Origin of the sequence: Collimonas sp. OK607, assembly GCF_900111995.1 — a bacterium.
Classification (GTDB): Bacteria; Pseudomonadota; Gammaproteobacteria; order Burkholderiales; family Burkholderiaceae_D; genus Collimonas.
Window position 1 is genome coordinate 1 of sequence record NZ_FOKF01000012.1, and the last position, 57,671, is coordinate 57,671.

Genomic DNA, 57,671 nt, shown 5'->3' on the forward strand with positions numbered 1-57,671 from the left:
CATTCGGGCGAGTCGACATCCTCATTAATAATGTGGGCGGAACGATCTGGGCAAAACCCTATCAGGAATATGAAGAAGCGCAAATTGAAGCGGAAATTCGCCGCTCTTTGTTCCCGACATTATGGTGCTGTCGTGCTGCATTGCCTGGCATGATCGCGCAAAGGTGTGGCGTCATCGTCAATATATCCTCCATCGCGACGCGCGGAATTAATCGCATTCCCTATTCAGCAGCGAAAGGTGGTGTCAATGCGCTCACCGCCAGTCTCGCATTTGAACATGCGCAGGATGGCATCCGTGTCAATGCAGTAGCGACGGGAGGGACAGAAGCCCCACCCAGGAAAATACCTCGTAATTCCGATAAGCAGACTAAAGAAGAGGAAGTTTGGTATCGAGATATTGTCGACCAAACCATCGCGACCAGCTTGATGCATCGTTACGGAACGATTGATGAGCAAGTGAACGCCATCTTGTTTCTCGCGTCGGATGAATCTTCTTACATCACTGGAACGGTGCTCCCTGTGGGCGGCGGCGATCAGGGTTAGAGCCAGGTCATGCCCATTCTAAAATCAATGACATAAAAGGAACCATGATGCCTGTTGCCCACATCAATCAAACCGCCATTTTTCACCTCGCCGAAGGCAATCCCGCCAATCCCGGCATAGTGCTTTCGAATTCGTTGGGAACCGATCACGGCATGTGGCAAGCCCAGGCCGACGCACTCGTAAAGGATTTCTTTGTCATTCGCTACGACACGCGTGGACATGGTCAGTCAGCGAGCCCGAAAGGACCATATCAATTGCAACAGCTGGGGCAAGATGTGATAGCCCTTCTTGATTTTCTTCACATGGAAAAAGCGCATTTTTGCGGCATATCGATGGGAGGAATGATCGGACAGTGGCTGGGTATTCATGCGCCTGAGCGTTTGAAAAAATTAGTCGTCGCGAATACCGCAGCGAAAATTGGAACGGCGGCAGCGTGGGTCGACAGGGCGAAAGCAGTTAGAGCAGAGGGCCTGGATGCGATTGCCGATAGCGCGGCCTCACGCTGGTTCAGCCCATCGTTCGTGACAAGCGGGTCGTCGATTGTCTCGGAACTGGTCGCGCATTTACGCTCTGAAAACGTAGAAGGTTATGCAAGTTGTTGCGAGGCGTTGGCATATGCCGATTTACGCGGTGAAATTCACGCTATTCCTAACTCCACGCTCATTATCGCCGGTCAATACGACCCCGTGACAACCGAATCGGATGCGGTATTGATGCATCAAAAAATCAAAGATTCCAAAATGGTGACGCTACCCGCATCACACATCTCCAACTTCGAAGCTGAGAAGTTATTCACTATCGCTTTATCTGATTTCTTGACAGCCTGAGTTTTTCACGACTACCTAATTGTTAGCATCGATCTGCTGCGCGATCCAGCTACAAAAATCACGTTGCATGGTTTCGTTCAACTCGTGCACCGCGTCGTATTCGCGATATGTCAGCCGTACTTCTTTTTCTGTAAGCAGCCGCTGGGCACTGCGCGCAAAATTGATAGTCAACTTGCCGTCATGAACCCCGTGCGACACAAAGCCATGTACTTTCCGCAACGCGACGTTGGTTCCGATCAGTGGTGCGATTTCGGGCAAGATCCGCCCGCTTAAGATCCCGAACCCGGCGACTTTGTCCGGCCGCGTCAACGCCACACTTGCACTCAATATCCCGCCCTGACTAAAGCCGGCAATCCATACGCGGTTTGGATCGATATCATAGACGCTTGGCAAGCCGTCGATGAAGTCGACCAAAGTTTGACGGGATTGTTCTGACTGTGCCACGTTGATCACCGGACCGGTCGACGTGAAATTGACGTTGAACCAGCCGAACTGTCCGGGGCCGAACGCAATCGGCGCGCGCGCCAGAATGACAAGTAGTCGCGGATCCTGCCGTTGCGCGAATTCGATCAGATTCGCCTCGTTGGCGCCAACTCCGTGCAGCAAGATCAAGCAGGGTGCGCTGCCTGCAGTGAGATTGTCGGGGCTGCGCACGCGATGCGCGAGTGGCAGATCCGGACGCTCAACAACGTTATGTAATGAATGTTTCATATTGACCTGTTCTTGCAGTTGCCTGCATTATGGGAAAGACCATCGATCGCAAGTATTGTTGTTGCGTTGCTTCTTACGAGAAGGCATATACATCCATGGCCAGCACGCTATATTCAACACTGGCGTGTATCCGCTCTGCCTGCCAGTTATCGCCCGCTGCGCCCATCGCAACGAAGAGTGGCATCAAATGTTCATCGGTAGGGTGATTACGTGCCGCAAACGGCGCTTGCTGCCGATAGTCCCACGACGCTTCCTTCTGGTTGTCGTGCAGTCGCTCCATCATCCATGTACTGAAATCACTGACCCAGGACGGTACCGCGCTATCGAGTGACCGGCCGCCGAACTCATACAGATTGTGCGTCAGCGAACCTGATCCGATAATGAGCACACCCTGTTCGCGCAGTGCGGCCAACGCACGCCCCAACCGTTCATGCTCGGCGGCACTGGCGCCGCGCAATACCGACACCTGGAAGGTTGGTATGTTTGCATCTGGATACATCAAGTACATGGGTATCCAGGCGCCGTGATCCAGTCCCCGGTCGCGACTGCGCCGAACCTCAAAACCGGCTTCCTGCAACAGCGTAGCGGCCTGTTCGGCGATCTCCGGTGCGCCTGGTGCGGGATACCGGATGTCGCGCAAGACAGGGGAAAAGCCGCCGAAATCATGGATGGTTTCCGGCGCAGATGCCAGGCTTACGGCAGGCCCTCCCATCGATTCCCAATGGGCGGAAATTATTACAACAGCTTTCGGCCGCGGCAGTGTTTTACTCAATTGCTTCAGGCAACGCTGCGCTGGGCTGTCTGTTATCGCCAACATCGGCGAGCCATGTGATACGAATAAAACGGGGTGTTTGCTCATGCTGCGGACTCCTGGCTCTGATTCACTTAAGCCTGTTTTTGACTACGCAGGGCAAAGGCGCCATCACCCAGTAAAAATTGCACAAATAAGGCGACAGACCAGAAGGCAGGGTATTCCCAGCCACCGCCCTTATTGCCGAACTGCCAGCCGTTAGCTCCGTGTACCGTAAAGATGGCGCCAAGCAAAATAGGGATCAAGGCTATGGCCACATAACGCGCGTAGACACCCGCAATCAATGCAATGCCGCCAGCCAGTTCGACAAATGTGGTCACGTAGGCGAGCCAGCCGGGAAGGCCGAGGGATTGAAAAAAGCCGGCGGCGCCTGGCAATGTAAAGACAAGCCATTTGAGCAGGCTATGCGCAATAAACAAAACGCCAAGGCTTATTCTCAATACCAGTGCAGCATAGGGGGCGGTCTTTTGATCAATCATGGTGCTTCTCCTTCGGTCGGTGTTGGGATGAGTAACATGCCGGCGACGCCTGACAGTAAATGAACTATATATGTCTTGGTATGTGGGATAAATATGGATTAGCATGACATTTTGTTTCAAAATACGAGACAATGGACAAATTTCGCGAGATGCAATCATTCGCCGCAGTCGTCGACGTCGGTAGTTTTGTGGGGGCGGCGCACGTCCTCGATACATCGAAAGCAGCGGTGTCACGCCACGTTGCCGACCTTGAAGAAAGACTTGGGGTGCGCCTGTTAAACCGCACTACGCGCAAGCTTTCCCTGACCGATGATGGACAGACGTTCTACCAACACTGCAGCGAGATCCTGGAGGCGCTCAATCAGGCGGAAGGCGAACTGAGTTCACGCAGTGCGGAAGCCAGCGGATTAGTGCGCGTCAGCGCGCCATTCACGTTCGGCGTTCTCCACCTTGCAACATTATGGGGATTATTCCTGAGCCAGCATCCCAAAGTTACGCTGGACGTGTCGCTATCAGATCGCGCCGTCGATCTGGTAGAGGAGGGCTACGACCTTGCCATTCGGATCTCCCGGTTTCCCCACCCGACCCTGATAGGCCGAAAACTCGCATCAACGGGGATGGTCCTCTGCGCGTCGCCAACGTATCTGCGGAAAAGAGGCACGCCGCAGCACCCGCAAGACCTCGTGAAGCACGATGTGATCTCATACACGTATTGGTCTTCGCGCGACGAATGGCAATTCGACGGCCCGGAAGGCGCTGTGAGCGTCAAAACCACTCCCCGCATCCATACCAACAGCGGCGACACATGTCGTGCAGCAGCGTTGCTGCACCAAGGCATTATTCTGCAGCCGAGTTTTCTGGTGGGAGACGACCTGCGCTCCGGCAATCTGGTGGAAATAATGCCAGCCTATGCATCGGCCGAACTGGGCATCTACGCCGTATATACCTCGAGAAAGCAGCTACCGCTAAAGCTGAGGCACCTGATTGATTTTTTGGGGGAATCGTTCCACAGACCGGCCTGGACACGCTAGCTTCCACAGCAAAAACCCGAGGCATAGATTAGTGCGTCCGCACTCAAGCGGATGACAATGCCGCCAAAGAAAGGAATGGCGGCTCTGTCGCGGTAGGGATGTCGGTTACCCAACGCCTCCTTCCCGATCGGTTGAGAGTAGTCGCTTGAGTCGAAAGACATCCAGCCGGGGTATCAAACGCCGCTGAGCGTTCGCCTAATGGTGTCGCAGAACCATTGCTGCGCGGCTGAATCCTCAGTACGAGCTTGCCAGTAAAGATTCACCTCAAAGGACGGTATCGGAAAAGGTAAGGCCAAGGTTCGCATTCTGCCATCGGCGGCAAAGGCGCGAGCGACACGGGTTGGAAGAGTGAGAAGCAGGTCGGTGGAGGATATTACCGCAACGAGGTTCGTGAAGTGAGGTACTCGAAGACCTATTTTTCGCGTAAGTCCCATTTCAGTCATGACATCTTCAACAAGGTGGTGTCCCGAAAATGGCGCGACAACTACATGGTTTGCAGCGACATAGTCCTGCAAAGTCAACGCGTCTCCAATCCATGGATGGGATGCACTCAACAAGCATGAGTAAGTCTCTGTGAACAACGTTCTCTTTCTAGCCTGTCCGCCTACGAATTGTAAATTCCCGACAGCCGCGTCGACGTTTCCCGTGGACAGCCATTCGGTGATGCTGTCGCTGTCCATCTGAACGATTTCGAGCGCGACCGAAGGTGCGATGGCCTGCAGTTCTCGGACAAGGAAGGGCAGGAAATACAGTTCGCCCAGGTCGGACAGAGCGAGGCGAAAGCAGCGACTCGATTGCTCGGGATCGAATCGGCGAGTGGCGGAAATAGCACTTTCGATGTTGTCCAGCGCACCCCTGAACGCCTTGAAAAGCTGTGTGGCGTTGAATGTCGGCGTCATGCCTGCACGGGTTCGCGTGAAAAGCGGGTCATTTAACAGGTCACGGAGGCGGCTCAGCGAATGGCTTACCGAAGGCTGGGTGATGTTCAGGCGCTTGGCTGCGGCACTCACGCTGCCTGTCTCGTAAATGGCGACAAAGGCTCGAATCAGGTTCAGGTCGGTAGTGAGCATGGCAGCCTGGAATATAGATGCTATCTATTATAAAAACCAAAAATTGATGATTTGATTTATTTTATACCAAGTCCTAACATCATTCCATCAACTAGGAAATTTTTTATGACTACGGTACATCAAGCATGCTATGAAATCCTTCGAGAGCAAGGATTGACCACATTTTTCGGTAACCCAGGCTCGAACGAGTTGCCGTTCTTGAAGGACTTTCCGGCTGATTTTCGGTACATCCTGGGGCTGCAAGAAGCTGCCGTCGTCGGGATGGCCGATGGCTTTGCACAGGCAACCGGCCGCCCCGGCTTTGTGAATCTCCATTCAGCCGCAGGAACCGGTAATGCAATGGGCGCGCTTGCGAATGCATGGAACTCGCACACGCCTTTGGTCGTGACTGCTGGCCAGCAAGTGCGTTCCATGGTCGGTGTCGAGGCGTTGTTGGCGAACGTCGACGCGGCGACGCTTCCTCGTCCGCTCGTAAAGTGGAGTTGCGAGCCTGCAAGCGCACAAGAAGTACCGCTTGCGTTGAGCCGCGCTATACACATGGCGGCAACGCCTGCGGCTGGTCCTGTGTATGTCTCAGTCCCGTATGACGACTGGGCAAAGGAGGCTGGTCCGGGAGTCGAGCATCTTGCAAAGCGACGAGTGGAAACGGCGGGACTGCCGTCCCCCCAGCGATTGGCTTCGCTTAAGGAAAGCCTGGAGCAGGCGCGCAATCCCCTGCTTATTGTTGGGCCAGACGTTGACGCATGTGGGGCAAATGGTCTGGCAGTCGCTTTGGCAGAAAAACTCTCTATGCCTGTGTGGATGGCCCCCTCGGCTCCGCGATGTTCGTTCCCTACGACGCACCCTTGCTTCCGGGGATTGCTGCCAGCTGGTATCGCCAGCATTAGCCGTTTGCTCGAAGGTCATGACCTTGTTCTCGTCGTCGGCGCGCCGGTATTTCGATACCACCAGTATGAACCTGGCGATTACTTGCCCGCAGGTACTCACTTGATAGCGATTACCTGTGATGTAAACGAAGCTGCCCGCGCTCCAATGGGAGACGCGATTATTGCCGACATCGGCTTGACGCTTCGTGCGCTGAGCGAAAACGTATCGCAAACCTTACGACCATTGCCCGCTGCGCTGCGGCGTCCGGAGCCGGCGCCGGAACAGCCGGGGCCACTGACGCCTGAACGCGTATTCGACATTCTTGACGAGATGGCTCCGCGCGATGCGATTTATGTCAACGAGTCGACGTCGACCACGAACATCCTATGGGAACGCTTGCGGATGACCGAACCAGGAAGCTACTACTTTGCCGCAGCAGGTGGATTGGGCTTCGCACTTCCGGCCGCTGTCGGCATTCAACTGGCGAAACCGGAAAGACGGGTGATTGGCGTTATCGGCGACGGCTCCGCGAATTACAGCATTCAGGCGTTGTGGACGGCGGCTCAATACAACATCCCGACGATTTTCATCATCATGAAGAACGGCACATACGGCGCCTTGCGCTGGTTCGCTGGCGTATTACAGGTTGAGAATGTACCAGGCCTTGACGTGCCAGGATTGGATTTTTGTGCCCTTGCTCGCGGATATGGCGTAGACGCGCTTCACGTGGATTCCAGCGAGACACTAGCCGCCGCGCTGAAACAGGCACTAGCCGGCAATAAGCCTGTGCTTATTGAGGTAGAGACGTGCACTACTAGGTAAACAGAGGACTGTGTAATGAACAAGCCTGTAAATGTAGCCGACTTTCGTGCTTTGGCGAGAAAGCGCCTTCCACGAATGGTATTCGACTATTTAGAAGGTGGTGCCGAAGACGAGCGCGGGTTGCAACACAACCGCCAAGTCTTCGACGATGTTCGGTTTCAACCGCGGCGGCTAGTGGACATCAGCGAAAGAGACATACGGACGACGATATTTGGTAAGCCCTTATCGGCGCCCATCATCATCGCTCCAACAGGCCTGAACGGCGTTCTATGGCATGAAGGTGACTTGGCGCTTGCGCGAGCCGCCGCGCGTTTCGGCATTCCGTTCATCTTGTCGACGGCATCTACCGCGTCAATCGAGGCGGTTGCCGGAGCTGCAAGCGGGGAGCTTTGGTTCCAGCTTTACGTCGTGCATCGCAAATTGGCGGAACAACTCGTGAAGCGGGCGTTGAGCGCTGGGTATACCACGCTTGTTTTGACGACCGACGTTGGCGTCAACGGCAAGCGCGAGCGTGATATCAGAAACGGTTTTTCCTTGCCAATGCGTTACAGCGCAAGGACGGTCATTGACGGAGTGCTCCATCCGCGTTGGTCGTGTGACCTGTTACGGCACGGCGTGCCTCAGCTAGCAAATTTCGCTAGCAATGAGGCGCAAGACGCGGAGCTCCAAGCCGCCTTGATGAGCCGGCAGATGGATGCCAGCTTCGCTTGGGATGATTTGGCATGGTTACGAGATATGTGGCCGCACAAGCTTTTCATTAAAGGTATTAGCCGGGCTGACGACGCTGAGCGGTGCATCGCGCTGGGTGCAGATGGCGTAATTCTTTCAAATCACGGCGGGCGCCAATTGGATAGCGCCATTGCTCCTTTGGAAGCGCTGGAGTCAACTACTGCGCGAATTTCTGCCCCGGTGCTACTGGATAGTGGAGTTCGCCGGGGCTCCGATGTGGTTAAGGCGGTAGCAATGGGGGCAAAGTCCGTACTACTCGGTAGGGCCACTCTTTATGGCTTAGCTGCAGCTGGGGAGCAAGGTGTGGATGCTGTGCTAGAGATCATGAAAGACGAAATCGACAGGACGCTCGCACAAATTGGTTGCCCCTCAATTTCAAATTTGTCCAAAGACTATTTGTGGACGGGAGGGGGCATCTCGCTTGAGCGAGCGTGCCACGCAGAGATATCAACTTGAATTGGCAGGTAAATGATGAACGATATTCGTATCACGGGGTTACGGGCGCGCTCGGTCATCGTGCCGTTGCAATATCCAATTCGAACAGCGGTTGGCATAGTGGCGAGCTCGCCACTTGTACTAATCGACTTGCAAACCGATAGCGGTGTTACCGGGCACGCTTACGTATTTACCTATACGCCGTTAGCTTTGAAGCCGGTGCAGCGGATGGTGGAAGAATTGGCGACAGTGGTCGAGGGCCAGCCATTGGCACCGCTTCACATCGACCAGCTAATGCAGTCTCGGTTCAGGCTAATTGGAAATACGGGTCTCGTTCGGATGGCAAGCGCTGGCATTGATATGGCGACATGGGATGCTAAGGCGAAGGTCCATCGGTTGCCGCTTGTAGAGCTGCTCGGTGGTGTCGCGCGCCCGTTGCCTGCATATGACAGCCATAGCATGGATGATGTGCAGCTTGCGACAAGTCGGGCGAAGGATGCCGCCGAGGCGGGCTTTTCAGCGGTGAAAACGAAAATCGGCTATCCAACTCTCGAGCACGACATCAAGGTCATCCGAAGCATCCGGGAGGTCGTGGGCGATGGCGTCCAAATCATGGTCGATTACAACCAGGGGCTCACTGTTCCAGAAGCTATTCGTCGAGGTCGGGCGCTTGAGCAGGAGGGCGTGGCGTGGGTAGAGGAGCCGACACTGCAGCACGACTATGCTGGCCACGGACAAATTCGCAATGAGTTGCATGTCCCGGTTCAAATGGGTGAGAACTGGTTCGGCCCAGAAGAAATGGATAAGGCCCTCTCAGCCGGTGCTTGTGACCTCTGCATGCCGGACTTGATGAAGATAGGTGGTGTAAGCGGATGGCTGCGCGCAAGCACGCTTGCAGAGCAACGAGGAATGCCGATGTCCAGCCACATCTTTCAGGAATTCAGTGCACACCTTCTGGCGATTACTCCTACCGCTCACTGGCTTGAGCGAATGGATATCGCGGGGCCGATCATGGAGCCCACACTCAGATTCAAGGACGGGATGGCTCATTTTGGTGAGATGCCGGGAGTCGGGATTATCTGGCGAGAACACGAAATAGAGCGCTTTGCCGTTTAAATATTAATTCCAAGGAGTCGCTTTCGACTTCACCTAAATGCAGTAACAAGAAGTGCAAATTGATAATCGCCGATTAGAGCGTTAATACTTAGATAAACTCTGGAGACAGCAATGAACATGAACATTGTCGACAATGTAGTCGATGACACGCGCGTAAACTCGTTTCACTTGATGATTATGTTTTGGTGCTCAATGCTCATGCTGTTTGATGGGTACGACCTCGTGATTTACGGTTCTGTTCTTCCAGAACTCATGGCTGACTGGAAGCTTCCTGCCGTTACCGCAGGCGTTATCGGTAGCAGCGCTCTCTTCGGAATGATGATAGGCGCATTGTCGCTTGGAAGCTCATCTGACAGATTTGGACGGCGTCGTGTCATTCTTACGTGTCTCGTCGTCTTTAGTGTCGCGGCGCTTGCTAATGGATTCTGCGAAAACTCTACGCAATTCGTAGTGTGCCGCTTCTTCACCGGCGTTGGCTTGGGCGGCATGGTACCTAATATCGTCGCGCTCATGACGGAAATGTCTCCGAAAAGAAAGCGAAACATCATGGTGACCGTAATGCTGAGTTGCTTCTCAGTTGGCGGTGTCATAGCGGCGGTGATGGGTAAAGTGGTAACACCGACGTTCGGATGGCGTGCCAATTTCCTCATTGCCGGTTTGTCGTTGCTTACGTTCCCTCTCCTGTTCCGGTGGCTCCCGGAATCGATTACTTTCCTTCTCTCAAACCAGCGTTACGTCGAGGCCGACCGCATTCTGCGCAAGCTCGCGCCAAGCTATGCCGGGAGCGCGAACTCCCTGGCTGCGTTGTCGCGGGGTGCTGCTTACGAACACAAGCGCTCGCGAGCGGCCCAGCTTTTCGCGGAAGGACGCGCGCAAGACACGATCCTAATCTGGATAGCCTTTGGCATGTGCATGTTGATGGTTTATGGTTTGAATACCTGGTTACCCAAGCTCATGACGGCGAGTGGCTACTCTATCGGTTCGAGCCTGACCTTTCTCATTACCCTAAATGTCGGCGCGGTTCTCGGTGGCCTTGTGAGCGGATGGCTGGCTGACAGGTGGGGCGGGAAGCGTACACTCATCCTATTCTTTCTCGTTGCCACTGTCTCGATTGATCTTCTTGGCTACAAACAGAATCTCGCGATTCTTAATCTCCTTCTCATGCTTGCGGGAGCAACAACGATTGGCACGCTGTGCATCGTGCACGCGTTCGCCGCACAATTTTATCCTGCAAACATCCGGTCGACCGGAGTTGGCTGGGCAGCCGCAGCAGGAAGATTCGGAGCGGTTGCAGGGCCCGCGTTGGGAGGCTATCTCGTCAGTCAGAAATTCCCCGTTACTTTTAATTTTCTGGTTTTTGCAGTTCCAGGTGTGGTGGCGGCGATCGCTATTGTGCTTACTTCGAGACCTGGGAAGCACGTGCCTGTAAATGCAAAAGTGGCGACGGTATCCGCTGAATGAGCCACCAGCGAGGAGAATTAACATGTTTTTGACGAGGAGTATATGAATAACATCAAACAAAATTCCGTCTGGGAAGGCCGTATCTTTTCGGACGGGTGGGTGGTTTCCGCTGGCGGCGCTTCATCCGTGATCGAACCTTCAACTGGAGAGACCATCGGCAGCATTGGACTAGGATTACCGGAAGATATCGACCGCGCGGCAAAGTCGGCAGCGAGTGCGCAAGAAGCATGGGTATCGATGCCGTTCGACCAGCGAGCAGCTATTTTACGAGAGGCCGCCAGGTTACTGCGGGAGAGAGCGCCAGAGATTAACGACTGGAACATCCGTGAGTGCGGCTCTACCCGGGCCAAGGCGGAATGGGAATTACACGCCACTTACGAGCAGTTGTTAATGGCAGCAGCGATGCCTATGCAACCGGAAGGTGCGCTCTATCCGTCTGCGATGCCTGGTCGTATGAATCTTTCCCGACAATTACCAATCGGCGTCGTCGGCGTTATCGCGCCGTGGAATTTCCCCATCCTGCTGTCGATGCGCTCTGTAGCACCGGCTCTGGCGGTCGGCAACGCGGTGATACTCAAACCTGACCCTCAGAGCGCGGTATCTGGTGGACTGCTTCTCGCCCGAGTTTTCGAAGATGCGGGTCTGCCTTCTGGAGTCTTTCATGTGATTCCTGGTGGCCCTGTGGCCGGTGACGCGCTAGTACGTCATCCTCAGGTTGGAATGATTTCTTTCACAGGGTCGACCGCGGTAGGCCGCGCTATCGGACAGATCTGTGGGCAGATGCTGAAGAAGGTCGCGCTTGAGCTCGGGGGTAATAATGCAATTGTTATTCTTGATGACGCCGATGTCGATGCTGCAAGTTCGAATGGTGCATGGGGCTCTTTCCTTCACCAGGGACAGATATGCATGCAGACGGGGCGCCACCTCGTACATCGCTCGCTTGCGGAAGAGTATGCGGCCAAGCTGGCTGAACGTGCGCGGAAACTGCAGGTAGGTAACCCGTATACAGACCAGGTGCATCTGGGACCTTTAATCAATCAGAAGCAGCGAGACAGAATTGACGACATCGTTCGTAAGAGCATAGCTGCTGGTGCGACTTTACTAGCGGGAGGAGAATACACAAACCTCTTTTATGCTCCAACGGTTCTGACGGGTGTCACCGCTGACATGCCAGTATTCCAAGAGGAAATCTTTGGGCCAGTGGCACCGATAACAGTTTTTGACAGTGACGATGAGGCCGTTGAGCTCGTTAACGGGTCACCGTATGGACTGGCCGCGGCGGTGCATACAGGTTCGCTGTCACGAGGGCTTGCACTTTCGTCGCGTATCAGGGCCGGAATGGTGCACGTCAACGACCAAACAGTAAATAATGAGTTTCACGTGCCATTTGGCGGAATGGGGGCGTCCGGAAATGGTGGCCGATTCGGCGGCCCAGCAAATTTCCACGAATTTACTCAAACGCAATGGGTTAGCCTGATCGAAAAACCAATTATTTACCCGTTTTAAGAGAGTGCTTACAGTCGGTGTTGGTCCAGGGTGCAAAGCTAATGCCTTCTCGTTTATATAAATCTGCGACGTTGGAACTGGCTAGGTGTCTGCTTCCGCCCAAGCCAGGGTAGCTTGTACCGAGCCATGGTTTTCTCATGCTATGTGCATGTTGGCGCTCGTCACTTTTTTTAACCCCAATTAGCGCTTCCTTGTACGGTCAACGTTTGGCATTCAAGGCGGCTGCTTTTAGCCATTCAGGGAAAAAAATGAAATTTCCAAAAAGCATGAGCAGGCGTAGTTTTGTATCGAGTCTAGGTGCCTTGGCAGTTGCTCCAGGGGTAAATGTAGAAGTCTATGCGGACGGGGGAAAACGCTCGTCCAAACCACGTACTATCGGAAAAACTCAGCAGTTGTCGATGACTGCAACACAAGTCGTCGCAGCAATCGCGGCGGGGCAGCTTTCTGCGGAGACGTATGTTCGAACGCTGCTTGATCGTGCAGACGCACTCGGTAGTCTGAGAGCCTTCATTACCTTGAATCGTGTTGGGGCGATTGCTGCAGCGCGCGCGGTCGATGCGGCTCGTGCAGCCGGGAAGAAGCTGCCGCGATTGGCTGGACTTCCCATCGTCGTGAAAGACAATATCAACACAAAAGAGCTACCGACTACCGGCGCGACTCCCGCATTGATGAACTTTCGGCCGACCGCTGACGCGAATGTGCTGAAAACGCTCGTGAATGCCGGAGCAATTATCATCGGCAAGACAAACATGCATGAACTGGTATTCGGTGTAACGACAACAAATTTTGCGCCGTTTGCTGGAGTGGCACGCAATCCTTACGACACGAGCCGGATGGTTGGTGGCTCTTCCGGGGGTACCGGCGTTGCAATTGCCGCGCGGATGGCAACCGTTGGTTTGGGAACGGATACCGGGGGCTCGGTGCGCATCCCTGCCGCGTTGAACGGAATTGCAGGTCTTAGGCCATCAGTCGGAAATGGCGGTGGCGAAAGGCGTTACGACGGGACGGGGGTTCTTCCGCTGAGTCATACGCGAGATACCGTCGGCCCCATGGGGCGTACGGTGGCCGATGTTGCGCTTCTTGACTCGGTGATTTCAGGGGCGGCCATTCCGGCCCCAGCGACGCTCAATGGGCTGCGTTTCGGCGTACCTGCCACATACTGGGACGTGGTTGATGATCAGGTTTTGGAAATCATGAATGCAGCCAAGTCTAAGCTCACGGCTGCCGGAGTGACTTTCATTTCTGTTGATTTGCCGAGTATCAGAGGCCTGGGGGAAAAGACGGGTTTCCAGCTCGTTCTTCATGAAGCAACCATCGACATCCCCGCATATCTCAAGGCTAGCGGTGCAAGCGGCATAACTCTGTCTGATATAGCGGAAAAGATCGCTGACCCCGATGTTCAGAATGGATTCAAATCGGTAACGTCCGACAGTACAGCAGGAGAGTACTCAGACGCACTTAACGTTTATCGTCCGCAAATGCGTGCGATTTTTGATATCTACTTTATCGAAAACAGGATAGACGCTATCTTCTTTCCGACCACTCCGGTGCCGGCTGTGCCTATCGATTTTGTGTATGGTTCGTCGACTGTCAGTGTGAATGGCGGACCCGCAGTGGACGAGTTCGCGACATTCATTCGGAACTGCGACCCAGGGAGTATTGTCGGGATTCCAGGGCTTACGCTCCCGGCAGGACTGACGTCAAGGGGGCTGCCGGTAGGTATGGCGCTTGACGGGCCTGTCGGAAGTGACAAAAAGCTCCTGTCGATTGGTTTGGCGATGGAAAAGCTGTTCGGCGTTTTGCCTGCCCCGAACATCTGATCGGAAATTCGAGGCATCGTCTCAGCGAATGCCTTGGATCCGGAGGAGTTCGCAAATCCGTCGTAGTTAGCGGCATGGCATCCAATATAGATTTCTCCAGTTCCTCTGGTTCCACGCCAAATTTACCTCTTGCGATAAACATACCGCATCCCGGTACGCTCCTCATCTCAGTAGATAACAGAACTTAAGGAGAGCGTTGTAGGCACCAGACGCACCAACTAGGGGGGATTTAAGTCTAATTAAATGCGAAAACTGACTGAGAGTCGCAAAATAATTGACCACAAGACCCAACGGCTATTTGTATATGCCAGGCAGGCGCTGGAACGTAAATTGCATTCATAGAGAATCACGATTCGTGAATAATTTGGAGCTATTTGCTATGAAGAATCATATTTCGACGGCTTCGCTTCCCGAAGCACAGCGTTACGGATACTGGAGTGAGGTTGTGAATCAGTATTTTGTGAAATTGAACTGTCGTCTTGAACCATTCACCCCCCTTCGCCCATCCTCAGGGCTTGAAGCGCAGCTGAAACATTCCCCAATGGGGGCTCTCGATTTACTTGAGGTGAAAGCGCACCCTCAGACCGTTACTCGCTTAGCTCCCCGGCGTAATGACCACGACTATTTTCTTTTCAGCCTCCAGCTCGAAGGCGATTGTGAAATCATCCAGGACGATAGAAAAATTACGATCAAGCCTGGTGAAATGGCTCTGTATGACACTCGTAGACCTTATCAGGTGTCGCTACGCGATGAATTTCACATGTGCTCACTTCGTATCCCCACCGAAATCATGCGCCTGCACTTGCCCAACCCCGAGCGGTTAGTTGCACGCCCTCTGGCGCCTGATACTTTCATTGGAAGAGTATTGGGGAATTTAGTGCGTAGTCTATTCGATGATCAGAATAACTTGTCGGCAGATCAGGAGAGCGTCATGGCAAGGTCCGTGATAGAAGTGCTGTCTTTAGGGCTGCAGTCGCTCAATGCGCACGAGGGATTAGTGCAAACATCCCGTCTTTGTCAATTCCATCTGGATCGAATCAAACACGCAATTGAATGCAACCTGGGTGATCCGGATCTTGGTGTGGAGCAGCTCTCGCGAGATCTCAAAATGTCGCAGAGTTCCATTCACAGGGCATTCGAAAGCGAGCCATTTACAGTTACTGAATATATTTGGATCCAACGACTTGAGATCTGTAAGAAGGCACTAGCCAATCCTCGACTTAACGGCCGCAGCATAAGTGAAATTGCTTACAACTGGGGTTTCGCCAGTAATGCTCACTTCAGCCGAGCATTCAAGCGCTATACAGGCCAAAACCCTAGAGATTTCAAAGCCAGTTCACCTAGAGTATAAAATCTTGATGTCATATTCGTTGAGGTAGCACAACCAAAGACCGGACATTTCCACAATTTCATGTCAGGAAACGACTCATATATTGCTTATCGAAAGGTGATTCACCGATGCGTGGATGGTCCGCTCCGAGAAAGCAAATTTAACGTTCGTCAAATATAATTTCACACTGCGGATCAAGAGACCTATAACGGTTTGCGCGCTCGACGTGCGCATTGCGTCTTGTTATTGCGCTCGGCTTTTACGCTTATTTAGTCTTCATCAGCTTCCAGATCGTCCAGCAATTCCAATTGCACGGGTTGGTTGTCAGGCTTCGCGGAAGTAACACCATGCCGTGGACGTCCATCAGTAGCCATTCGCGCGAAAGACTAAATTGCGGAACTCCCTATTCAATGATTTTTTCGGCGGATTTTTCTAGCCCGGTAGTGGGTTACGAGATATTCGAATATTCGATTCTTGAACAATTTGTATGGGAGTTCAGGTCAATTTCCCCGGGTGCCGGCGGTTTAGAATTTATTCGTAATGGGACTCACTGAATATCAACGAGTTCATTATTTTTTTGAATTTATCCGCTAAATATATCAACACGTATAAAAGATCATTGGGAGTGAATCATGCGTACTTTATGTTCTTTGAATTTCCGAACGGATAGCCTAAGTCTGGTCAAAAAATTATGCGTAACGGTTACGGTCGCTTGTAGCACCGCGGCACAGGCCGGCGTTGTAAGCACGGCTCCCGGAGATAACGAGCCATTGCCAGCTGGTACTGAGTTGGGATTGCTGTATTACCAGCATGCCGAGCGCGATAGGGTGAATGTGAATGGCCATACCGTAACTCAGAATTTTGGGTTGGATAGCGATATCGGCATTGCCCGTTTTGTACATTGGACCACTCTGGGTGGCTTTACAGTAACCCCTCAAATAATTTTGCCGTTTGGCCATTTGAAGCTCAGCGCTACCGGTGACCAGACATCCACCGGGTTCGGCGATCCAATGATTGGTAGCGCTGTGTGGTTGCTGAATGATACGGATAAAGAACGCTATTTCAGTATTGTAGGATTCATAGGCGTGCCCGCTGGCAGTTATGACGCGGCCAAAGCTGGCATGAACCTCGGCGAGAATCGGTGGAAAGGCGTAGTCGAAGTGAATTGGGTTCAGGCGCTGGTCAGCAAGCGGCTTTACGGTGAAATTACGTTTGAATATGATACTTTTGGTAAGAATAATAACTACGCAGGAGCGGCATTACGTCAGGATAATATTTACGAGCTTCAGACGCACTTACGCTACGTGATGGATCCTGCCAATCAGGTCGGATTGAGTTACTACCATACCATCGGTGGCGAAAACCATTTGAATGGTATCGCTCAGCAAGACACCTTGAAAACCGATCGGTATATGGTGACATGGACCCACTTTCTTACACCTCGACTTCAATTCCAAGCGCAAGCCGGTCAGGACCTATACGTTCGAAATGGTACGCAAGAGAAGTTTCGACTGAACTTACGTTTGGCCCGAGCATTTTGAACGATGTGTATGAGTTTATGGCGAAGTCAAATCTGTAAAGCCGGAAATTGCTGCGTCAAATTAACAATCAATGTGTCACAAATTATTTTTTGGAGTCATGATGCCAACCATTGCAAAAACGAAATATAAAGTGGCTGCCGTTCAAGCGGCACCCGAATTCCTAGATCTTGAAAAAGGGGTATTGAAAGCAATCAAGTTGATTGAAGATGCCGCCCGAGAGGGAGCTTCGTTGATCGCTTTCCCTGAAGTATGGTTGCCTGGCTACCCTTGGTGGATTTGGCTGGACTCACCGGCTTGGGGCATGCAGTTCGTACAGCGATATTTCGAAAACGCGTTGGTCGTTGGCAGCGAGCCTTTCGAGCGCCTGTGTGCTGCTGCTGCACGCTGCAAAATTCATGTGGTTCTGGGTTTCTGCGAGCGTGACGGCGGAACTTTATACTTGGCCCAAGCAATAATTGACGATGCAGGCAAGGTCATCGCAACTCGACGCAAGCTCAAGCCAACACACGTTGAACGGGCGGTTTTTGGCGAAGGTGACGGCAGTGATTTGGCGGTCCACGATTCCGCATTGGGCCGCATCGGCGCTCTGTGTTGCGCCGAGCACATACAGCCCCTGTCGAAATACGCCATGTACTCTCAACACGAACAGATACATGTTGCGGCTTGGCCAAGCTTCTCTGTATATCGCGGTGCTGCGTTCCAGCTGAGCGCTGCCGCTAACAATGCAGCTAGTCAGGTTTATGCGTTGGAAGGCCAGTGTTTTGTGCTAGCCCCCTGCGCCACTGTGTCAAAAGAAATGCTCGATATGTTGATCGACAATCCTGCCAAAGCGCCGCTCCTCTTGGAAGGTGGAGGTTACGCGATGATCTACGGCCCGGATGGTTCACCGCTATGTGAGCCAATTCCGGAGAAGGAGGAGGGATTGCTTTATGCGGATGTGGATCTTGGAGTGATAGGTGTGGCTAAGGCCGCATATGATCCGGTCGGGCATTATTCAAGACCTGATGTCGTTCGTCTGCTCTTGAACCGTAAGCCATCGTCTTGCGTACAGGGCTTTGAGCAGGAGTCGTTGCCGGAGGTACTCGGACCGTCGAATATTGACGCTGACGATGAGAGCGTCTTTGATGTCAAATGATCATTGGCATTGACACTATCAATCCTCTGATACACCGCTGGACGTGCGCCAGGACACGGCATTTACCATCATCGCCAGAACCGATGCCGCCTGAGCCAGCGGCCAAGTGGAAGATGCGATGATCCGCCTGGAGGCGTTTTCCCGGGCAGGTTGGTGATGTGACGGCCGGCTTCAGTGCTGCTCAACTTGCTGCAGTGCGGGCAAGGATTCCCGGCAAGGTGGTGTTGCTGAATGAGTCGCCAGAGACAATTGTGCGGGAGCATGCAGCGGCGCCGGTCTGGAGATTTGTTGCAGCCTTTGTCTGTATGCCGGGACTGCAATGCAGGTAGTCGACGAGGTCGAGGCTCTGCTCGATTATCAGGATTTTAACCGGTGCGGCCAGCAGTACGGCATGGTGGGATAGTGTTGCCAGAGCATACCGCGACGGTTGGCCGTCAGGCATCGGGCCATGCCGTCGCGCAAGCAATCTGATCTGCTTTTTATTCTCTGTACTGAATCTGTTCTTTCTGCGTAGGCTGCCTACACTGTCTAGACTATCTGCAATCCCATATCGGGAGAAACGAAAATGTTTGGATTTAACGCACTTGAACTGGCCCGTATCCAGTTCGGATTTACGATTTCATTTCATATTATCTTCCCCGCAATTACCATCGGCCTGGCCAGCTACCTGACCGTTCTCGAGGGCTGCTGGCTGAAAACCAATAGAGAGGTCTATCGCGACCTGTATCATTTCTGGTCAAAGATTTTCGCTGTCAATTTCGGCATGGGAGTGGTGTCTGGCCTGGTGATGGCATACCAGTTTGGCACCAACTGGAGTTTTTTTTCACAGTTCGCCGGCAGTGTCACAGGGCCGTTGCTGACCTATGAAGTCTTGACGGCGTTCTTCCTGGAAGCGGGATTTCTCGGCGTGATGCTGTTCGGCTGGAATAAAGTCGGCCCCACTTTGCACTTTGTCTCGACCGCCATGGTTGCCCTGGGCACGCTGATTTCCGCAACCTGGATCACCGCCTCCAACAGCTGGATGCAAACTCCTCAAGGTTACGAAATCGTTGATGGACGGGTGATCCCGACCGATTGGTTGCAGGTTATCTTTAACCCGTCCTTTCCTTACCGGCTGGCGCATATGAGTGTTGCGGCGTTTCTTGCCACGGCGTTGCTGGTGTGCGGCTCGGCTGCCTGGCATTTGTTGCGCGGCAACGATAATCCGGCTATCCGGAAGATGATGGCGATGGGGCTGTGGATGATACTGCTGGTGGCGCCTATCCAGGCCTCGATCGGTGATTTTCATGGGCTGAATACGTTGAAGCATCAACCCGCAAAGATCGCTGCAATCGAAGGCCACTGGGAAAACCGTGGCGACGACGGGACACCATTGATTTTGTTCGGCTGGCCGGACATGAGGCGCGAAGAAACGCGTTTCAAGATTGAAATTCCGCGTCTGGGAGGCTTGATTCTGACCCACTCCTGGGAAGGAAAAATTCCCGGCTTGAAAGAATTTTCGCCGCAAGATCGACCCAACTCGACGATAGTATTCTGGTCCTTCCGCATCATGGTAGGGCTGGGAATGTTGATGATCTGGCTAGGGCTATGGGGCGCATGGCTGCGTTGGCGCGGCAAGCTGTGGCAGAGTAAATTATTCTTGCGCTTCGCCTTGCTGATGGCCCCCTCCGGCCTGATCGCAATGCTCGCGGGCTGGTATACCACCGAGATCGGCCGCCAGCCGTGGATTATTTACGGCTTGCTGAGGACTGCTGATGCGGTATCGCCGCATGGCGCCGCCGAACTCGGCACCACGCTGATCATGTTCGTACTGGTCTATTTTCTGGTGTTCGGTACCGGTATCGGCTATCTGTTTCGACTGATCCGCGGCGGCCCACTGACTCACGAAGGGCAACATCCGGAGACGGGGGGGCCGGGGCAGGAGCGGCAACCGATGCGGCCAATGTCGGCTGCGAGCGAGTCGGTCCCGGCAGACACTGCTGTTGCAGAGATAAGGAACTGATATGGGTATCGATCTAGCGCTGATCTGGGCAGTGATTATTCTGTTCAGCATCATGATGTATGTGGTGATGGACGGCTTCGATCTTGGCATCGGCATCCTGTATCCGTTTTTCAGGGACAAGGAGGATCGCGACGTCATGATGAACACGGTCGCGCCGGTATGGGATGGCAACGAAACCTGGCTGGTGCTGGGCGGAGCAGGGCTGCTGGCGGCTTTTCCGCTCGCCTATGCAGTGGTGCTGAGCGCATTTTACCTGCCGTTGATCTTCATGCTGACAGGGCTGATCTTTCGTGGCGTGGCATTTGAATTCCGTTTCAAAGCGCGCGAACGCGAACGGCATTACTGGGACAAGGCATTTATCGGCGGATCGATCACGGCCACTTTTTTCCAGGGCGTGACGCTGGGCGCCTATCTGCAGGGAATACCGATTGCCAACCGCGCTTATGCTGGCGGTCCGCTGGACTGGATATCCGCGTTTTCGATTTTTACCGGGCTGGGCCTGGTGGTGGCGTACGCCTTGCTCGGCAGCACCTGGCTCATCATGAAAACCGAGGGAGGTTTGCAGCGCCATGCTTACGTCATCACGCGGCGACTGGTCTGGGCTTTGCTGCTGGTGATTGCCGCCATCAGTGTCTGGACTCCGCTGCTTGACGAACGGATTGGGCAACGCTGGTTTAGTCTGCCGAACCTGTTCTGGTTTGCACCGGTACCCCTGTTGGTGGTAGCGAGTAGTTATTTCCTGCTGCGGTCGCTCAAAAGCAGGTGGCAGGCAGCGCCGTTTGTCTTCACGCTGATGTTGATTTTTCTCGGTTATAGCGGACTGGGCATCAGCCTGTGGCCAAACATCATTCCACCCGACGTATCGATATGGGATGCTGCGTCGCCGCCGCAAAGCCTGGGCTTTACGTTGGTGGGTGCGCTACTCATCATTCCGGTCATCTTGATGTACACAGTATGGGCGTACTACGTTTTCAGAGGCAAGGTGAAGCACGGCGAGGGTTATCACTGATGCGCGCATATCCTGGACAAGACGGTTCGCGCTGGAAACGGTTCGGCTGGCTGGTATTGTTGTGGGCCTTGAGCGTCGGCACGCTTGGCGCGGTTGCCTATCTGCTGCGCTTGTTCATGCATGCCGCCGGCCTGAGTCGCTGACACGACTTGCATGCGCGCTCCCGGGTGGCGCGATGCGCCGGACCGGGGTTGAGCAACCAGAACAGTGCGGCGAGCCAGACAATCTGATCCGATTTTTATTCTCTGTACTGAATCTGTTTTTTATTGCCAGACTTGGTTACTCTGCGGGAATCGCCACCAGTCCCGCAGTGGGAGAAACACGAATGTCTGGATTTCACGTCACTGAATTTGCCCGCGCTCCGTCCGGTGTGTCCGGTATGCAATCTGAAGAAGCGCGTTTCAAATTTGGAATTCCATGCCTGCACAAGCTGATTCGACGCTCAAGGTTCCTGGTCTTTCTGGCCGTGGCCTTGTTTGCCGGCACTGCCCATACGGCAGAGGTCGACGCCGGCACGGTTCCCGATACCATCAAGCAGCGCCTCACCGCATGTACCGCCTGCCATGGCGAACAAGGGCGCGCCACCAACGATGGCTACTACCCGCGCATCGCCGGCAAACCGGCAGGCTATCTCTACAACCAGTTGCATAATTTTCGCGAAGGACGCCGTCGGTATCCGATGATGACCTATCTGGTCGATCACCTGTCCGACACCTATCTGCAGGAAATCGCCCAGTATTTCGCAGATCAGCATCCGCCTTACCCGGCACCGCAACCGTTCGATCAGTCGAGCGCAACCCGCGAGCGTGGTGAAATCCTGGTCAACAAGGGTGATCCTGGCAAGAAGATTCTAGCCTGTATCGCCTGCCATGGCAGCGCCATGACAGGCGTCATGCCGGCGACCCCGGGTTTGCTTGGCCTGCCGCGCGATTACCTGGTCGGACAGATAGGCGCATGGAAAAACGGCGCACGGCACGCCAAGGCGCCCGATTGCATGGCGCAGGTTGTGCAACGCTTGAGTGCAGAGGATATCGGTGCGGTGTCGGCATGGCTGGCTGCGCAGCCGGTCCCAGCCGACGCCGTCGCAGTTGCTCCAACCTCGGTCAAATTGCCGCTCGCTTGCGGCAGTGTCCCCAACTGATGAAGCGGAGCCAAGAATGAAACGGATATTCATGTGGGCAGCCGGCGCTCTTGTGTTGCTGATCGCGGCGGCAGTCGGGGTAGTGGCAATGCTCAACGTCGACGATCGCGGCGAGCAGCCGCCGGCGGCTTCTGCTGCAGCAGTTGCAACTGCGGAGCAGATTGCGCACGGCGCCTATCTGGTGCGTACGGGTGATTGCATGGCTTGCCATACAGCGCGCGGCGGCAAGGAACTGGCGGGAGGGCGCGCGATACAGACGCCGTTCGGCGCCGTCTATTCGCCGAATGTCACACCGGACAAGGAAACCGGTATAGGCACCTGGTCGGCCGATGATTTCTGGCGCGCGCTGCATAACGGTAAATCGAAAGACGGCAGCTTGCTGTACCCGGCTTTCCCGTACACGAACTACACCAAGGTCACGCGTGCCGATGCCGATGCGATGTTTGCCTATTTGCAGAGCGTGCCGCCGGTACAGCAAAAGAATCTGGAACACGGTTTGCGTTTTCCCTATAACAACCGGTTCCTGCTCTATGGCTGGCGCGCCCTGTATTTCCGGCCTGGCGTGTATCAGCCTGAGACGCAGCAATCGGTCGAGTGGAATCGTGGCGCTTACCTGGTGCAAGGGCTGGGCCACTGCAGTGCTTGCCACACCACTCGCAATGCACTCGGCGGCAGCGATCTGAAAGCGGAGCTGGGAGGGGGCTTGATCCCGGTGGTGAACTGGTATGCGCCGTCGCTGACATCGGATGAAGAAATCGGTCTTGGCGACTGGGATATCCAGCACATCAGCGCATTGCTGAAAGACGGCGTCTCGCCGCGCGGCACAGTGTTGGGGCCGATGGCGGAGGTGGTGGGCGCCAGCTTGCAGCATCTGAGCGATGCGGATGTCCGCGCGATGGCGGTTTACCTGAAATCGTTGCCGCGCCAGAAGGAAGCGCCGGCAGAAAAAGAGCGCGCCAGTCCTGACCAGGTGGCAAGCGCGCTGGATCTGGGCCAGAAGATCTACAAGAACCATTGCGTGGATTGCCACCAGGCTTCCGGCAAAGGCGTATGGCCGGCTTACCCGCCGCTGGCAAGCAATCACGCGATCACCATGTCGGCGCCGGTGAATGCGATCAGGGTGGTGTTGAACGGCGGCTTTGCACCGAGTACGGCTGCCAATCCGCGCCCTTACGGCATGCCGCCATACGGTCCGACGCTGACCGATAGCGAAGTGGCTGCGGTCGTCTCGTATATCCGCAACAGCTGGGGTAACAAGGCGCCGATTGTGAGCGCATCAGAAGTTAGCCGCTATCGCTCGGTGCCGTTGGATTAGCTCCGAGGTTTTCGAGTCGGCGGAGTGGCATCAGGTAGAGTAGGCATGCCTACTGGGTGCAGTGCCGCATTATTCGTGTTTTGAAAGGTCGATCATGCGTAAATCAAATCTGGACGAATCAGGGAAGCGCTCCTTCTTTGCCACCTTGGGTGCAGTATTCTGGTCCTTCGTCGGTCTGCGCCGCAGGGCGGACTATGAAAAAGACGCTACATCGTTCAATCCCGCGTACGTGATCGGCGCAGCCCTGGTCGGTGTGGCATTGCTTATTGCGGCCTTGCTTGTCATCGTCAAGATGGTGGTTGCGGGCGGATAGGCGCCTGGAGAGCTCAGGCTTGATCTTTTGAATTAATATGCACGTAAGAAAGATACGGCAATGCGGCATGGGCCGCCCGTACTCTTCACCACTATGAAACGTTACGAAGCTCTGGCGCACGAAATATCGCAATCGATACTGGATGGAGTGTTGCTACCCGGCGACCGGTTGCCGTCGGTGCGCCAGGCCAGCAGCAGTCGAGAGGTCAGCCCCTCAACCGTGTTCCAGGCGTATTACCTGCTGGAAGCGCAAGGCTTGATTGTGGCCCGGGAGCGGTCGGGCTATTACGTGGCGGCTAGCGCAAGGCAATTGCCGCCGGAGCCGGAAACCATGTCGTTGCCGGATCAGGACTCGGTACAGCCCGATACCAGCGAGCGCGTGTTTGAAGTGCTCGAAACCACGATGACCAGAGATGTGGTGCCGCTCGGCTCGGCTTTCCCGAGCCCCTTGCTGTTTCCGATGAAACGGCTGGCGCGCATGATGTCGGTCAGCGTGCAAAATCTCGATCCGTGGAGCTCGGTGGACGATCTCACGCCCGGTAACGCCCGGCTGCGCAGGCAAATCGCGTTGCGTTATCTGATTGATGGCCTGCATATCCACACCGACGATATCGTGGTCACCAACGGCGCACTGGAGGCGCTTAATCTGTGTCTGATGGCGGTGACGCGTCCCGGCGACGCAGTATTGGTGGAATCGCCTACTTTCTATGCTGCCTTGCAGTCGATCGAGCGCAATGGCTTGCGGGCGATCGAAGTGCCGACGCATCCGCGCGAAGGCATCGATCTGGCGGCGATGGAACGAGCGCTGGAGCGCTACCAGCCTGCTGCATGCTGGCTGATGACTAATTTCCAGAATCCGCTGGGTAGCCTGATGTCCGATGAAAAGAAACAAGCGCTGGTCAAATTGCTGGCGCGTTACCAGGTGCCGCTGATTGAGGACGACGTATATGGCGAGCTGTACTTTGGCGATAGGCGGCCGACACCGGCCAAGGCTTTCGATACCGAAGGCTTGGTGATGCACTGTTCATCGTTTTCCAAATGCTTGGCGCCAGGTTATCGCGTCGGCTGGACCGCTCCCGGTCGCTTTGCGCGCGCCGTGGCACGCCATAAGCTGACCACCACGCTGACTACGTCGGCCCCGGTTCAAGGGGCGCTGGCGCTCTATCTGGAGAAAGGCGGCTACGATCGCCATCTGCGTCAGTTGCGGCAAGCGCTGGCTGCGCAACAAGTGGTGTTCATGGAAGCAGTGGCGCGCCATTTTCCGCAAGGGACTCGGGTGACCCGTCCCAAGGGCGGTTATTTCCTGTGGCTGGAGTTGCCGGACGGCGTGGACGCGCTACGTGTACACAAGCATGCGCTGTCGCAGGGCATCAGCGTCGCGCCCGGGCCGATCTTTTCCGCGCAGCCGGCCTTCGGCAACTGCCTGCGCCTGAATTACGGCCACCTTTGGGATGCCCGCGTCGAGGCTGCGCTGGCGACACTGGGACGTATCGTTGCCGGCGAGATGACGCGCCAGACAATGCAGCCGTAAAATTCTGCAGCCGTATCGCTGATACGGTTTTTTTTGCATGCCCTGATGCTGTTCTGGCGGCCTGGTCTGGTGTACCTTGAGCATACTTCTCAATGCGCTTGCGGCTTGCTGCAAGGCTTCATCAAAAAGGATGCTCCATGTACATTTATGACGAGGTCGATCAGACTCTGGTTGAACAGCGGGTGACCCAGTTCAAGGATCAGACCAGGCGTTTTCTGGCAGGGCAACTGAGTGAGGATGAGTTTCGCGTCCTGCGCCTGCAAAATGGCTTGTACATCCAGCGCCATGCGCCGATGCTGCGGGTGGCGATTCCTTACGGCATGCTGGTATCGACGCAGTTGCGCATGCTGGCCCACGTTGCGCGGCGTTGGGATAAGGGCTACGGCCATTTCAGCACGCGCCAGAATATGCAGTTCAACTGGCCGCGCCTGGAAGATGTGCCGCAGATATTGGCTGAACTGGCGACGGTACAGATGCATGCGATCCAGACCAGCGGAAATTGTATTCGTAATACGACAACGGACCATTTCGCCGGCGTCGCACCGGATGAGCTGGTGAATCCGTTGATCTGGTGCGAAATCATCCGGCAATGGTCGATGTTGCATCCCGAGTTCGCATTCTTGCCGCGCAAATTCAAGATTGCCGTCAGCGGCGCCCGCACCGACCGGGCGGCGGTCGGCGTGCACGATATCGGTTTGCAGGCGGCGGTGCAGGATAATGTGATCGGTTTTCGCGTATGGGTGGGCGGCGGCATGGGGCGTACGCCGATTGCCGGCAAGTTAATCAATTCTTTCGTGGCCTGGCCTGATCTGCTGACCTATCTGCAAGCGATACTGCGGGTCTACAACTTGCACGGCCGGCGCGACAACAAATACAAGGCACGGATTAAGATACTGGTGAAAGATCTGAGCCCGGAAGTGTTTGCACAGCAGGTAGATGAGCAATGGCAAGTGATCCGCGGCGGTCCGGATACGGTCGGAGAGGCCTTCGTCGCTGGCGTCGCGGGACGCTTCACCTGGCCGCGCTATGAGGACAGCGCTGTCGGTGAGGTTGACGTCAGCGCCGGCTATGCAGCGACCAACCAAGCCTTCGCGCGTTGGCTAAAAACCAACGTCCATCCGCATAAAATGGCAGGCTACGCCGCGGTAACCGTTTCGCTGAAAGCAACCGGCGTGCCACCGGGCGATATCACGGCAGATCAAATGGATGCTGTGGCCGATCTGGCCGAATCCTATAGTTTCAGCGAACTACGGGTGTCGCACGAACAAAACCTGATTCTGACCGATGTGCGCCGGCGAGACTTGTTTGCGCTTTGGCAGCAACTCAATATTCTCAATCTGGCGACGCCGAATATCGGTTTGATAACTAATATCATCGCTTGCCCCGGTGGCGATTTCTGCGCTCTCGCCAATGCCGTTTCGATACCGGTCGCGGCGGCCATACAGCGTCGTTTCGACGATCTTGACTATGTGCATGACATCGGTGAACTGGATCTCAATTTATCCGGCTGCATCAATGCCTGCGGCCATCACCATATAGGGCACATCGGCATCCTCGGCGTCGACAAGGCGGGCGAGGAATGGTATCAGATCACGATAGGCGGCCGTCAGAACGGCGGCGCGCGACTGGCGACCGACGTTGAATCCGGGCGCGATGGCGGCGTAGCAATAGGGCGCATCATCGGCCCGTCGTTCGCCCGCGATCAGGTTCCCGACGTCGTGCATCGTCTGATAGAAACTTATCTACAATTGCGTCACGGCGAAGCGGAGCGCTTCATCGACGTCGTTGACCGTGTCGGGATAGAGCCGTTCAAGCAGGACGTTTACGGCGATCCTCGCTTTGCCAAGACGGTAATGCTCGCTGGGGGGTAACTGAAAAAGGCCGTGTCGCAGGAGGGAAACGGAGCCCCAATGGGACAGGTCCTGTATCCGAAGCGCTTTTTGCAGGATTGCCGCTCTGCTCACTGATGGCGAAAGTGCCGTCCAGATATAGCCAACCAAGGCAATACAAATCGCAGGCGGCATCCATGAGCTGCGGCACACTGGATCAGTGGACGAGATAACCGGATTTATTGATGAGAGTCATATCGACCAGAGTGCTGCCGTGTTTGCCGTTTGCGCTGTAATTCACTTCAAAATCGCCAATGTCGAACTTGCCGAGCGAATTGAGGCTGGCGAGGAGAGACGTACGGGTCAGGTTGGAACTCGCCCTCTTAATGCCTTCGTAAAGAATGCGCGCGCCGAGATAGCCCTCCAGTGTCAGATGGGATACCTGTTCCTTCGGTGCGTACCTCTTCATGTCGGCTAGATATTGTCGTACGCTACGGTTGCCGGCGTCAGTCGGCAGCGGCAAGGCCTGCGAAATGATGACACCATTGGCATTTTGGACACCCGACATCCGGATGATATCGTCCGCGCTGCTGCTCGACATCAAGTAAATCGTCACGCGCTGGCCGATCTTCTCACGCATGGCATCGATAACGGCCGGTCCGATGCTACCGGGGCCGAATACGACGCACATGTCGGGTGAACTGATGAGTGCCTTGCCTACAGCCTTGAGTACGTTTTGTTTCATTTGCCCGGTGTCGGACACCGGAGCGATGGCGATACTGTCGAGTAGTTGCCTGCCGTCTTCCTCCATGCCGATCGCCAGCTCTTTGGTGAGGTCCGCGGCAAGCGGCGTATCAAGGTGCAGAAAGACCGCTCGTTTGCGAAGGATGGTGCGCGAGTGCTTGACGATCTGCCGCAACTCGTCGATGTAGCTGGCACGCACCGGGAACACATTGGGCGCTCCCAGCAACACCGGCAAGCCGCTGATCGGCCCGACCAGGGCCATGTCGTTGGCGGTCAGCGTACCGCTTTTGATCAGCTCCGCGAGGTTGGCGGTACCGACAGTCGCGAACAGTGCCAACGATTTCGATCCGCTGATCGTCTCTTTAACCAGACTGACGGTTTGCGGAGGAATGAAGTGGTCGTCGCGGACATCCAAGACAACCTTGCGTCCATTGACGCCGCCACTGGCATTGATCCTGGCGAAGAAAGCTTCAAATCCGACGGCCGCACCCTTGGCATTTTCTCGTGAGACAGGATGGGTCGCAGATGCGACCTGCGTAATAACAATGTCATCCGCGCCTGCCGCGACACTGGCGGAGAGGCTGAACAACGCGATAAAGAATGCTTTTGAAAACATGACGCTCCTCTTGTCTTGATAGATTACGGCTCGCTGGCGCTGCCGCGATACAGCATTGAAACGGTATTGAAATTCGGCCGGACAACGTTACCCGCATTTTTCAAAATCGAAAGCATGATAAATCCCACTCAGAGCTGTTTTGAGATTACCCGGCAAGGTATTGATTCAACGAAGTTCTGGCGCTTTGGCGGTCCGGTACCCCACCCCGGTGACGATGCGTTGATGCATCTGCGTAGTGGTGGCCACTGCTTGGAAACACCAAAGACCATCCGATGTGACCGTGGCTGATTGGCATCCTTCAGACTCGCTTTGCCCTGGTGGACGAAGAACTGAAAGTCGGGCGACGCTCGATTGCTGTACACGGTAAGCGGTGCATCCGACACGGTATTGGCCGCACCGAGAATATAGGCGAACAAGCCAGCCGCGTTACCAGCCTCCAGATGGAAAAAGAGTTTTTACCGGTCATGCTGAAAAGCTCGCAGGGATCGCCGGTGCTGCGACTTTGACTAACTGCATGCCACCGCGGGTAGATCTTTTGATTCGTCTCTCCGGATTCAAATATCCGGAGAGACAGGCCCAGACCAAAACGCTCTGACCTTATGCGTTCTTAGAACGCGTGGCGAACGCCGGTCATGACGCCAACCTGATTCAATCCGACGCCAACGGTACCGCCTGCATCTAGCGGGATCGCGGCCGAACCTGCATTCCGAATATAGCCAAACGAGGTATACAACGCTGTGCGTTTCGACAGGCTATAAGTTACGCGTGCCACCGCCAGGGTTGAGACTTTGTTAGTATCTTTGACACTCAGGCGCGAAATCTGGGCATCCAGCACCAAACTAGCGGAAAACGGATAGCTGGCACCGAGGAAATACAGATCGGAATGCGTGTCGCTTGCAGTTTTTATCTTGCGATCAACCAGGCCGGCGCCGATCTTTGTCTGGCCCAGCATGAAATACCCATTCAGCGAAATACGCTGATCGCTGAAGCTGCTGCTGGTCAGACCTGCAGCGGCACCAGGGCCGCCATAAAGAATATCGTAGGCGGTTGTTATACCGAACGATGTGGTGTCATACGCAAGCAGGCCGGTCATCTGACGACAAGCTTTCGAATTTCCAGCGATTTCGCCAGGGCAGCCCGTGGCTGACGGGCCGCCGGCAGCAGAGGCGTCGCGTCCAAAGCTATAGGTTGCGCCAACCGTAAAATTCGAGAATGTGCCGAGGTAACCGATTGCATTGTCGCTACGGGCATTAGGCAAATAAAGATCCAAGCTGTTAATGGAAAAAATATTTGGCCCCACCACGTCTGCTTTAAGCACCGAGAGATAAGTCATGTTGAGAATACGTCCCAACGTGAAGGTGCCATAAGAACTCTTCAGCCCTACATACGATTGGCGTCCGAACAGGCGATTACCTTGCCCCATGCCGCCAGCGTCCGGTGTGAAACCGCTTTCCAAAACGAACAATGCCTGCAAACCGCCGCCCAGATCCTCGCTGCCTTTGAAGCCGATTCGAGATGGCAGCGATCCGGTCAGCGACGGCATCTTGACTACCGAGTCGCCAGCCGCGTTGGCGTGGGTTACGTATGCAACGCCGGTATCGATGATCCCATATACTGTTACTTGCGATTGCGCTAGCACTGCCGTCGAGCAAAGCATTGTTGAAACTGCTGCTGCACCACATATTAATTTTTTCATGAACTTGTCTCCTCCATGTTTCAAAACGATTTTTTTATTTCCTGCTTTTTACAAAATTCAATGATTCAAACTCTGCCTCCTTATTTTTATTAAACTCCCAGAAATCTTTTGAGTGCGTCAGATGAATGTGCTAACTCGGACGATTCACCAGCCATCACTATTCGCCCTTTTTCCATGACTACCGCCGAATCGGTGTTGTTTAATACAGCTTTGTAATTTCTGTCCACTATCAGCGTACTGATTCCGGTTCTACGAATTTCACCAATGACACGCCATATTTCCTGGACTATCAAAGGTGCTAGACCTTCGGTCGCTTCATCAAGAATCATTAGTTCTGGGTTTGTCATCAAAGCGCGACCGATAGCCACCATCTGTTGCTCGCCACCTGACAATTGTTGCCCACCGTGCTCAAGCCGTTCCTTCAGACGCGGGAAGGTTGACAGTACACGGTCGTAAGTCCAGTCTTGCCGACCGTTGACGCCAGGACGGGCACTCATGATCAGGTTTTCACGCACCGAAAGATTCGGAAATATGCCGCGCCCTTCGGGTACATAGCCGATGCCTAAACGCGCCATTCGCTCTGGTGTCGATCCGGTCACATTACGCCGATGCCAATCCACTTGACCGGATGCTGTAGGCACGTAACCCATCAGCGTGCGGATCAAGGTGGTTTTACCCATGCCGTTGCGGCCTAGCAAACCTACTGCCTTGCCGACCGGTATATGTAAATCGACACCTTGCAAAATATGGCTGTCACCGTAGTAGGTGTTAATTGATTTGATCTGGAGCATAGGTCGTCTCAGGTTATAGGGGATTCGCCTAGGTAGGCCACCTGCACATCGTGATTGTTGCGGATCCTCTCCGGCAAATCGCTGGCGATGACTTGACCATTGACCATCACGGTAATTTTGTCGGCGACGCGGAACACGGCATCCATATCGTGCTCGACGAGCAATACCGCGTGCGTTTGTTTGACCCGTTCCAGCATCGATAGCATGCGTTCGCTTTCCTCGGCACCCATGCCGGCCAACGGCTCGTCCAGCAGCAATACACGTGGCCGTGTTGCGAGACACATGGCGATCTCAAGTTGGCGCTTTTGGCCGTGGCTCATGCTGCCAGCGATTTTTTCGGCGGCGCTGCTCAAACCAGCAACCTCCAGTACCTCGCGCGCGGCGCTCATGCTGTGCGTGCATGCACCTGCCGCTTGCCACAATCGCCACGGATATTGTGCTGCGGCCTGTGCGGTCAAACGGCAGTTTTCAAGTACGGTAAAGGTTGGAAATATCGTGGTACGTTGATAGCTGCGGCCGATACCGGCGCGGGCGCGCCGGGCTTGCGGCCACCTGGTCGTGTCGATACCGTCAAGCCGGATCGTGCCGCCTGATACGCCTGTTTCACCAGACAACATGTTGATCAGCGTAGACTTACCGGCGCCATTAGTGCCGATTACGGCATGCAATTGGCCGATATGTAGATCGATCGATACGTTATTGACCGCCACGAGACCGCCAAAACGACGCGACAGTGATTCTGCTTGTAACAGCGGACGCGAGATAGGTGGATTATTGTCCATTACCAGACTCCAGTTTAGGGGCGGCGGTGGAAGAATGCCCGATCGAGGAGGGTAAATTTCTGCGCCGGCTCAAACCGATCAAACCGTTTGGTAAGGTGGCGACAAAAAATATCATCGTCAATCCCAGCGTCATCTGCCAGCTATGCGCCATTTGGCCAAAGATTGCTTCGGATGAATAAAATTCCTTCAGCAAGATAAATGCCGCGGCACCAAGGATCGCGCCGCGCAAGCTGCCTAAGCCACCCAGAATAATCATCAGAAGTACCGCGCCGGATTCATGCCACGACAACAGCTCAGGATTGACAGCGCCATTTTTTGCGGCGATCAAAAATCCGGCCAGACCTGCCAGCATCGCGGCGATGACAAATGCGGCCAGTTTGTAGCCATATGTAGCGTAACCGGCCGCACGCATGCGCTGCTCATTGGTTCGGATGCCAGCGAGTGCGTGACCGAAACGGGAGCGCTGTATCATCACTAGCAACGCATAGGTTGCCGCCAGGCCGCCGACGGCGAGAAAATACATATGACGCGGCTTTTCAAGATCAAGCAGAGTGAAATCGCCAACGCTTAAAGTTGGCCGGAAATTCAGGAATATGCCATCGCTACCGCCGCCGATGGCGGTGTCGTGAAATATGAAATAAGCCATTTGCGCAAACGCCAGCGTCACCATGATGAAGTACACGCCCTTGGTACGCAGACTGAGTACGCCGACGAAGAGTGCATAACATCCGGCACCGAGCATCGTCAGTGGTAACAACCAGGCGATCGAGGATGCCGAAGAATCGGACGATGCCAGTACGGTGATGTAAGCGGCAGTGCCAAAGAACGCGGCATGCCCAAGGCTGATCAGGCCGGTGGTGCCGACCAACAATTCCAAGCTTAGCGCGAAAATTGCGTAAATCACGATCTTCAGCACCAGGTCTTGCAGATAAGACGACAAAAACATCGGCAGTGCGGCGAGTACGACCGCCGTAATTACCGGTAACAACCAGTGACTAGTGATTCTGTGAGGACCCAGGATGACTGGTTTTGGTAGAGGTGATATGGTCATGATTCAATATCCTTTGCTTTTCAGTCCTTCTGGACGCCATATCAGAATCAATGCCATCAGCACGTACACGCTGAGACCGCTGAGCTGAGCAAAAAATACTTTGCCGAATGTGTCGACAAAGCCCACCAGCAATGACGCAATCAAGGCCCCCGAAATAGAGCCGATGCCGCCGATCACGACAACGACGAAACAGATAATCAGGACTTGCCCTCCCATACCGGGATAAACGGAAGACATGGGAGCGGCAATCATGCCGGCCAACGCAGCGAGCGCTACGCCGGCCGCAAACACAATGCGGTATAACAACTTGATATTGATCCCGAGACCGCGCACCATGTCACGGTTACTGGCGCCGGCCCGTACCATCATGCCTAGCCGTGTGCGGTTGACGACAAAATACAGGCCGATCGCAACCATCAGGCAGGCGGCTGAAGCGAACAGGCTGTATACCGGGTAGCTCATCAAGTCGCCAAGCTGGACGCTGCCGGATAACCACTCTGGTGCTTTGACGCCATGCACTTCGTTGCCGACCAGCAGGCTGCGCGCCTCCTCGAATACCAGAATCAGCGAATAGGTCATCAACACCTGCTGCAGGTGATTGCGCTGATACAGGTAACTGAAAAACAGCCATTCCAGAATGAACCCGAACACGGCGGCCAGCAGAATCCCCGCCAGCAGTTGCAGTAAAAACTGATCACCAAAAAAAGGCGCCAATCCAAACGCCAGGTACGCGCCAATCATGTAGAAGCTGCCATGCGCCAGATTGATTACACCCATGATGCCGAAAATCAGGGTCAGGCCACTTGCCACCAGAAAAAGCAGCAAGCCATATTGCACAGCGTTCAAACACTGCGCCAGAAACGTAGAGATATCCATGGTGGTTCCAGGTAGCAAAAGGAGCGATGCGAACGCCAGTACGCGAGTGCGCTATGGGCATGAGCGGCAACTGCTAGGCTGCCACCCATGCCCATGCTGCCAAAACACTACAATCGGCAGCCCTTGGCCGGATCGGCCAGTGCTTTGATGGCAACACCCCTGAGCTCGTTGTTATTGGCTTTTACCTGACGCAGATAAATGTCCTGAACCGGATTATGCGCGGCTGACAAAGTAAATTTTCCGCGCGGGCTATCGATCTGCGCTGCCTCCATGCCGGCGATGACTTTGTCCTTATTCTTGATGTCACCGCTCGCCGCTTTCAGACCTGCCGCCAGCATTTGCGCGGCGTCGTAGCCCTGTACTGCATACACATCGGCATTCACCTTATAGGCTTTGGCAAAGCTGAGACGAAATGCGTTGTCGCGCGGCGTATTCAAATTGTCGGCGTAGTGCAGGGTGGTAAACATTCCCTGGGCTGCGTCGCCTTGCGCCTCCAGTGTACCGTCCGTCAGGAAGCCGGGGCCGTACAACGGAATAGTTTTGTTCAAGCCGGCTGCCGCATAGTCCTTGACGAACTTCACTGCACCTCCACCGGCAAAAAAGGCATAGACTGCATCCGGCTTCTGCGCTGCAATTTGTGTCAGCAATGCCTGGAATTCGACATTCGGAAACGGTAGCGTCATGTTTTGCGTCACTTTGCCGCCTGCCTTCTCGAATCCCTCGACGAAGGCTTGTACCGACTCATTGCCGAAGGCGTAGTTCCAAGTAATCGTCACTATCTTTTTGTGCCCGCGCTCCGCGGCAACCTTGCCCATTGCAAAACCGGACTGCCAGCTGGAAAACGAACTACGGAAAATGTTTTTCGCGCACATTGCACCGGTGATCGCATTTGCGCCAGCATTGGGAACAATCAACAACGTACCGGTTTCCTTGGCAACTTTGGCCATGCCAAGTGCAACACCTGAATGGACTGTGCCGACCAGCACATCGACCTGGTCCCGCTTGATTAACTTGTTAACATTATCGCTCGCTTTTGATGGGTCGGATTCATCATCGACCTTGAAATATTGTATTTCCCGTCCAGCTAGCTTGCCGCCCTGTTCCGAGACATACAGCTTAAAACCGTTTTCGATCATCGTGCCGAGACTGGCATAGGTGCCTGTCGCTGGCAGCATCAGGCCGACCTTGACTGGCGCCGTTTGCGCATTAACGTGGCCGGCAAGAAATACTGTTGCCGCGGTGACGGCGACAGCGAGTCGGGTGAGGGGGAAATTGGTTTGCATTTTGTCTCCTGCTGTTGTGGTTTTTTAAATTCTGCGGGTAATGAAATGAGCAACTTCTTGAGTGAGCGCTTCTGATTGATCACGATGCGGTGAGTGGCCGCATTGCGACAGTACGACGATCTGTGCGGCAGGAATTTTTCGTTGAATTCCGTAGATTTGTTCGAGGGTGCCGTATTCGTCATCTTCGCCCTGAATCGCCAGAATCGGACAGTTGATGGTTGTCAGTTCCTGCTCGATATTCCATGCACGGAATGCGGGGTCGAGCCAGATATCGTTCCAGCCCCAGAACGCAGAATCGACATCGGCATGATAGCGACCAAGCTTGCTGCGTAAATCCTGCTTCAGATAAATTTCACGCGCGGCACGTATGCTGTCGATGGTGATGTCTTCGACAAAGATATGGGGGGCGGCGACGACAATTCCGCTGAGTTTTTGCGAAAAACGCGATGCATGCAGCAGGGCGATCGAAGCGCCATCGCTGTGACCGAACAGCCAGGGACGCGTGATTCCAAGGTGCGAGAAAAGGGCAGGCAGAACTTGATGTGCTTGCTCATGCATGAAGCTGACCGGCCAGCGTTCTTCTGCCGGCCTTGGCGTGGAGTGGCCGTAGCCGTAGCGTGAGAACACCAGTCCCGTAAAGCCGTAAGTCTGGCAAAAGGTCTCGGGAAAATCTTTCCAAAGCGCGATCGAACCGAGACCCTCATGCAGAAACACGATCACCGGGTGCTCGGAACGTTTTGCACCGACCCATTGATACTCCAGTCTGAGCTGGCTGTTTCGCCATTGAATATCGGCAAATTGGACGCTGCTATTGTGGATATCTGAACGCATTACCGATAGTTCCTTTCTACGCTCTATGCATTACTGCCAGGCACTCTCGCGATTTGCGGCGAAGGCGGTATTGATGATTTTTCTATTTCATCGGTCGTGCGTTTTTCAACCGTCGGTTCGGGTGCGCAACTTGAAACGCTGTATCTTGCCGGTCGCAGTCTTTGGAAGTTCGTCGACGAATTTCATCCAGCGCGGGTATTTATAGGGTGCCAGGCAACTCTTTACATGCGCTTTTAGTTCAGACTCCAGTTCAGGCGAAGGATGAATGCCCGGCTTTAGCACGATATAGGCGATCGGCTTGATGAGTTTGTCGTCGTCTTCCTTGCCTACTACGGCCGCTTCGAGAACGGCGGGGTGATTAATCAGCGCTGATTCGACTTCAATCGGCGAGACGTAAATGCCGCTGACCTTGAGCATGTCATCGCTGCGACCGGCATAGATGAAGTACCCATTCTCGTCTTCATGGTATTTGTCGCCGCTGCGAGTCCAGCCGCCGAGAAAGGTGCCGCGAGACTTCTCACGATTGTTCCAGTAAAGGGTGGCGCTGGTAGGGCCGGAAATATGCAGTTCACCCGTTTGGCCGCGCAACACCGGTTTGTCTTCGTCATCGACCAATCGTACGAGATAGCCGGGAACCGGCTTGCCAGTGGTACCGTAATGGACTTCTCCTACGCAGTTGGAAAGAAAGATATGGAGCATTTCGGTGGAGCCGATACCGTCGAGGATATCAACACCGAAGTGTCGGGACCAGCGTTTGCCTATTTCTTCGGGAAGTGCTTCGCCGGCCGAGATGCAACGGCGCAGCTTGAATTCATCACGCGCAGGCAGATCCGGATTGGCTAGTATGGAGGCATAGAGGGTAGGCACGCCGCAGAAGATGCTAGTTTGATGCTTGAGCAGTCGCGCCAGGACTGATGTGGGTGTCGGGCGTTCGGCCATGAGTATCGCCGTGGCGCCAACCGCCATTGGAAATGTCAGGCCGTTACCGAGACCGTAGGCAAAGAATAGCTTGGCGGCTGAGAAGATGACGTCATTTTCGTTTATGCCGAGGATCGGACGTGCATACAGTTCTGCAGTCTGGATCAGGCTGGAATGGACGTGCACCGTGCCTTTGGGTGCACCAGTCGAGCCTGACGAATACAACCAGAAGCAGGGCGCGTCGCGCGATGTGGATACGACTTCAAAGTCGCCGCTGGCCTGGTTCAACAAGGAGGTGAGTCCATCCGGGGCCTCGCTGCTGCCGGCTACGAGGATATGCTCCAGGGTCGGCACCTTGCCAAGCAGTGGCTGAAACAGGGGCTCCAATGCAGCCGAAATTACAGCAATTTTTGCCGCACTGTCGGTCAGCATATATTCATAGTCACTCTGGGTTAGCAGGGTATTGACCGCAATTGGCACGACGCCAGCCTTGATTGCACCAAGAAATGCCGTCGGAAAATCGATCGTGTCGTGGATGCACAGAAGAATGCGATGCTCGGCCACAACCCCCAATTGACTCAGAACATTCGCGAACGCAGAGGTTCTATGCGCAACTTCAGCGTAGGTGTATACGCCAGTGTCGTCAATGAACGCAGGCTTGTCTTTCCGGCCTGCCTGCAGATTGCGCTCGATCAGGTCATGTGCTGCGTTGTAGCAACGCGGAATATCGATGACTGGCGGGCTGACACTATGGTCAGCAGTGGATAAATCCGGCACGTTATCTCCTAATGTTGCGCATCTTAACGGGCGCTCAAATGTCATCATTGATGCAGATCGTCTGCATTCGTTAATGTCTCGAAAATTCGATCTCAACACTGTCGAATATGTTGCGAGTGTTGTTCCTCAAATGTTCCAGTCTGCTGCCGTAGGCGCCAGGTGTTGTAACGTGACAGACGATCCCTGTAGCGCTGTGCGACGGTGGTAAAAGCCAAGTGCGCGCAAACCGCCTAGTTCCTCGCCGCCACCGGCGCGACCTGGTCCGCCGTGGATCGATGCGGGCATCACATTGCCGTGACCGGTCTGGGTTTTTCCGACATCGGGACTCACCATGTGAACGCGACCATGTGTGCCAGCCAGTTCACGTCCCACCTGGGCCATCCATGCGCTATCCGCACTGAACACGGAGGCGACCAGCGATCCCAGGCCGCGATGGGCCAGCGACAGCGCATGCTCGGTATCGCGGTAGCTCAGCAAGGTCGACACAGGTCCGAATACTTCATGGTCATGTACCAGCGCGGCATGATCCGCATCGCGCACACCTAGCAAAGTGGGTGTAGCACATGCGGCGATCGCGGGGTCGGCATCGATCAGCGCTTGCGTACTGCCGTCGTATAGAACGGTGGCTTCGCTTGCCAGCCTGGCGATGCCCGCCTGCACGCTATCAAACTGCTCGCGGCTGACCAGCGATCCCATGCGCACGTCGGCATTACGCGGATTGCCCACGCTGACGGCTGCCAGCTTGGCGGCAACCGCTTCGGCCACCGCATCAAAATAGTTGGCAGGAACCAGCGCGCGGCGAATGGCGGTGCAGCGCTGGCCGCTCTTGGTAGTCATTTCGCGCACCAGTTCATTGACGTACAAATCAAATGCGGCGGTGCCAGGCGCGGAATCGACGCCGAGCATGGACGAATTCAGGCTGTCTGCCTCGATGTTGGCGCGGACTGAATGGCGGGCGATCGCCGGATGCGAGCGGATGATGGCGGCGGTATCAGCCGAACCGGTAAATGACACGACATCAAATGGCTGCAATGCGTCGAGCAGGCCGGCCGAACTGCCGCACACGATCGATAGCGCGCCGGCCGGCAGAATGCCGGATGCGATCACGTCGGCCACCATGCGATGCGTCAACCATGCGGTTGCCGTGGCCGGCTTGATGATGACCGGCACGCCCGAAAGGAGGGCAGGGGCAGCTTTCTCCCACAGGCCCCAGGCTGGAAAATTGAAGGCATTGATAAACAGCGCAACGCCACGTATCGGGGACAGGATGTGTTGCGACTGGAACAGCAGGTCTTTCGACAGGACCGCTGCGCTACCGTCGAGCAGCGTCTTCGCATCACCCAATGCGGCACCGATCTTTGCGTAATAGCCAAGTGTAAACGTGGCACCTTCGATATCAACGGCCGAATCAGCTTTGGTCGTGCCCGAGTTAGTCAGCGAAATATCGTAATAGGCGTCACGGTTGCTTTGCAGCACCTTCGATATGTCGCCCAGCATGGCGGCGCGCTGGCCGTAGGTCATCGCCTGTAATGCGGACGCGCCGCGCGTGCGGGCGAAAGTAAAGCCGACGTCCAGATTGTCGGCAGGGCCGCCGACGCGGGCAATCGACTCACCGGTGATCGGGTCCAGCAGATTAGTGACACGGCCTGACTCGGGCTGCCAGTCGTTGGCTAGGAAATTGCGGAGATAATCACTCATATGAAGTCCGTTAAATATGATGAAGTCGGAACCGTGAGGCGGGCATGGGTGTTACGGTACGGCCGAGGTGAATTCGATTGCCCCTTGCGGTAATAGATACAGCACCAGTGCCCGCCCCTCGGTAACTGTCGGTCGATGAGCGCTGCCTGGTTCGTACACACACCAGCCTGCCGGATTGGCGTCAAAGCGCGCCCCTCCTGTCAACGGCATGATCAAATCGATTTCGCCGTTCGGATGAATATGGTGAGGGCCGGCCACATTTTTCATGTCGACAACATCTACGCTGAATCCGTGCGTAGCTTCCGTGGCTTTCAATACGCGGCCATAGCGAATGCCGCCGCCTTCCCGATTGCACATCAAGCCTTCCTTGATGCCAATTTGGCATGCATTGAAAATAGCTTCAAACATGTCACTGCCCGGCCCATGGTCTGCGTTGAGATGGGCTTCAAGGGAGGAGTCGAGTGGTACACCGGCAATTTCGCCGGTCAAGCGACTGATGAGGGACTGAAAAGTGTTTGCATCCAATTTTAGTTCTCCAAATACGAGCGTTTATCGCTTATAGTTCCAAAAATAGCAGGGGGTGGAATTTATAGTGCATCTTGTTTTTAGTGTAGATGCATTATATTGCTCGTGTCAAGTGAGTATGCGAAACTATATTTCATCTGTCGCTGTATACTGTTGCCTGTGGTTAAATGGGTATATCAGTACACAATCAAGCCACAATCAGCGCATAATTTTTTTGACTACTTTATTTATGGCAAACCAAACCGAATTACCCAAAGATCCATTTTTGATTGCGCTTGGCGAGCGCATGAAGATGCTACGTTCACGGCGCGGATTGACACGTAAGGCTTTAGCGCGCATGGCTGATGTGTCTGAGCGTCACCTGGCGAACGTTGAAACGGGCGTGGGGAATGCGTCGATTCAGTTCCTACGTCAATTAATACTGGTGCTCAATTGCACGTTGGCAGAAATGATCGGCGATGAAACCACGTCCTCGCCGGAGTGGCTAATGATTCGCGAAATACTGCGAGGCCGTTCGGATGCGGAAATGGTGCAGGCACGCGCTGCGCTATCGAATGTGTTCGAAACACCTACCAGTGCCTCGGCGCGGCGGCAACGTGTGGCGTTGATCGGCTTGCGCGGCGCGGGCAAGTCAACCTTGGGGCAGATGTTGGCGGATAACTGGATGGTGCCGTTCGTTGAGCTTAATCGTGAGATTGAGACGCTGGCCGGTTGCAGTGTTGCCGAGATTCATGCCCTATATGGCCCGAACGCTTACCGCCGCTACGAATTCCGGGCGCTGGAAGATGTGATCCGACGCTTCCCGAATGCGGTCATCGCAACACCGGGGGGCATCGTTTCGGATCCGGCCACCTTCAATTTATTACTGTCGCACTGCTATACCGTATGGCTGAAGGCAACGCCTGAAGAACATATGGGCCGGGTATTGGCGCAAGGTGACGCACGACCGATGTCCGGCAATCGTGAAGCAATGGATGATTTGAAGCAAATTCTAGAAAGCCGTGCGCCCTTCTATTCCAAGGCCGATGAAATCTTCAGTACCAGTGACATCGCGCTGGAAGCCGCCTTCCTGACCCTGGCCGACCGCTTGCGCGGCACGGTCCGAGACAGATCTTTTGCCTGACGCATAGTCGGCTATCGCTTGCCGCCTGCCGATGTGCTGTGTGGCAAGCCTGATAACTTCGAACTACCCTCGCTGGCAATACCTGCACGAAATGCTTCTTGCCAATGACGATGGCACGGGCGGGGCGTTCTCGCGCCTGTCCGTTACGCCGCTGCCATCGGGGCAGAAACGCCTCTTCTTATTGCCCGCTTGATTGCCTTCTGTTTGAAAATTAGCCATTCCAGTTGAAAATAAATGCAATTTAGTGCTTTACTAGTACGGTAACATGCAATATAGTGCTCTTATACATTCTCAGATGTACTATCTTGCTACCAAGGAGCGTCATGAATACCTCGCCGCAAATTAATTACGAAACCAATCCTGCATCCTATAAACACTGGACCCTTGCATGTGACGGCCCAATTGCCACTTTGACCATGAATGTCAATGAAGACGGTGGGCTGAAAGAAGGTTACAAGCTGAAGCTGAATTCATATGACCTTGGTGTCGATATTGAGCTAAATGATGCCGTCCAGCGTATCCGGTTCGAACATCCGGAAGTGCGCACGGTAGTACTAACCAGCAGTCGTGATCGCATTTTTTGTTCCGGCGCGAATATTTTCATGCTCGGAAAATCGACGCATGCCTGGAAAGTGAACTTCTGTAAGTTTACCAATGAAACCCGTAACGGCCTGGAAGATTCCAGTCGCTACTCCGGCTTGAAATTCATCGCGGCAGTCAATGGGGCTTGCGCTGGCGGTGGTTATGAGTTGGCTGCTGCCTGTGATGAAATCATCCTGGTGGATGATCGCTCTTCTGCCGTGAGCTTGCCGGAAGTGCCGTTATTGGGCGTTTTGCCTGGCACTGGCGGACTGACGCGTCTGACTGATAAACGCAAAGTGCGGCATGACCACGCAGACATTTTCTGCACCACATCAGAAGGTGTGCGCGGTCAGAAGGCCAAAGACTGGAAATTGGTCGATGAAGTGGCAAAGCCCCAGCAATTTCAACAGGTTGTGCATGAACGCGCGTTGGCGCTGGCAGCAAAAAGCGACCGGCCAGTTGATGGTAAAGGCGTCAAGCTAACACCGCTCAACCGCAAGCAAACGGACACGAGCATTGACTACGAGTTTGTCAGCATCGCGATCGATCGTTCTGCGCGCAACGCCGTGTTGACCGTCAAGGCTCCAAGCGTTTCGCAGCCAACTGATATTGCCGGCATCGAAGCCGCAGGTGTGCAGTGGTGGCCTTTGCAGATGGCGCGGGAACTTGACGATGCCATTCTGCACATGCGCACCAATGAGCTTGAGATCGGCACCTGGATCTTGAAGGCACATGGCAATCCTCAAGCCGTGCTGGATGTCGATGCCACACTGCTGGCACACCAGTCGCACTGGCTGGTGCGCGAGACGATCGGTTTCATGCGCCGCACGTTTGCGCGGCTCGACGTATCGTCGCGCTCGCTGTTTGCACTGATCGAAGAGGGTTCTTGTTTTGTCGGCTCGCTACTGGAAATAGCGTTGGCGGCAGACCGCAGCTACATGCTGGCGCTACCCGATGCTCCGGAGCGGGCACCGCGGATCGCGGTATCCGAACTCAATTTCGGCATCTTGCCGATGGTTACCGCGCAATCGCGTATCGCGCGCCGTTTCTATGAAGACGAGACTGAAATTGCCGCAGTACACAACACGGTGGGGCAATTACTCGATGCTGGCCAGGCCCTTGCGCTGGGGATGATCACTGCGGATCCGGATGAACTGGACTGGGCCGATGAAACACGTATGGCCCTCGAGGAGCGTGCCAGCATGTCGCCAGATGCGTTGACGGGCCTGGAAGCCAATTTGCGCTTCAATGGCAAAGAGACGATGGAAACGCGTATTTTCGGCCGCCTGACTGCGTGGCAGAACTGGATTTTCGTTCGCCCCAACGCAGTAGGTGAACTCGGTGCGCTGAAGGTTTACGGCAGCGGCAACAAGGCGCAATTCGATATGAACCGCGTTTAAAGATTGATTGGCAAGTTTGATCAACGAGTTTCATCAACGATACCCACTCTTGCATTAACCCTGTTAAAGGAATTTACCGTGAGCACAATTGATTATAGTGAAAAGATTCCAAACAACGTCAATCTGTCGGAAGACAAGACGCTGCAGCGCGCGCTGGAACACTGGCAGCCGAATTACCTGAACTGGTGGCGCGACATGGGCCCGGACGGCTCAAGCAACCACGACGTTTATCTGCGTACCGCGATTAATGTTACTCCCGAAGGCTGGGCCAATTTTGGTCACGTGAAAATGCCGGACTATCGTTGGGGTATCTTCCTGGCGCAGGCCGAAGAGGGCCGCAAGGTCAATTTCGGCGAGAGCAAGGGACAGGACGCGTGGCAGGAAGTGCCGGGCGAACATCGCGCCAACCTGCGCCGCATGATCGTCACCCAAGGCGATACCGAACCGGCATCAGTAGAACAGCAGCGTCACCTGGGCCTGACGGCACCGTCGAACTACGATTTGCGCAATCTGTTTCAGATCAACGTAGAGGAAGGCCGGCATCTGTGGGCAATGGTTTATCTGCTGCACAAGCATTTCGGCCGTGACGGCCGCGAAGAAGCCGAAGCACTATTGCAACGCAATTCGGGTGACGCAGACAAGCCGCGCATTCTCGAAGCGTTCAATGAAGAGACGCCGGACTGGCTCGCGTTTTATATGTTTACGTACTTTACCGACCGCGATGGCAAATTCCAGTTGAATGCGTTGGCTGAATCCGGTTTTGATCCGCTGTCACGCACTTGTCGTTTCATGCTAACCGAAGAAGCCCATCACATGTTCGTCGGTGAATCGGGCATTTCGCGGATCATCAATCGTACTTGCCAAATAATGAAAGAGTTTGGCATCGAGGATCCGGAGCAGGTGCGTGCGAAAGGCGTCATTGATCTGCCTACCATCCAGCGATACCTGAATTTTCACTTCAGCGTCACCATCGATCTTTTCGGTGCGGATCAATCGTCCAATGCTGCCGCGTTCTACAGTGCCGGCTTGAAGGGCCGTTACGAAGAAATGAAGCGCGATGATGATCATTCACTGAAGAACAGCCAGTACCGCATCCTTGAAGTAGCGAACGGCAAGTTGGTCGAACGCGAGGTGCCGATGTTGAACTCACTCAACGAATTGCTGCGCGACGACTATATCCGCGACTCGGTGGCCGGTGTGGGACGCTGGAATCGTGTAATTGAAAAAGCAGGACTCAGTTTCCGTCTTGTCACGCCACACAAGGCGTTCAATCGGCATATCGGTCCGATGGCTGCATTTAAGATCTCGCCGGATGGCATGCTGATTTCGGAAACCGAATGGGCAGCAAATGTGCGCAACTGGTTGCCAAGTGAAGAAGACCGTGCATACGTTGCGTCGCTGATGGGGCGCGTTATCGAGCCCGGAAAAATGGCCAACTGGATTGCGCCGCCGCCAGTCGGCATCAATCGCCAGCCGATCGACTACGAGTACGTTCGGTTTAACTAAGCAGCAAATGAAATGGGTCGGTCAGAAAACCATCCCATTTCTTTATTTACCGCTTTTTTTGAAGAGATCCGCCATGAATGCTCCCGAACCGATCGTATTTATCCGGCAACATCTGATTGATCCAGAGGTGTGTATTCGTTGCAATACCTGCGAAGAAACCTGTCCAGTCGATGCGATTACCCACGACAGCCGCAATTATGTGGTGGATGTCGATATCTGCAACGGCTGCATGGCCTGTATTTCGCCTTGTCCGACAGGGTCGATCGATCACTGGAGAACAGTGCCGAAAAATACCGCCTATTCGCTCGAAGAACAATTCGGGTGGGATGAGTTGCCTGTCCAACAGGAGATGCCGGACGATGCGGAGATAACTATCGCACAGCAGGAGGTGGTCGAAGGAATGGTGGGCATGCAGATAAATGCGGCGATGTCCTCATCCTCAGCAATCGCGCCATGGTCGGCCGCGCACCCATATGTCAATCTGTACTTGCTGAAAAATCCGGTAATGGCGACTGTGGCGGGTAATTACCGGCTTACCGCGCCGGATACGCAAAGCGACATTCATCATATCGTGCTTGATCTCGGCACCCAGTTTTTTCCGATTCTCGAAGGACAGTCGATCGGCGTCATTCCGCCCGGTACCGATGCCAGCGGCAAGCCGCATTATCTGCGCATGTACTCCGTCGCCAGCCCGCGTGACGGCGAGCGCGACGGTTACAACAATTTGTCGCTCACCGTGAAGCGTGTAGTAGAAGACCATGAGGGTCGGCCGGTGCGCGGCGTCGGTTCCAACTATCTATGCGATCTGCAAAAAGGCGACAGCGTGCAGGTAACCGGCCCGTTTGGCGCCAACTATCTGATGCCCAACCATCCTGCGGCCAATTTGCTGATGATCTGTACCGGCACCGGATCCGCGCCGATGCGTGCGATGACCGAACACCGCCGACGCCTGGCGGCCAAAGGGCGGTCTGGGGATGGCAAGCTGATGCTGTTTTTCGGCGCGCGCAAACCGGAAGAATTACCCTATTTCGGCCCGCTCCTAAGGCTGCCGCCGGCATTTATCGACATGCATCTGGCGTTCTCCCGCGTCGAGAACCAGCCGCGCGCCTACGTCCAGGACAAGATTCGAGAGGCTGGCAAGGCGGTCACGGCACTCCTGAAAGGCGACACCTTTATATATATCTGTGGCCTTAAGGGAATGGAAGCCGGTGTGATGGAGGCAATGCGCGACATCTGCGTTGCTGCGGGTATGGATTGGCCGTCGCTGCACGCAAGCATGGTCAAGGAAGGCCGGTTCCACGTCGAGACCTATTGAGTCTGCCGATTGGGGCTGATTTGGTGGCAAAACTCCGCTATTGACTGCCATTGCCGTAATTTTGATGTGTCGTTTTTTACAGGAATCAAATGTCCAATACCAATACCCATTTCAAGACGCTCAAACTGGCCATCGACGAACGTGGTGTTGCACGCGTGACGCTGGCGCGGCAGGAAACACTGAATGCGTTCGACGAAACAATGATCGCCGAGTTGACCGAGGTATTCGGTGCGCTGGACAATGCGCAGGAAACGCGCATTGTCGTGCTGGCTGCCGAAGGCCGGGCTTTCAGCGCCGGGGCCGATCTGCGCTGGATGGAACGCGCCAGTCATAATTCGCAGGAAGACAATCTGGCAGATGCGCGCCGCTTCGCACACATGATGCAAATCATTCAGTCGTGCAGCAAACCTGTCATCGCGCGGGTTCAGGGTGCCGCGTATGGCGGCGGTGTTGGCCTGTGCTGTGCTTGCGACATCGTCGTTGCCGTACCGCAGGCACGTTTTGCTGTCAGTGAAGCCAAATTTGGTATTTTGCCTGCCGTGATCGGTCCGTATTTGAACAATGCTGTCGGCAAGCGCCATGCGTTGCGCATGGCATTGACGGCGGAACTGATCGACGCTGTGCGTGCGGCCCACATCGGCCTGGTGCACGAAGTAGTGGAAGCCGATCAGCTAGATATCGCCATTGAAAAGCTGATTGTGCAATTGCTGGCCAACGGCCCCGCTGCGCTGGGAGAAATCAAACATCTGTTCAGTCGACTCGCGATCGGCGCGATCGACGAAGATGTACGCGAGTTAACTGCACAAACGATTGCACGGGTGCGTTCGACACCGGAGGCGCGCGAAGGATTTTCCGCCTTTCTGGCCAAGCGTCCTGCAATATGGGTGAAACAATGAGTGAGTACCCGACGATGAAGCAGGAGTGGTTACTAAGTCTGCAAACTGCATCGAGGCAAGCTGTCGGTGTGATCGGTGCAGGCACCATGGGCGCCGGGATTGCGCAAGTCGCGGCAGCAGCCGGCCATCCGGTACGACTGTTGGATTTGCGGCCGAATGCGGCGCGCGCGGCTCATGACAATATTGGTGCGGCGCTGTCTGGACTGGTCGGCAAGGGACGCATGTCCGAACAAGAGCGCGAGGCGATTCTGGCACGCATCGTGCCGGTGGACGCACTTGCCAATCTGGCCGATGCTGCGCTGGTGGTTGAAGTCATTGTCGAGAAACTGGAAGCCAAACAGAGTTTGCTGCGCGAACTGGAAACACATGTGAATCGCCACACGATTCTCGCATCGAATACGTCGTCGATATCGATTACGGCATTGGCTAACGGCATGCAGTATCCGGATCGCGTGGTCGGCATGCATTTTTTTAATCCGGTGCCGTTGATGAAGCTGGTAGAAGTGGTTTCCGGCATGGAGACGGCAATCAGCGTGGCCGAGGCGATAGCCGATCTGGCGCGGCGCTGGGGCAAGGAACCAGTGCATGCAAAATCGACGCCAGGATTTATCGTCAACCGGATTGCGCGCCCGTTTTATGCGGAGGCGTTGGCATTGTTGCAGGAGCAGGCAGCTACGCCGCAGCAACTGGACCGGGCTGCCCGCAGTGCGGGATTCCGCATGGGGCCGTGTGAGTTAATGGATTTGATCGGTCATGACATAAACTATTCAGTCACGGTTTCGGTGTTCGATGCTAATTATGCGGACCGGCGTTATGTGCCTTCGCTGGTGCAAAAGGCCTTGCTCGATGGCGGCCGGCTCGGGCGCAAAAGTGGCAAGGGGTTTTATGAAGGTGTGGCGCCGGTAATGCCGGAGTTGCTGCTCGCCAGTCCGGCCGTCGCGATCGAGATTGTCGGCAATAGCGCGATAGCGGTACGGCTGGCGGATTGGCTAGCCGGCAGGCAGGTGGTATTTTCACGTTGTGTTGAAAGCAACTGGCATGGTTTGCGTATCGGTGATACACAATTGCACATCACCGATGGCCGGTGCGCTGCGCAAGTTTCGGCAGAACGTGGGACCAGAGCACTTGGCGTGATCGATCTGCCGCTGGTGTCAGAGCGCAGCGATGCAATCGCTATCGCGTTTGCGCCTGGTCTCGTTGCTGAAGAGCGGGCAGCGATATCGGCCACGTTGGCCGCTTGCGGTTTGCAAGCCATCGAAATGCGCGATGTACCAGGTCTTCTGGTTGCGCGCACCATCGCCATGCTCATTAACGAAGGTGCCGACGCCGTTCATCAAGGCGTATGCGATGAACCCGGGGCGGATCTGGCGATGAAGCTGGGTACGAATTATCCTGCGGGTCCGTTTGAATGGCTGCAGCAGATTGGCGTTGATTACACTGTCGATCTGCTCAACAATTTATTTTCCGCGTATCGTAGCGAACGCTACCGTGTCAGCCCATTGTTGCAGCAACGCTTCTGGAACAAAAGGATGCCGACATGAGCAGCGCCATTTCCGTAAACACCACCAATTTCCGGGTTGAACTCGACGCCGGCGGCATTGCTCACTTGATATTCCAAGCGGAAAATGGCATGCCTGTCACCGATGCGCAGGGACATGCGGCACTGGCCACCATCTGGCGCACGTTGGCTGCGCATCCACAGGTAAAAGCCATTCTGGTGCGCAGCGAGGGGAAGGCGTTTTGTGCCGGGGGCGAGCTGGGCATGGTGGAGGATATGCTCAACTCGGCGTCTGTTCGCAGCCGTGTGTTGCAAGAAGCGCGGGAACTGGTGCAAGGCATGATCGACTGTGACAAGCCGATCGTGTCCGCCATCAATGGCGCTGCCGTTGGCGCCGGACTGGCAGTGGCCTTGTTAGCCGATATTTCGATTGCTGCGCGCAGCGCCAAATTAATCGATGGGCATACCAAATTGGGCGTGGCCGCAGGAGATCATGCCGCCATTATCTGGCCGCTGTTATGCGGCATGGCCAAAGCAAAATATTATTTGCTGTTATGTGAAACGGTCAGCGGCGAGGAAGCCGAACGTATCGGTCTGGTGAGTCGCGTGGTAGATCTGGAGCAACTGCATACCGAGGCGCTGCAGATTGCACAAAAATTGGCCACTGGCAGCCAGTCGGCACTCGCCCATACCAAGCGTTCGCTGAATCACTGGTTGCGGGCGGCGTGGCCAGCCTTTGAAGCCTCGCTTAATGCCGAGATCATGGGCTTCGGACAGGCTGATGCACAGGAGGGACTTGCTGCGATCAAAGAGAGGCGTGCACCTAGGTTCTATGGAGATGCCGCATGAAATTCGCTGATCTGAGCGCAGGTAAACGCATTATTCTGGGCCCGGCGCAGGTGGACGACGAGGAGATCATTGCCTTTGCAGAAAAATACGATGCGCAGTGGTTTCATACCGATCCGGTTCGGGCCGCTGCGGATCCATGGAATGGACTGATTGCCAGTGGCTGGCATACCTGTTGCATCGCGATGGGCTTGCTCAGCAAAGGGATTTTGGTCGATTCCGAATCGTATGCATCTCCGGGACTTAACTATGTAAAGTGGCCCAATCCGGTACGCGCCGCTGACGTTTTGACGCTGGAAGTGATTGTGATCGAGTCCCGCATCTCTTCGACAAAATCATGGCTTGGAATCGTGCGCTGGCAATGGGTCATGCGCAACCAGACGGGCGCCACGGTACTAGATCTGGAGGCGATCAGCTTGTTCAGGCTGCCGAATACATCAATACCGGAAATTGGTAAAGCTGTCCCAGCTCCCACATAACGTCGCGACATATTTTTTATCAACCAATTCTGGATTTTTCATTTATGAACCAAGCCTATATCTGTGATGCCGTTCGTACTCCTTTCGGCCGATATGGCGGCGCGTTCAAGGATATTCGTGCCGATGACCTCGGCGCGATACCGTTGCGTGCACTGATCGCACGCAATCCCAAGATGGATTGGGCGGCAGTGCAAGATGTGATTTACGGCTGTGCCAACCAGGCCGGAGAAGACAATCGCAATGTGGCGCGCATGTCCGCGCTGCTCGCCGGTCTGCCGCTGGAAGTTCCTGGTGCCACAATTAACCGTCTTTGCGGCTCCGGCATGGATGCGGTGGGCTCTGCCGCACGTGCGATCCGGTCAGGTGATGCCGATCTCATGATTGCCGGTGGCGTCGAGTCAATGACACGCGCCCCGTTCGTGATGGGCAAGGCGGAGAGCCCATTTTCGCGCGCTGCGAAAATCGAAGATACAACTATCGGCTGGCGCTTCATCAATGCATTGATGAAGGCAAATTACGGGGTCGACTCGATGCCTGAGACTGCCGAAAACGTAGCAGCCGAATTCAGCATCGACCGAGCCGACCAGGATCTATTCGCGCTTCGCAGCCAGCAGCGTTGTGCCAGAGCGCAAAGCTTGGGATTGTTTGAACAGGAAATCGTGCCAGTGATGATTCCCGTAAAAAAAGGTGACCCGAAAGTTATCGATAGAGATGAACATCCGCGTGCTGAAACCAGTTTGGAGTCGCTCTCCAAACTGAAGGGTGTAGTCAGGCCAGATGGCACCGTGACAGCGGGCAATGCGTCCGGCGTGAATGATGGTGCGTGCGCGCTGTTATTAGCCAATCAGCAAGCCGCGAACAAATATGGACTGACTCCACGGGCGCGCATTGTTGGCATGGCAAGTGCGGGCGTGGCGCCACGCATCATGGGTATGGGCCCGGCGCCGGCGACCCGCAAAGTGCTGGCGTTAACAGGCCTGACACTCGGCCAGATGGATGTGATTGAACTAAATGAAGCGTTTGCTGCGCAAGGCCTGGCAGTCATGCGCGATCTTGAATTAGCTGACGACGATCCGCGCGTCAATCCTTACGGTGGCGCCATCGCCCTAGGTCATCCATTGGGCGCATCCGGTGCGCGCCTGATTACCACCGCGGTATATCAACTTCATCAACATGGCGGGCGCTATGCTTTGTGCACGATGTGCATAGGGGTGGGGCAAGGACTCGCCATTATCATTGAACGTGTCTGATTCATTCAAAGGGGCGGTAATCGAAGTAATTCTGCAACCAGTCAAAATCCGTAAGGTATTGAATTCATAGCGCTCAGCCTTCTTTTGTGTACTCCACTGCGTTGCAGTTTAGAGTGTGGTCCCTGTCTGTGGGTGCTCTAGGAGTTGAAAATGAGGTAAATATTTTTACATGGTACAAATACAGATTGTGTGATGTAGCAATATGTGAGCGTTGATGCCATCTCTATGGAATCATGTTTTGTGATGGCATATGTAGTTCGAAACGCCGGCGAACTACTATGGACTGCGAGATTCGGTGAGCTATTTTTAATTTTAAATTGGAAACTAATCATGAGCAACAAGCCTACGATTGTTTTGGTACATGGTTTTTGGGGTGGCGCGGCGCATTGGAGCAAGGTTATCGTCGAACTCTCACGCAAGGGCTATACATCCATTTTCGCCGTTGAATTACCACTGACATCGCTTGCAGAAGATGCGGAGCGCACCCGCAAGATGATCGCCCAACAGAAAGGCCCGGTTTTGCTGGTGGGCCATTCATATGGTGGCGCTGTCATTACAGAAGCGGGAGATCAGCCAAATGTGGTTGGCCTGGTATATATCGCCGCATTTGCTCCGGACTCAGGTGAGAGTCCAGGTGGCATCACCCAGGAACATCTCCCAGTGGCGGCTCCCAATCTTGCACCCGATAGCGACGGTTATTTATGGCTCAAGCGTGAGAAATTTCACGAAAGCCTCTGTCAGGATCTGACTACGGATGAAGGGCTAGTAATGGCTGTGACCCAAAAGGCTCCTCTTGCAAGTACTTTCGGTGACACAATTACGAGTCCCGCGTGGAAAAAAAAGCCTTCGTGGTATCAAATATCCAGTGAAGACAGGATGATTTCGCCCGAAAATCAAGAGCGGATGTCAGCACGACTCGGCGCCAGAAAGATAATTACGTTGAAGGCAAGCCATGCTTCGTTGGCGTCCAAACCGGTGGAAGTGTCTGCATTTATCGATGAGGCGGCAACGGAGGCGATGAACAGCTAACAGGCGCGCATCTTTTCGTCCCTGATCAACATCGCTCGGGGACGGATTAAGTTAACCTGGTGTAAATCCGCCATGCGAATTTTAACGCCGCCGGCTTATCAAGATGGTTGCAGGCTGATTGTGCTCGCGCAGAGAAACAATGTGTTCGGCGACATAAGCGGCATCGCGCGCAATCCCGGAAAAACGTCCGGAACCCCAGGTGTATTGCCATGGCAGACCCAGGAAGTACAGGCCCGGCGAACGGGTGATTCCGCGATCATGGCCGGGGTACCCGCGACCATCGAAGATCGGTTCTTCTATCCAGCTGAAATCGGTGCGGAATCCGACGCACCAGATGACGGCGACGATATTGTTTTGCTTCAGGTCGATGCTGTCCGGAATATCGGTGGGTGGCTGCCAGACCGGCACGTAGCGCTCTTCTTCTGGAGCATCGATCTGATTGGTGGCGATGAACTTGTCGATGCTGTCCTTGATGCTTTCCGAGACTGCATCGGCATCATCGAGATACTTGGCCAGTCCCGGGCCAAAATTTGCGATTCCATCGGTGATGTTTTCAAAGCGCCCGTATAACTGCATCCCTTCCAGCGCAAATTTCCGTAGATCGATATCGCGCCCGCCGTCGCGCCCGGTCACATAGTGGTTGGTTTTTTCGCGTACACCCGTTCCCAGCGGATGGCGGTCAACCGGAAGATCGTAGTATTTCATTTTGTCCAGCCATTCCACGACATCCTTGCCGCGATACGTACGTGCAACACGCGGCGCGTCGCCGACGCACAAATGTACGCGTCGCCCGGCCAGATGCAGGTCTTCCGCTATTTGACAGCCGGATTGGCCGGTGCCTACGACCAACACTTCTCCCACAGGAAGGGAGTCCGAATTCAGGTACTCGCAGGAATGTATCTGCACAATATCCGAAGACAGTCTTTCCGCCACGCGCGGCACCACCGGAATGTGATAGCCGCCGACGGCGACGACCACCTGGTCTGCGGTATATACTTCTTTTGTCGTATTGATAATAAATGTATCGTCCGTATCCCGATATAAGCGTGTAACAGCAACGCCTTCCAGCGTCGGCGGGTTGAAGCTGGCGACGTATTGCTCAATGTATTCGACGATCTGATCTTTCTTCATGAAGCCATAGGGATCGTCTCCACTGTAGGGGGAACCGGGCAGCGTACATTGCCAGTTCGGGGTAACCAGGCAGAACGTGTCCCAACGTTCGCTGCGCCAGGAATGGCCGATGCGGTTTTTTTCCAGAATCAGGTGGTCGATACCTTCTTGCTTGAGGTGATAACTGAGTGACAAGCCGGCTTGTCCGCCACCGACGACGAGAACGGAGAAATGGTTTTGGCCGGAATGCTTGGGGGCGATGTTCATGAGACAGCCTTTTTAAAAAATGGATTAGGGCTAATGACCTTGGAGGCGAGTTATAACGCTATGCTCAGGGGCGGAATGCCTCGATCACGACGCGTGCGTTATCAATGTCAGCGAAACCGTTTGCGATAGTTTCGATCCGATGCAATTGATCCATCGCTGAAGAACAGCTATAACCAAATTTCTGTCGCACCCGTTCGCTACCGATATTCAGCGCGGTCCTGCTGCGATCGATAAAATCTGCAAGCGGATAGGCGCAGCCGACTTCCAGATACTCCTTGACCACCAGGGAAGGGGAGTAGCATTCGCGGATGGAGTCGTCGGGCCAGCGTACTGTGAAATGCATTTCAGGCATGGGAAATCTCCAAAGGATGTGCAAGGTATGCACGATAGATATCAAGATGAATGTTTGCAATTTTCGACCAGGAAAAATTTCGGCTGATAGCGAGACCGGCTGCCCGCAGCGACAGCTGTGACTGGGGAGTGCAGGCGTGCGCCATGCCTGCGGCGATCGATGCCGGATCTTCGGGATCGGCCCAGACGCAACTGTCGCCCTGTAAATATTCAGTAAACGGTGCGATTCGGGATACCACAGCCGGCGTGCCGCACGCCATGGCTTCCAGCACTGCCAGGCCGAAACCTTCTTTTAGTGAAGGAAATACCAGGGCATAGGCGCAGCGGAATAGCGCTGGCATATCGCCATCGGCGACCTGGCCCAGGATCATGAGGGATTTTCCCGGGCCGACAGCGATGCCGCTTTCTTGCAGCACGCGGTTGAATTCCTGACGATAAGCTTCGTGATCAAGCAGGCTGGCGCCGCCGGCGATGACCAGTTGCGCTTGCGGATAGACGCGTTGCAGGCACAGGAACGCTTGCAGTATGCCAAGGGTGTTTTTGCGCGGTTCAATCCCACCTACCGCAAGGAAAACATGGGAGGTGTGCAATCCTAGTTCTATTCGCAAGGCGACATCGCGCGGCATCGCTTGCGGCTGGTAACGTTCGATGTTGACGCCATTGCCGGCGAGATCGGCGGCAATGCCATATTGGTCCAATAGCTTGTCACGCCACAATTTGCTGACGCACAATACGCGGGCCGCGCTTTTGAATCCCTCGTTCTGCCAGGCAGTGTGCTGGGAATCGTCGAACTGATCCAAATGGTGCACCGTGCGCAGAAAGCCGGATATGACGCCGCGTTCGGTCAGCGTTGCCAGCGCATTGGCGCTGATCGTATCTTGCGCATGATAGATGTCATAGCGTGGCGTATCCGCAAGTTCGAACCAGTTGATGTAGTCGTTGATGCGTTGCCGGACCATGTTGGTCAGGCCAGCATCGTGGGCGCCACCCGGTACAGCGGCGAAAGCACAGCGCGTTTCGCGGAATAGGCCGCGACGGCTGGGATCGGGGGCATGCAGGGTGACCTGGTGGCCGGCCGCCTGCAAAGCGTCGCCCAGCTCCATGGCATGCACCACGCCGCCGCGGGGATTGACCGAATGGGTGAGCATGGCGATGCGCAAAGCTGGGCGCAGCAGATTCCGATCAGGCTGCATGTGATGCTCCTTGAGCTGCAGGGCCGCAACCGATCAGTGCTTCCTGTTGAAAGTCCCAGAACGCAACGCTGGCACCGCCGCTTTGCAGGCATACCGTCCTTGATGCATCAGTACGTCCAATCGCGGCGCAGGCGATGCCGCGTTCGCTAAACCGGCGCAATACTTCCGGTAAGGCTGCATCGCCGACGCTGAGCAAAAAGCCGTAACTTGGAAAAGCGGTCAGCCAGCGCAGCAGCTCAACGTCCGGCGGTTTGGGGATGGCGTCGATATCAAGCACAGCACCCAGGCCCGAGCATTCCAGCAACATGAGCGCGGTGCCGACGATGCCGGCCATGCTGATATCTTTACCCGCAGCCGACAGGCCGTCCTCGGCGATTGCGGGCAATATTTCAAGATCGGCCCGCAGCCGTGGTGCAGGCGATCCGGTGCTGGCATTCCAGTAAGAATACGGATCTTCAAAGCGGCCGCGCAGGTCGATCGCGGCGACCAGGTTCTGGCCAGCTCGGGCATCGAAACTGGTCAGCAGGCGTTTTGCTCGTCCCAGGATTGCAACCGACAGCTGCTCTTGATCGTTGCGGCGGTTGCTGTGGCCGCCGACGATCGGTACGTTGTAGACGCGTGCAGCCTCGGCAAGCCCTTCCAGTATCGGTTTGGCGGCATCGCCGTCGCGGCTCCACAGGGCATCGACGACGGCCATTGGACGGCCGCCCATTGCATAGATATCACTGACGTTAACCATGACACCGCAATAGCCGGCGAACCAAGGCTGCTTTTCGACAAATTCGTTGATGAAACCCTCGATGGCGAATAACAGATAGCCGCCGCTGCCGTCCGGTATCGCGGCGCAGTCGTCGCCGATGGCGACCCTGTTCGCGATGTCCAGTTCCGGCGCGGCTCCATGCAATACCTGCATGACCGTTTCAATGTCGCGCTTGTGGGCGATGCCGCGCGCCTGGCGCAACGCCGTGGCTAGTTCGGCGAGCGCAGGATGGGACAGACCTTGGCTGGAGCTGTTCATGTGCGAGTGTGCGCCATTACAAAACCGATATCGCCGTCGCTAATCGGAGGATAGAAGCTCAAGTCGGCCTGCATCAGGTGATGCGGGCGGCCATGCAACTCCTGTTGCGACAAGGCGTGCCAGTGCAGCCGCTCAAACATCGGCACGTTCTGGCTTTGCACCTGCGCCAGAAAGGTGTGGCAACCATGTGCATGGGCAGTGCCGACCGCCAGTTTGATCAATCCGCTGCCTACCGAGGCCATGCGGCGCGCGTGACGTGCGACAGCAAGGCGCGAGCCATACCAGACGCCTGGCCCGGATTCGTGGATGCGTACGGTGCCGACGATTTCAAGGGTGCCGTCCGTGGATGTGAGGAGGGCAGCGATCGGCATCGCCAATGCATCAATCTCGTCTACGTCGTCGTCTTGAAAGATACCTTGCTCCAGGCAAAACACGTCGCGTCGCAAACGTCGGGTTTCTTCTCGCTCCCAAAGACTGGTAGCTAGCTTGATGCGCACGTCTTGTGCCATCAATCGTGTTTTTGCGACTTCCTTCGTTGCCGATTCACAGACGCTGTTCATGATGATTTCCTCTCATAAGTGGACAGAGAAGAGCAGGCGCCGCATTTGCCGCAGCCGGCCTTGATCTCGGACGAGTGCAAGCCGCCGGCCGCCAGCATGTCGGACAAAGGTGCAAGCAGATCGCGCATGTAAGTAGACGAGGGCGCAGGATGGTCTTCCAGTGGGGTGCCTGAAATAGGCACGAACGGCACAACGAACGGGTACACGCCAAGCGCGATCAGTTTTTCACTGGTACTCAGGATTGCCTCTTGCGTATCGCCCAGACCCGCCAAAATGTAAGTGCTGACCTGGCCATGACCGAAGACGCGCACAGCCGCTTCAAATGCTGAAAAATAACGTTCGACTGGCACCGAAGCCTTGCCGGGCATGATGCGTGCGCGTACTTCTGGCGTGACTGCTTCAAGATGCATGCCGAGCGTATCGATGCCGGCATCGTGCATGCGTTGAAACCAGGCGTCGTCATCCGGAGGTTCACATTGGCCCTGAATCGGCAGGTTGACGGCTGATTTCACGGCAAATGCGCTCTCGCACAAAATTTGCGCGCCACGGTCGGTCGCATTCGGGGTGCCGGTAGTCATTACCATGTGCTTGACGTCGTCTAGCAGCACCGCCGCACGGGCGACCTCCGCTAGTTGTTCCGGGGTCTTGCGCAAGATGGTGCGGCCAGCCGCCAGCGACTGGCCAATGGCGCAGAACTGGCAGGATTTGCGCCGGCTTTCATAACGGATGCAACTTTGCAGGATGGTAGTAGCCAGCACGTCAGAGCCATGCAGGGTCGCAATTTTTGAATAGGGAATGCCATCGAATGTTTGCATCTTGTAGAACCGAGGCTGGCGTGGGAACGAGATGATGCCGACCTTTACGCCGTCGCGCATAATTGTGCTTGTGCCATCGATCCCCATCGGTGCAGCCACATATGGCGACGACCATGAACTCGCGGTATGTACTGGAATCATCACCGTGTGGCCATCGACCGTGACCGCTTTATGATCGGATGGACCGGCGCCGCCGCGCCGACTGGCTACGCCCGCGCCCGGGTCGCTAAGACGCAGCCCTGATGATTGCAGCTCCGTGATCAGTTGTTGATTCAGTGTTGTCGCTGTTTGCATGATGCGGCCTCGTGAGTGTTGATGTTGCATTTGAAGAAAGATGTGCATTGTCCTGGGATGGAAACAATGACGACATCGGCGCCGATTGACGATCATCAACTATCAGGTGCAGCAATTCCGGGCGCGCATAGTGTCCGACCGAATCCATCATGCGTTTGCGCTTGGTGATCAGATCCATG

General features: G+C 55.0%; 52 protein-coding genes (1 of these 52 running past the window's edge). 30 read left to right on the top strand and 22 right to left on the bottom strand.

Annotated elements, in window-relative coordinates; all coding sequences use genetic code 11:
- A partial coding sequence (locus tag BM029_RS10340) for a 1,6-dihydroxycyclohexa-2,4-diene-1-carboxylate dehydrogenase (RefSeq protein WP_092435619.1) occupies positions 1–542 on the top strand: 542 nt, incomplete at its 5' end.
- A gap of 44 nt (positions 543–586) precedes the next feature.
- Complete coding sequence (pcaD, locus tag BM029_RS10345) at positions 587–1,369, top strand: 3-oxoadipate enol-lactonase (protein WP_244544997.1); 783 nt, start codon at positions 587–589, stop codon at positions 1,367–1,369.
- Positions 1,370–1,384: 15 nt separating this feature from the next.
- Here the strand turns inward: pcaD and BM029_RS10350 are convergent, their stop codons facing one another.
- The 3 genes from BM029_RS10350 to BM029_RS10360 all read right to left on the bottom strand — a co-directional run bounded on the left by BM029_RS10350 (position 1,385) and on the right by BM029_RS10360 (position 3,370).
- On the bottom strand, positions 1,385–2,080 hold the full coding sequence (locus BM029_RS10350; RefSeq protein WP_092435625.1) for an alpha/beta hydrolase: 696 nt from the start codon (positions 2,078–2,080) through the stop codon (positions 1,385–1,387).
- Positions 2,081–2,153: 73 nt separating this feature from the next.
- Positions 2,154–2,939, bottom strand: a complete 786-nt coding sequence (locus tag BM029_RS10355; protein ID WP_092435628.1) for a DODA-type extradiol aromatic ring-opening family dioxygenase — start codon at positions 2,937–2,939, stop codon at positions 2,154–2,156.
- Positions 2,940–2,965: 26 nt separating this feature from the next.
- Complete coding sequence (locus BM029_RS10360) at positions 2,966–3,370, bottom strand: DoxX family protein (RefSeq protein ID WP_092435631.1); 405 nt, start codon at positions 3,368–3,370, stop codon at positions 2,966–2,968.
- A gap of 131 nt (positions 3,371–3,501) precedes the next feature.
- On the opposite strand from BM029_RS10360, the gene BM029_RS10365 reads away from it, so the two are divergent.
- Positions 3,502–4,401: a LysR family transcriptional regulator gene (locus tag BM029_RS10365; protein ID WP_092435634.1), complete on the top strand. Its 900-nt coding sequence runs from the start codon at positions 3,502–3,504 to the stop codon at positions 4,399–4,401.
- 173 nt (positions 4,402–4,574) lie between these two features.
- Here BM029_RS10365 and BM029_RS10370 read toward each other — a convergent pair whose 3' ends face one another.
- Positions 4,575–5,471, bottom strand: coding sequence for a LysR family transcriptional regulator (locus BM029_RS10370; protein ID WP_092435636.1), 897 nt, complete (start codon positions 5,469–5,471; stop codon positions 4,575–4,577).
- A gap of 105 nt (positions 5,472–5,576) precedes the next feature.
- Here BM029_RS10370 and mdlC point away from each other — a divergent pair, with 105 nt between their 5' ends.
- From mdlC to BM029_RS10460, 17 genes are all read left to right on the top strand, one after another.
- A complete protein-coding gene (gene mdlC, locus BM029_RS10375; protein WP_092435639.1) occupies positions 5,577–7,160 on the top strand; it encodes a benzoylformate decarboxylase in 1,584 nt (527 codons plus the stop codon).
- 15 nt (positions 7,161–7,175) lie between these two features.
- Complete coding sequence (locus BM029_RS10380; RefSeq protein WP_092435641.1) at positions 7,176–8,345, top strand: alpha-hydroxy-acid oxidizing protein; 1,170 nt, start codon at positions 7,176–7,178, stop codon at positions 8,343–8,345.
- A gap of 15 nt (positions 8,346–8,360) precedes the next feature.
- Positions 8,361–9,440, top strand: coding sequence for an enolase C-terminal domain-like protein (locus BM029_RS10385; protein ID WP_092435867.1), 1,080 nt, complete (start codon positions 8,361–8,363; stop codon positions 9,438–9,440).
- Between the two features lie 111 nt (positions 9,441–9,551).
- A complete protein-coding gene (locus BM029_RS10390) occupies positions 9,552–10,901 on the top strand; it encodes an MFS transporter (protein WP_092435644.1) in 1,350 nt (449 codons plus the stop codon).
- A 42-nt stretch (positions 10,902–10,943) separates the two neighbouring features.
- On the top strand, positions 10,944–12,407 hold the full coding sequence (locus tag BM029_RS10395; RefSeq protein ID WP_092435647.1) for a benzaldehyde dehydrogenase: 1,464 nt from the start codon (positions 10,944–10,946) through the stop codon (positions 12,405–12,407).
- A 392-nt stretch (positions 12,408–12,799) separates the two neighbouring features.
- Entirely contained in the window at positions 12,800–14,227 is a 1,428-nt protein-coding gene (iaaH, locus tag BM029_RS10400) for an indoleacetamide hydrolase (RefSeq protein WP_371329109.1), read from the top strand.
- 379 nt (positions 14,228–14,606) lie between these two features.
- Positions 14,607–15,578, top strand: coding sequence for an AraC-like ligand-binding domain-containing protein (locus BM029_RS10405; protein ID WP_170851042.1), 972 nt, complete (start codon positions 14,607–14,609; stop codon positions 15,576–15,578).
- A gap of 611 nt (positions 15,579–16,189) precedes the next feature.
- The gene (locus BM029_RS10410; RefSeq protein WP_092435652.1) at positions 16,190–17,098 is read left to right on the top strand and encodes a transporter; all 909 of its coding nucleotides are present in this window, start codon (positions 16,190–16,192) and stop codon (positions 17,096–17,098) included.
- Positions 17,099–17,198: 100 nt separating this feature from the next.
- The gene (locus BM029_RS10415; protein WP_092435871.1) at positions 17,199–18,233 is read left to right on the top strand and encodes a carbon-nitrogen hydrolase family protein; all 1,035 of its coding nucleotides are present in this window, start codon (positions 17,199–17,201) and stop codon (positions 18,231–18,233) included.
- Between the two features lie 565 nt (positions 18,234–18,798).
- Complete coding sequence (locus tag BM029_RS10425; protein WP_092435660.1) at positions 18,799–20,235, top strand: cytochrome ubiquinol oxidase subunit I; 1,437 nt, start codon at positions 18,799–18,801, stop codon at positions 20,233–20,235.
- Between the two features lies 1 nt (position 20,236).
- Positions 20,237–21,244 carry a cytochrome d ubiquinol oxidase subunit II gene (gene cydB / locus BM029_RS10430; protein ID WP_092435662.1) on the top strand — a complete coding sequence of 336 codons (1,008 nt, stop codon included), beginning with the start codon at positions 20,237–20,239 and terminating at the stop codon, positions 21,242–21,244.
- Positions 21,244–21,387 (top strand): DUF2474 domain-containing protein, encoded by a 144-nt coding sequence (locus tag BM029_RS10435; protein WP_092435665.1) that lies wholly within the window; start codon positions 21,244–21,246, stop codon positions 21,385–21,387. The genes cydB and BM029_RS10435 overlap by 1 nt, the downstream gene beginning before the upstream one ends.
- 236 nt (positions 21,388–21,623) lie before the next feature.
- A complete protein-coding gene (locus tag BM029_RS10440) occupies positions 21,624–22,385 on the top strand; it encodes a c-type cytochrome (RefSeq protein ID WP_139217227.1) in 762 nt (253 codons plus the stop codon).
- Positions 22,386–22,401: 16 nt separating this feature from the next.
- Complete coding sequence (locus BM029_RS10445) at positions 22,402–23,700, top strand: c-type cytochrome (protein WP_092435668.1); 1,299 nt, start codon at positions 22,402–22,404, stop codon at positions 23,698–23,700.
- A 94-nt stretch (positions 23,701–23,794) separates the two neighbouring features.
- On the top strand, positions 23,795–24,013 hold the full coding sequence (locus BM029_RS10450) for a DUF2970 domain-containing protein (protein ID WP_092435671.1): 219 nt from the start codon (positions 23,795–23,797) through the stop codon (positions 24,011–24,013).
- A gap of 93 nt (positions 24,014–24,106) precedes the next feature.
- The gene (locus BM029_RS10455; protein ID WP_092435673.1) at positions 24,107–25,543 is read left to right on the top strand and encodes an aminotransferase-like domain-containing protein; all 1,437 of its coding nucleotides are present in this window, start codon (positions 24,107–24,109) and stop codon (positions 25,541–25,543) included.
- A 137-nt stretch (positions 25,544–25,680) separates the two neighbouring features.
- A complete protein-coding gene (locus BM029_RS10460) occupies positions 25,681–27,414 on the top strand; it encodes a nitrite/sulfite reductase (RefSeq protein ID WP_092435676.1) in 1,734 nt (577 codons plus the stop codon).
- A 175-nt stretch (positions 27,415–27,589) separates the two neighbouring features.
- Here the strand turns inward: BM029_RS10460 and BM029_RS10465 are convergent, their stop codons facing one another.
- The 11 genes from BM029_RS10465 to BM029_RS10515 form a co-directional block, all read right to left on the bottom strand.
- Positions 27,590–28,732, bottom strand: coding sequence for an ABC transporter substrate-binding protein (locus BM029_RS10465; protein WP_092435679.1), 1,143 nt, complete (start codon positions 28,730–28,732; stop codon positions 27,590–27,592).
- Positions 28,733–29,339: 607 nt separating this feature from the next.
- Positions 29,340–30,428 (bottom strand): porin, encoded by a 1,089-nt coding sequence (locus tag BM029_RS10470; RefSeq protein ID WP_092435682.1) that lies wholly within the window; start codon positions 30,426–30,428, stop codon positions 29,340–29,342.
- An 89-nt stretch (positions 30,429–30,517) separates the two neighbouring features.
- A complete protein-coding gene (locus BM029_RS10475) occupies positions 30,518–31,219 on the bottom strand; it encodes an ABC transporter ATP-binding protein (RefSeq protein ID WP_092435685.1) in 702 nt (233 codons plus the stop codon).
- An 8-nt stretch (positions 31,220–31,227) separates the two neighbouring features.
- Positions 31,228–32,001: an ABC transporter ATP-binding protein gene (locus tag BM029_RS10480; protein ID WP_092435688.1), complete on the bottom strand. Its 774-nt coding sequence runs from the start codon at positions 31,999–32,001 to the stop codon at positions 31,228–31,230.
- Positions 31,991–33,052 carry a branched-chain amino acid ABC transporter permease gene (locus BM029_RS10485; RefSeq protein WP_092435691.1) on the bottom strand — a complete coding sequence of 354 codons (1,062 nt, stop codon included), beginning with the start codon at positions 33,050–33,052 and terminating at the stop codon, positions 31,991–31,993. The genes BM029_RS10480 and BM029_RS10485 overlap by 11 nt, the downstream gene beginning before the upstream one ends.
- A gap of 3 nt (positions 33,053–33,055) precedes the next feature.
- A complete protein-coding gene (locus BM029_RS10490; protein ID WP_092435693.1) occupies positions 33,056–33,928 on the bottom strand; it encodes a branched-chain amino acid ABC transporter permease in 873 nt (290 codons plus the stop codon).
- A gap of 107 nt (positions 33,929–34,035) precedes the next feature.
- Positions 34,036–35,211 (bottom strand): ABC transporter substrate-binding protein, encoded by a 1,176-nt coding sequence (locus tag BM029_RS10495; protein WP_092435695.1) that lies wholly within the window; start codon positions 35,209–35,211, stop codon positions 34,036–34,038.
- Between the two features lie 24 nt (positions 35,212–35,235).
- Positions 35,236–36,042, bottom strand: a complete 807-nt coding sequence (locus tag BM029_RS10500) for an alpha/beta fold hydrolase (protein ID WP_092435698.1) — start codon at positions 36,040–36,042, stop codon at positions 35,236–35,238.
- 105 nt (positions 36,043–36,147) lie between these two features.
- On the bottom strand, positions 36,148–37,737 hold the full coding sequence (locus BM029_RS10505; protein ID WP_092435700.1) for a benzoate-CoA ligase family protein: 1,590 nt from the start codon (positions 37,735–37,737) through the stop codon (positions 36,148–36,150).
- A gap of 126 nt (positions 37,738–37,863) precedes the next feature.
- Positions 37,864–39,435 carry a 3,4-dehydroadipyl-CoA semialdehyde dehydrogenase gene (locus BM029_RS10510; protein ID WP_092435703.1) on the bottom strand — a complete coding sequence of 524 codons (1,572 nt, stop codon included), beginning with the start codon at positions 39,433–39,435 and terminating at the stop codon, positions 37,864–37,866.
- A 51-nt stretch (positions 39,436–39,486) separates the two neighbouring features.
- Positions 39,487–39,960, bottom strand: coding sequence for a DUF4863 family protein (locus BM029_RS10515; protein WP_092435706.1), 474 nt, complete (start codon positions 39,958–39,960; stop codon positions 39,487–39,489).
- A gap of 229 nt (positions 39,961–40,189) precedes the next feature.
- On the opposite strand from BM029_RS10515, the gene BM029_RS10520 reads away from it, so the two are divergent.
- From BM029_RS10520 to BM029_RS10565, 10 genes are all read left to right on the top strand, one after another.
- Positions 40,190–41,083, top strand: a complete 894-nt coding sequence (locus BM029_RS10520; RefSeq protein WP_092435709.1) for a helix-turn-helix transcriptional regulator — start codon at positions 40,190–40,192, stop codon at positions 41,081–41,083.
- 323 nt (positions 41,084–41,406) lie between these two features.
- Positions 41,407–43,065 carry a 2,3-epoxybenzoyl-CoA dihydrolase gene (gene boxC / locus BM029_RS10525; protein WP_092435712.1) on the top strand — a complete coding sequence of 553 codons (1,659 nt, stop codon included), beginning with the start codon at positions 41,407–41,409 and terminating at the stop codon, positions 43,063–43,065.
- Positions 43,066–43,143: 78 nt separating this feature from the next.
- The gene (gene boxB / locus BM029_RS10530; protein WP_092435715.1) at positions 43,144–44,571 is read left to right on the top strand and encodes a benzoyl-CoA 2,3-epoxidase subunit BoxB; all 1,428 of its coding nucleotides are present in this window, start codon (positions 43,144–43,146) and stop codon (positions 44,569–44,571) included.
- A 73-nt stretch (positions 44,572–44,644) separates the two neighbouring features.
- On the top strand, positions 44,645–45,886 hold the full coding sequence (gene boxA, locus BM029_RS10535) for a benzoyl-CoA 2,3-epoxidase subunit BoxA (protein ID WP_092435718.1): 1,242 nt from the start codon (positions 44,645–44,647) through the stop codon (positions 45,884–45,886).
- A gap of 89 nt (positions 45,887–45,975) precedes the next feature.
- Positions 45,976–46,782 (top strand): enoyl-CoA hydratase-related protein, encoded by an 807-nt coding sequence (locus BM029_RS10540; protein WP_092435721.1) that lies wholly within the window; start codon positions 45,976–45,978, stop codon positions 46,780–46,782.
- Positions 46,779–48,323 carry a 3-hydroxyacyl-CoA dehydrogenase gene (locus BM029_RS10545; protein ID WP_244544999.1) on the top strand — a complete coding sequence of 515 codons (1,545 nt, stop codon included), beginning with the start codon at positions 46,779–46,781 and terminating at the stop codon, positions 48,321–48,323. The genes BM029_RS10540 and BM029_RS10545 overlap by 4 nt, the downstream gene beginning before the upstream one ends.
- The gene (locus BM029_RS10550) at positions 48,320–49,129 is read left to right on the top strand and encodes an enoyl-CoA hydratase/isomerase family protein (RefSeq protein WP_092435727.1); all 810 of its coding nucleotides are present in this window, start codon (positions 48,320–48,322) and stop codon (positions 49,127–49,129) included. The genes BM029_RS10545 and BM029_RS10550 overlap by 4 nt, the downstream gene beginning before the upstream one ends.
- Positions 49,126–49,605: a MaoC family dehydratase gene (locus BM029_RS10555; RefSeq protein WP_092435730.1), complete on the top strand. Its 480-nt coding sequence runs from the start codon at positions 49,126–49,128 to the stop codon at positions 49,603–49,605. The genes BM029_RS10550 and BM029_RS10555 overlap by 4 nt, the downstream gene beginning before the upstream one ends.
- A 44-nt stretch (positions 49,606–49,649) precedes the next feature.
- Positions 49,650–50,855, top strand: coding sequence for a 3-oxoadipyl-CoA thiolase (gene pcaF, locus BM029_RS10560; protein ID WP_092435733.1), 1,206 nt, complete (start codon positions 49,650–49,652; stop codon positions 50,853–50,855).
- 330 nt (positions 50,856–51,185) lie between these two features.
- Positions 51,186–51,884, top strand: a complete 699-nt coding sequence (locus BM029_RS10565) for an alpha/beta hydrolase (protein WP_092435874.1) — start codon at positions 51,186–51,188, stop codon at positions 51,882–51,884.
- A gap of 81 nt (positions 51,885–51,965) precedes the next feature.
- Here BM029_RS10565 and BM029_RS10570 read toward each other — a convergent pair whose 3' ends face one another.
- From BM029_RS10570 to BM029_RS10600, 7 genes are all read right to left on the bottom strand, one after another.
- Positions 51,966–53,261 carry an MSMEG_0569 family flavin-dependent oxidoreductase gene (locus tag BM029_RS10570; RefSeq protein WP_092435736.1) on the bottom strand — a complete coding sequence of 432 codons (1,296 nt, stop codon included), beginning with the start codon at positions 53,259–53,261 and terminating at the stop codon, positions 51,966–51,968.
- A 64-nt stretch (positions 53,262–53,325) separates the two neighbouring features.
- Positions 53,326–53,613, bottom strand: a complete 288-nt coding sequence (locus BM029_RS10575; protein ID WP_092435739.1) for an MSMEG_0570 family nitrogen starvation response protein — start codon at positions 53,611–53,613, stop codon at positions 53,326–53,328.
- Positions 53,606–54,805 (bottom strand): MSMEG_0565 family glycosyltransferase, encoded by a 1,200-nt coding sequence (locus tag BM029_RS10580; protein WP_170851043.1) that lies wholly within the window; start codon positions 54,803–54,805, stop codon positions 53,606–53,608. Before BM029_RS10580 ends, BM029_RS10575 begins: the two co-directional genes overlap by 8 nt.
- A complete protein-coding gene (locus tag BM029_RS10585; RefSeq protein WP_092435742.1) occupies positions 54,795–55,823 on the bottom strand; it encodes a sll0787 family AIR synthase-like protein in 1,029 nt (342 codons plus the stop codon). Before BM029_RS10585 ends, BM029_RS10580 begins: the two co-directional genes overlap by 11 nt.
- Positions 55,820–56,383, bottom strand: coding sequence for an MSMEG_0567/Sll0786 family nitrogen starvation N-acetyltransferase (locus BM029_RS10590; RefSeq protein WP_170851044.1), 564 nt, complete (start codon positions 56,381–56,383; stop codon positions 55,820–55,822). Before BM029_RS10590 ends, BM029_RS10585 begins: the two co-directional genes overlap by 4 nt.
- Positions 56,380–57,492 (bottom strand): MSMEG_0568 family radical SAM protein, encoded by a 1,113-nt coding sequence (locus BM029_RS10595; RefSeq protein ID WP_170851045.1) that lies wholly within the window; start codon positions 57,490–57,492, stop codon positions 56,380–56,382. Before BM029_RS10595 ends, BM029_RS10590 begins: the two co-directional genes overlap by 4 nt.
- A protein-coding gene (locus BM029_RS10600; protein WP_092435748.1) for a Nit6803 family nitrilase crosses the window boundary here: on the bottom strand, positions 57,425–57,671 show its final stretch. It continues 818 nt past the right edge of the window; the window shows 247 of its 1,065 coding nt (coding positions 819–1,065); the start codon falls outside the window, past its right edge; its stop codon occupies positions 57,425–57,427. The genes BM029_RS10595 and BM029_RS10600 overlap by 68 nt, the downstream gene beginning before the upstream one ends.

Excerpts from the sequence above, each read along its gene's own strand:
- BM029_RS10540 (WP_092435721.1), top strand. The coding sequence starts at position 45,976 with ATGTCCAATACCAATACCCATTTCAAGACGCTCAAACTGGCCATCGAC.
- BM029_RS10450 (WP_092435671.1), top strand. The coding sequence starts at position 23,795 with ATGCGTAAATCAAATCTGGACGAATCAGGGAAGCGCTCCTTCTTTGCC.
- BM029_RS10580 (WP_170851043.1), bottom strand. The coding sequence starts at position 54,805 with ATGCAGCCTGATCGGAATCTGCTGCGCCCAGCTTTGCGCATCGCCATG.
- BM029_RS10380 (WP_092435641.1), top strand. The coding sequence starts at position 7,176 with ATGAACAAGCCTGTAAATGTAGCCGACTTTCGTGCTTTGGCGAGAAAG.
- BM029_RS10550 (WP_092435727.1), top strand. The coding sequence starts at position 48,320 with ATGAGCAGCGCCATTTCCGTAAACACCACCAATTTCCGGGTTGAACTC.
- BM029_RS10510 (WP_092435703.1), bottom strand. The coding sequence starts at position 39,435 with ATGAGTGATTATCTCCGCAATTTCCTAGCCAACGACTGGCAGCCCGAG.
- BM029_RS10415 (WP_092435871.1), top strand. The coding sequence starts at position 17,199 with ATGCCAACCATTGCAAAAACGAAATATAAAGTGGCTGCCGTTCAAGCG.
- boxC (WP_092435712.1), top strand. The coding sequence starts at position 41,407 with ATGAATACCTCGCCGCAAATTAATTACGAAACCAATCCTGCATCCTAT.
- BM029_RS10495 (WP_092435695.1), bottom strand. The coding sequence starts at position 35,211 with ATGCAAACCAATTTCCCCCTCACCCGACTCGCTGTCGCCGTCACCGCG.
- BM029_RS10435 (WP_092435665.1), top strand. The coding sequence starts at position 21,244 with ATGCGCGCATATCCTGGACAAGACGGTTCGCGCTGGAAACGGTTCGGC.
- BM029_RS10595 (WP_170851045.1), bottom strand. The coding sequence starts at position 57,492 with ATGCAAACAGCGACAACACTGAATCAACAACTGATCACGGAGCTGCAA.
- BM029_RS10470 (WP_092435682.1), bottom strand. The coding sequence starts at position 30,428 with ATGAAAAAATTAATATGTGGTGCAGCAGCAGTTTCAACAATGCTTTGC.
- BM029_RS10360 (WP_092435631.1), bottom strand. The coding sequence starts at position 3,370 with ATGATTGATCAAAAGACCGCCCCCTATGCTGCACTGGTATTGAGAATA.
- pcaF (WP_092435733.1), top strand. The coding sequence starts at position 49,650 with ATGAACCAAGCCTATATCTGTGATGCCGTTCGTACTCCTTTCGGCCGA.
- BM029_RS10460 (WP_092435676.1), top strand. The coding sequence starts at position 25,681 with ATGTACATTTATGACGAGGTCGATCAGACTCTGGTTGAACAGCGGGTG.
- boxA (WP_092435718.1), top strand. The coding sequence starts at position 44,645 with ATGAATGCTCCCGAACCGATCGTATTTATCCGGCAACATCTGATTGAT.
- BM029_RS10475 (WP_092435685.1), bottom strand. The coding sequence starts at position 31,219 with ATGCTCCAGATCAAATCAATTAACACCTACTACGGTGACAGCCATATT.
- cydB (WP_092435662.1), top strand. The coding sequence starts at position 20,237 with ATGGGTATCGATCTAGCGCTGATCTGGGCAGTGATTATTCTGTTCAGC.
- BM029_RS10385 (WP_092435867.1), top strand. The coding sequence starts at position 8,361 with ATGAACGATATTCGTATCACGGGGTTACGGGCGCGCTCGGTCATCGTG.
- BM029_RS10590 (WP_170851044.1), bottom strand. The coding sequence starts at position 56,383 with ATGAACAGCGTCTGTGAATCGGCAACGAAGGAAGTCGCAAAAACACGA.
- BM029_RS10565 (WP_092435874.1), top strand. The coding sequence starts at position 51,186 with ATGAGCAACAAGCCTACGATTGTTTTGGTACATGGTTTTTGGGGTGGC.
- BM029_RS10455 (WP_092435673.1), top strand. The coding sequence starts at position 24,107 with ATGAAACGTTACGAAGCTCTGGCGCACGAAATATCGCAATCGATACTG.
- BM029_RS10410 (WP_092435652.1), top strand. The coding sequence starts at position 16,190 with ATGCGTACTTTATGTTCTTTGAATTTCCGAACGGATAGCCTAAGTCTG.
- BM029_RS10520 (WP_092435709.1), top strand. The coding sequence starts at position 40,190 with ATGGCAAACCAAACCGAATTACCCAAAGATCCATTTTTGATTGCGCTT.
- BM029_RS10575 (WP_092435739.1), bottom strand. The coding sequence starts at position 53,613 with ATGCCTGAAATGCATTTCACAGTACGCTGGCCCGACGACTCCATCCGC.
- BM029_RS10480 (WP_092435688.1), bottom strand. The coding sequence starts at position 32,001 with ATGGACAATAATCCACCTATCTCGCGTCCGCTGTTACAAGCAGAATCA.
- BM029_RS10485 (WP_092435691.1), bottom strand. The coding sequence starts at position 33,052 with ATGACCATATCACCTCTACCAAAACCAGTCATCCTGGGTCCTCACAGA.
- pcaD (WP_244544997.1), top strand. The coding sequence starts at position 587 with ATGATGCCTGTTGCCCACATCAATCAAACCGCCATTTTTCACCTCGCC.
- BM029_RS10425 (WP_092435660.1), top strand. The coding sequence starts at position 18,799 with ATGTTTGGATTTAACGCACTTGAACTGGCCCGTATCCAGTTCGGATTT.
- BM029_RS10570 (WP_092435736.1), bottom strand. The coding sequence starts at position 53,261 with ATGAACATCGCCCCCAAGCATTCCGGCCAAAACCATTTCTCCGTTCTC.
- mdlC (WP_092435639.1), top strand. The coding sequence starts at position 5,577 with ATGACTACGGTACATCAAGCATGCTATGAAATCCTTCGAGAGCAAGGA.
- BM029_RS10500 (WP_092435698.1), bottom strand. The coding sequence starts at position 36,042 with ATGCGTTCAGATATCCACAATAGCAGCGTCCAATTTGCCGATATTCAA.
- BM029_RS10395 (WP_092435647.1), top strand. The coding sequence starts at position 10,944 with ATGAATAACATCAAACAAAATTCCGTCTGGGAAGGCCGTATCTTTTCG.
- BM029_RS10555 (WP_092435730.1), top strand. The coding sequence starts at position 49,126 with ATGAAATTCGCTGATCTGAGCGCAGGTAAACGCATTATTCTGGGCCCG.
- BM029_RS10440 (WP_139217227.1), top strand. The coding sequence starts at position 21,624 with ATGCAATCTGAAGAAGCGCGTTTCAAATTTGGAATTCCATGCCTGCAC.
- BM029_RS10370 (WP_092435636.1), bottom strand. The coding sequence starts at position 5,471 with ATGCTCACTACCGACCTGAACCTGATTCGAGCCTTTGTCGCCATTTAC.
- BM029_RS10445 (WP_092435668.1), top strand. The coding sequence starts at position 22,402 with ATGAAACGGATATTCATGTGGGCAGCCGGCGCTCTTGTGTTGCTGATC.
- BM029_RS10390 (WP_092435644.1), top strand. The coding sequence starts at position 9,552 with ATGAACATGAACATTGTCGACAATGTAGTCGATGACACGCGCGTAAAC.
- BM029_RS10490 (WP_092435693.1), bottom strand. The coding sequence starts at position 33,928 with ATGGATATCTCTACGTTTCTGGCGCAGTGTTTGAACGCTGTGCAATAT.
- BM029_RS10405 (WP_170851042.1), top strand. The coding sequence starts at position 14,607 with ATGAAGAATCATATTTCGACGGCTTCGCTTCCCGAAGCACAGCGTTAC.
- BM029_RS10365 (WP_092435634.1), top strand. The coding sequence starts at position 3,502 with ATGGACAAATTTCGCGAGATGCAATCATTCGCCGCAGTCGTCGACGTC.
- BM029_RS10355 (WP_092435628.1), bottom strand. The coding sequence starts at position 2,939 with ATGAGCAAACACCCCGTTTTATTCGTATCACATGGCTCGCCGATGTTG.
- BM029_RS10465 (WP_092435679.1), bottom strand. The coding sequence starts at position 28,732 with ATGTTTTCAAAAGCATTCTTTATCGCGTTGTTCAGCCTCTCCGCCAGT.
- BM029_RS10350 (WP_092435625.1), bottom strand. The coding sequence starts at position 2,080 with ATGAAACATTCATTACATAACGTTGTTGAGCGTCCGGATCTGCCACTC.
- BM029_RS10585 (WP_092435742.1), bottom strand. The coding sequence starts at position 55,823 with ATGAACAGCTCCAGCCAAGGTCTGTCCCATCCTGCGCTCGCCGAACTA.
- BM029_RS10545 (WP_244544999.1), top strand. The coding sequence starts at position 46,779 with ATGAGTGAGTACCCGACGATGAAGCAGGAGTGGTTACTAAGTCTGCAA.